This window comes from Chenggangzhangella methanolivorans (genome assembly GCF_042648545.1).
In the GTDB taxonomy this organism is placed as follows: Bacteria; Pseudomonadota; Alphaproteobacteria; order Rhizobiales; family Methylopilaceae; genus Methylopila; species Methylopila methanolivorans.
In genome coordinates this window covers 166,105-221,925 of record NZ_JBHRXS010000006.1, presented here as the reverse complement: position 1 = coordinate 221,925, position 55,821 = coordinate 166,105, and the positions used below count along the sequence as shown (strand labels likewise).

The 55,821-nt window shown below is 68.9% G+C and carries 50 protein-coding genes (2 of these 50 cut by a window edge); 22 read left to right on the top strand and 28 right to left on the bottom strand.

Going from position 1 to position 55,821, the window contains the following annotated elements; genetic code table 11:
- The 3 genes from clpA to ACFOWB_RS12220 form a co-directional block, all read right to left on the bottom strand.
- A protein-coding gene (gene clpA / locus ACFOWB_RS12230) for an ATP-dependent Clp protease ATP-binding subunit ClpA (RefSeq protein WP_261402503.1) crosses the window boundary here: on the bottom strand, positions 1 to 2,065 show its 5' portion. The gene continues 389 nt to the left of window position 1, outside the view; 2,065 of the gene's 2,454 nt are visible here — the first part of the coding sequence; the start codon lies at positions 2,063 to 2,065; the stop codon falls past the left edge of the window.
- A gap of 10 nt (positions 2,066 to 2,075) precedes the next feature.
- On the bottom strand, positions 2,076 to 2,477 hold the full coding sequence (clpS, locus tag ACFOWB_RS12225) for an ATP-dependent Clp protease adapter ClpS (protein WP_261402502.1): 402 nt from the start codon (positions 2,475 to 2,477) through the stop codon (positions 2,076 to 2,078).
- Positions 2,478 to 2,936: 459 nt separating this feature from the next.
- Positions 2,937 to 3,269 (bottom strand): phasin family protein, encoded by a 333-nt coding sequence (locus ACFOWB_RS12220; RefSeq protein ID WP_261402501.1) that lies wholly within the window; start codon positions 3,267 to 3,269, stop codon positions 2,937 to 2,939.
- Positions 3,270 to 3,588: 319 nt separating this feature from the next.
- Between ACFOWB_RS12220 and ACFOWB_RS12215 the strand changes: the two genes are divergently transcribed.
- The gene (locus tag ACFOWB_RS12215) at positions 3,589 to 5,202 is read left to right on the top strand and encodes an SPOR domain-containing protein (RefSeq protein WP_261402500.1); all 1,614 of its coding nucleotides are present in this window, start codon (positions 3,589 to 3,591) and stop codon (positions 5,200 to 5,202) included.
- 15 nt (positions 5,203 to 5,217) lie between these two features.
- On the opposite strand, the gene ACFOWB_RS12210 is transcribed toward ACFOWB_RS12215, so the two are convergent.
- A complete protein-coding gene (locus ACFOWB_RS12210) occupies positions 5,218 to 5,739 on the bottom strand; it encodes a DnaJ domain-containing protein (protein ID WP_378147544.1) in 522 nt (173 codons plus the stop codon).
- Positions 5,740 to 5,880: 141 nt separating this feature from the next.
- On the opposite strand from ACFOWB_RS12210, the gene panC reads away from it, so the two are divergent.
- Together panC and ACFOWB_RS12200 are read left to right on the top strand one after the other, a co-directional pair.
- Positions 5,881 to 6,735 (top strand): pantoate--beta-alanine ligase, encoded by an 855-nt coding sequence (panC, locus tag ACFOWB_RS12205; protein WP_378147541.1) that lies wholly within the window; start codon positions 5,881 to 5,883, stop codon positions 6,733 to 6,735.
- A gap of 81 nt (positions 6,736 to 6,816) precedes the next feature.
- Complete coding sequence (locus ACFOWB_RS12200) at positions 6,817 to 7,365, top strand: rhodanese-like domain-containing protein (RefSeq protein ID WP_378147539.1); 549 nt, start codon at positions 6,817 to 6,819, stop codon at positions 7,363 to 7,365.
- Between the two features lie 208 nt (positions 7,366 to 7,573).
- On the opposite strand, the gene ACFOWB_RS12195 is transcribed toward ACFOWB_RS12200, so the two are convergent.
- From ACFOWB_RS12195 to ACFOWB_RS12160, 8 genes are all read right to left on the bottom strand, one after another.
- Complete coding sequence (locus ACFOWB_RS12195; RefSeq protein ID WP_378147537.1) at positions 7,574 to 9,697, bottom strand: sodium-translocating pyrophosphatase; 2,124 nt, start codon at positions 9,695 to 9,697, stop codon at positions 7,574 to 7,576.
- A gap of 258 nt (positions 9,698 to 9,955) precedes the next feature.
- Positions 9,956 to 10,777 (bottom strand): lytic murein transglycosylase, encoded by an 822-nt coding sequence (locus ACFOWB_RS12190; protein ID WP_378147534.1) that lies wholly within the window; start codon positions 10,775 to 10,777, stop codon positions 9,956 to 9,958.
- Between the two features lie 179 nt (positions 10,778 to 10,956).
- Positions 10,957 to 11,943, bottom strand: coding sequence for a thiamine-phosphate kinase (thiL, locus tag ACFOWB_RS12185; RefSeq protein WP_378147532.1), 987 nt, complete (start codon positions 11,941 to 11,943; stop codon positions 10,957 to 10,959).
- The gene (locus tag ACFOWB_RS12180) at positions 11,940 to 12,401 is read right to left on the bottom strand and encodes a type II toxin-antitoxin system RatA family toxin (RefSeq protein WP_378147530.1); all 462 of its coding nucleotides are present in this window, start codon (positions 12,399 to 12,401) and stop codon (positions 11,940 to 11,942) included. Before ACFOWB_RS12180 ends, thiL begins: the two co-directional genes overlap by 4 nt.
- 284 nt (positions 12,402 to 12,685) lie before the next feature.
- Entirely contained in the window at positions 12,686 to 13,663 is a 978-nt protein-coding gene (locus ACFOWB_RS12175; RefSeq protein WP_261402496.1) for a quinone oxidoreductase family protein, read from the bottom strand.
- 143 nt (positions 13,664 to 13,806) lie between these two features.
- Positions 13,807 to 14,760, bottom strand: coding sequence for a hypothetical protein (locus tag ACFOWB_RS12170; RefSeq protein ID WP_378147528.1), 954 nt, complete (start codon positions 14,758 to 14,760; stop codon positions 13,807 to 13,809).
- A gap of 27 nt (positions 14,761 to 14,787) precedes the next feature.
- Positions 14,788 to 15,546 carry an SDR family oxidoreductase gene (locus tag ACFOWB_RS12165; protein WP_261402493.1) on the bottom strand — a complete coding sequence of 253 codons (759 nt, stop codon included), beginning with the start codon at positions 15,544 to 15,546 and terminating at the stop codon, positions 14,788 to 14,790.
- Positions 15,547 to 15,559: 13 nt separating this feature from the next.
- Entirely contained in the window at positions 15,560 to 16,336 is a 777-nt protein-coding gene (locus tag ACFOWB_RS12160) for a TerC family protein (RefSeq protein ID WP_261402492.1), read from the bottom strand.
- Positions 16,337 to 16,574: 238 nt separating this feature from the next.
- Here ACFOWB_RS12160 and ACFOWB_RS12155 point away from each other — a divergent pair, with 238 nt between their 5' ends.
- Positions 16,575 to 18,728: an alkaline phosphatase family protein gene (locus ACFOWB_RS12155; RefSeq protein ID WP_378147525.1), complete on the top strand. Its 2,154-nt coding sequence runs from the start codon at positions 16,575 to 16,577 to the stop codon at positions 18,726 to 18,728.
- Between the two features lie 83 nt (positions 18,729 to 18,811).
- The gene (locus ACFOWB_RS12150) at positions 18,812 to 19,987 is read left to right on the top strand and encodes a UbiH/UbiF family hydroxylase (RefSeq protein WP_261402491.1); all 1,176 of its coding nucleotides are present in this window, start codon (positions 18,812 to 18,814) and stop codon (positions 19,985 to 19,987) included.
- Between the two features lie 12 nt (positions 19,988 to 19,999).
- Here the strand turns inward: ACFOWB_RS12150 and ACFOWB_RS12145 are convergent, their stop codons facing one another.
- Positions 20,000 to 20,359 (bottom strand): hypothetical protein, encoded by a 360-nt coding sequence (locus ACFOWB_RS12145; protein ID WP_261402490.1) that lies wholly within the window; start codon positions 20,357 to 20,359, stop codon positions 20,000 to 20,002.
- A gap of 157 nt (positions 20,360 to 20,516) precedes the next feature.
- Here ACFOWB_RS12145 and ACFOWB_RS12140 point away from each other — a divergent pair, with 157 nt between their 5' ends.
- Both ACFOWB_RS12140 and hspQ read left to right on the top strand, forming a co-directional pair.
- Positions 20,517 to 21,560 (top strand): HpcH/HpaI aldolase/citrate lyase family protein, encoded by a 1,044-nt coding sequence (locus ACFOWB_RS12140; RefSeq protein WP_261402489.1) that lies wholly within the window; start codon positions 20,517 to 20,519, stop codon positions 21,558 to 21,560.
- 119 nt (positions 21,561 to 21,679) lie between these two features.
- Positions 21,680 to 22,015, top strand: coding sequence for a heat shock protein HspQ (gene hspQ, locus ACFOWB_RS12135; protein ID WP_261402488.1), 336 nt, complete (start codon positions 21,680 to 21,682; stop codon positions 22,013 to 22,015).
- 256 nt (positions 22,016 to 22,271) lie between these two features.
- On the opposite strand, the gene ACFOWB_RS12130 is transcribed toward hspQ, so the two are convergent.
- Entirely contained in the window at positions 22,272 to 22,994 is a 723-nt protein-coding gene (locus ACFOWB_RS12130) for an invasion associated locus B family protein (protein WP_378147521.1), read from the bottom strand.
- Positions 22,995 to 23,253: 259 nt separating this feature from the next.
- On the opposite strand from ACFOWB_RS12130, the gene ACFOWB_RS12125 reads away from it, so the two are divergent.
- The 3 genes from ACFOWB_RS12125 to ACFOWB_RS12115 all read left to right on the top strand — a co-directional run bounded on the left by ACFOWB_RS12125 (position 23,254) and on the right by ACFOWB_RS12115 (position 27,372).
- Complete coding sequence (locus ACFOWB_RS12125; RefSeq protein WP_378147519.1) at positions 23,254 to 25,098, top strand: extracellular solute-binding protein; 1,845 nt, start codon at positions 23,254 to 23,256, stop codon at positions 25,096 to 25,098.
- A 30-nt stretch (positions 25,099 to 25,128) separates the two neighbouring features.
- Complete coding sequence (locus tag ACFOWB_RS12120) at positions 25,129 to 26,631, top strand: AMP-binding protein (protein WP_378147517.1); 1,503 nt, start codon at positions 25,129 to 25,131, stop codon at positions 26,629 to 26,631.
- A 78-nt stretch (positions 26,632 to 26,709) separates the two neighbouring features.
- Positions 26,710 to 27,372: a DsbA family oxidoreductase gene (locus ACFOWB_RS12115; RefSeq protein ID WP_261402485.1), complete on the top strand. Its 663-nt coding sequence runs from the start codon at positions 26,710 to 26,712 to the stop codon at positions 27,370 to 27,372.
- Between the two features lie 56 nt (positions 27,373 to 27,428).
- Here the strand turns inward: ACFOWB_RS12115 and ACFOWB_RS12110 are convergent, their stop codons facing one another.
- From ACFOWB_RS12110 to ACFOWB_RS12080, 7 genes are all read right to left on the bottom strand, one after another.
- The gene (locus tag ACFOWB_RS12110; protein ID WP_378147514.1) at positions 27,429 to 29,558 is read right to left on the bottom strand and encodes a hypothetical protein; all 2,130 of its coding nucleotides are present in this window, start codon (positions 29,556 to 29,558) and stop codon (positions 27,429 to 27,431) included.
- Positions 29,559 to 29,890: 332 nt separating this feature from the next.
- Positions 29,891 to 32,020 carry a hypothetical protein gene (locus ACFOWB_RS12105; protein ID WP_261402483.1) on the bottom strand — a complete coding sequence of 710 codons (2,130 nt, stop codon included), beginning with the start codon at positions 32,018 to 32,020 and terminating at the stop codon, positions 29,891 to 29,893.
- Positions 32,021 to 32,139: 119 nt separating this feature from the next.
- The gene (mfd, locus tag ACFOWB_RS12100; protein WP_261402482.1) at positions 32,140 to 35,652 is read right to left on the bottom strand and encodes a transcription-repair coupling factor; all 3,513 of its coding nucleotides are present in this window, start codon (positions 35,650 to 35,652) and stop codon (positions 32,140 to 32,142) included.
- 161 nt (positions 35,653 to 35,813) lie between these two features.
- Complete coding sequence (locus tag ACFOWB_RS12095) at positions 35,814 to 36,116, bottom strand: FAD assembly factor SdhE (RefSeq protein ID WP_261402481.1); 303 nt, start codon at positions 36,114 to 36,116, stop codon at positions 35,814 to 35,816.
- A gap of 61 nt (positions 36,117 to 36,177) precedes the next feature.
- On the bottom strand, positions 36,178 to 36,882 hold the full coding sequence (locus ACFOWB_RS12090) for a hypothetical protein (protein WP_378147511.1): 705 nt from the start codon (positions 36,880 to 36,882) through the stop codon (positions 36,178 to 36,180).
- Entirely contained in the window at positions 36,879 to 37,379 is a 501-nt protein-coding gene (locus ACFOWB_RS12085; protein WP_261405825.1) for a sigma-70 family RNA polymerase sigma factor, read from the bottom strand. Before ACFOWB_RS12085 ends, ACFOWB_RS12090 begins: the two co-directional genes overlap by 4 nt.
- Positions 37,380 to 37,521: 142 nt before the next feature.
- Positions 37,522 to 39,258: a S8 family serine peptidase gene (locus tag ACFOWB_RS12080; RefSeq protein WP_378147509.1), complete on the bottom strand. Its 1,737-nt coding sequence runs from the start codon at positions 39,256 to 39,258 to the stop codon at positions 37,522 to 37,524.
- A gap of 436 nt (positions 39,259 to 39,694) precedes the next feature.
- Between ACFOWB_RS12080 and ACFOWB_RS12075 the strand changes: the two genes are divergently transcribed.
- From ACFOWB_RS12075 to ACFOWB_RS12045, 7 genes are all read left to right on the top strand, one after another.
- Positions 39,695 to 41,056, top strand: coding sequence for a DUF6600 domain-containing protein (locus ACFOWB_RS12075; protein ID WP_261402477.1), 1,362 nt, complete (start codon positions 39,695 to 39,697; stop codon positions 41,054 to 41,056).
- 163 nt (positions 41,057 to 41,219) lie between these two features.
- Positions 41,220 to 41,372: a hypothetical protein gene (locus ACFOWB_RS12070; protein WP_378147507.1), complete on the top strand. Its 153-nt coding sequence runs from the start codon at positions 41,220 to 41,222 to the stop codon at positions 41,370 to 41,372.
- Between the two features lie 217 nt (positions 41,373 to 41,589).
- Complete coding sequence (locus tag ACFOWB_RS12065) at positions 41,590 to 42,396, top strand: transporter substrate-binding domain-containing protein (protein WP_261402476.1); 807 nt, start codon at positions 41,590 to 41,592, stop codon at positions 42,394 to 42,396.
- A 171-nt stretch (positions 42,397 to 42,567) separates the two neighbouring features.
- Complete coding sequence (locus tag ACFOWB_RS12060; protein ID WP_261402475.1) at positions 42,568 to 43,347, top strand: amino acid ABC transporter permease; 780 nt, start codon at positions 42,568 to 42,570, stop codon at positions 43,345 to 43,347.
- Positions 43,344 to 44,309, top strand: coding sequence for an amino acid ABC transporter permease (locus tag ACFOWB_RS12055; protein WP_378147504.1), 966 nt, complete (start codon positions 43,344 to 43,346; stop codon positions 44,307 to 44,309). Before ACFOWB_RS12060 ends, ACFOWB_RS12055 begins: the two co-directional genes overlap by 4 nt.
- A gap of 12 nt (positions 44,310 to 44,321) precedes the next feature.
- The gene (locus ACFOWB_RS12050) at positions 44,322 to 45,095 is read left to right on the top strand and encodes an amino acid ABC transporter ATP-binding protein (RefSeq protein WP_315855082.1); all 774 of its coding nucleotides are present in this window, start codon (positions 44,322 to 44,324) and stop codon (positions 45,093 to 45,095) included.
- A 218-nt stretch (positions 45,096 to 45,313) separates the two neighbouring features.
- A complete protein-coding gene (locus ACFOWB_RS12045) occupies positions 45,314 to 46,597 on the top strand; it encodes a hypothetical protein (protein WP_261402472.1) in 1,284 nt (427 codons plus the stop codon).
- A 149-nt stretch (positions 46,598 to 46,746) separates the two neighbouring features.
- Here the strand turns inward: ACFOWB_RS12045 and ACFOWB_RS12040 are convergent, their stop codons facing one another.
- From ACFOWB_RS12040 to ACFOWB_RS12010, 7 genes are all read right to left on the bottom strand, one after another.
- Positions 46,747 to 47,349: a hypothetical protein gene (locus ACFOWB_RS12040; RefSeq protein WP_261402471.1), complete on the bottom strand. Its 603-nt coding sequence runs from the start codon at positions 47,347 to 47,349 to the stop codon at positions 46,747 to 46,749.
- Positions 47,330 to 47,908 carry a hypothetical protein gene (locus tag ACFOWB_RS12035; protein ID WP_261402470.1) on the bottom strand — a complete coding sequence of 193 codons (579 nt, stop codon included), beginning with the start codon at positions 47,906 to 47,908 and terminating at the stop codon, positions 47,330 to 47,332. The genes ACFOWB_RS12040 and ACFOWB_RS12035 overlap by 20 nt, the downstream gene beginning before the upstream one ends.
- A complete protein-coding gene (locus tag ACFOWB_RS12030) occupies positions 47,905 to 48,495 on the bottom strand; it encodes a hypothetical protein (RefSeq protein WP_378147501.1) in 591 nt (196 codons plus the stop codon). Before ACFOWB_RS12030 ends, ACFOWB_RS12035 begins: the two co-directional genes overlap by 4 nt.
- A 26-nt stretch (positions 48,496 to 48,521) precedes the next feature.
- Entirely contained in the window at positions 48,522 to 49,154 is a 633-nt protein-coding gene (locus ACFOWB_RS12025) for a DsbA family protein (protein WP_261402468.1), read from the bottom strand.
- Between the two features lie 72 nt (positions 49,155 to 49,226).
- Positions 49,227 to 49,784: a hypothetical protein gene (locus ACFOWB_RS12020; RefSeq protein ID WP_378147499.1), complete on the bottom strand. Its 558-nt coding sequence runs from the start codon at positions 49,782 to 49,784 to the stop codon at positions 49,227 to 49,229.
- The gene (locus ACFOWB_RS12015) at positions 49,781 to 50,320 is read right to left on the bottom strand and encodes a TadE/TadG family type IV pilus assembly protein (protein WP_261402466.1); all 540 of its coding nucleotides are present in this window, start codon (positions 50,318 to 50,320) and stop codon (positions 49,781 to 49,783) included. Before ACFOWB_RS12015 ends, ACFOWB_RS12020 begins: the two co-directional genes overlap by 4 nt.
- 1 nt (position 50,321) lies before the next feature.
- Positions 50,322 to 51,647, bottom strand: coding sequence for a TadE/TadG family type IV pilus assembly protein (locus ACFOWB_RS12010; RefSeq protein ID WP_261402465.1), 1,326 nt, complete (start codon positions 51,645 to 51,647; stop codon positions 50,322 to 50,324).
- A 347-nt stretch (positions 51,648 to 51,994) separates the two neighbouring features.
- Between ACFOWB_RS12010 and minC the strand changes: the two genes are divergently transcribed.
- The 5 genes from minC to ACFOWB_RS11985 form a co-directional block, all read left to right on the top strand.
- Positions 51,995 to 52,723: a septum site-determining protein MinC gene (minC, locus tag ACFOWB_RS12005; protein ID WP_261402464.1), complete on the top strand. Its 729-nt coding sequence runs from the start codon at positions 51,995 to 51,997 to the stop codon at positions 52,721 to 52,723.
- A 35-nt stretch (positions 52,724 to 52,758) separates the two neighbouring features.
- Positions 52,759 to 53,577 carry a septum site-determining protein MinD gene (minD, locus tag ACFOWB_RS12000; protein WP_261402463.1) on the top strand — a complete coding sequence of 273 codons (819 nt, stop codon included), beginning with the start codon at positions 52,759 to 52,761 and terminating at the stop codon, positions 53,575 to 53,577.
- The gene (gene minE / locus ACFOWB_RS11995) at positions 53,574 to 53,846 is read left to right on the top strand and encodes a cell division topological specificity factor MinE (protein ID WP_261402462.1); all 273 of its coding nucleotides are present in this window, start codon (positions 53,574 to 53,576) and stop codon (positions 53,844 to 53,846) included. Before minD ends, minE begins: the two co-directional genes overlap by 4 nt.
- 148 nt (positions 53,847 to 53,994) lie before the next feature.
- Positions 53,995 to 55,128, top strand: a complete 1,134-nt coding sequence (locus ACFOWB_RS11990) for a sulfotransferase (protein WP_378147495.1) — start codon at positions 53,995 to 53,997, stop codon at positions 55,126 to 55,128.
- 157 nt (positions 55,129 to 55,285) lie between these two features.
- Positions 55,286 to 55,821, top strand: the 5' portion of a protein-coding gene (locus ACFOWB_RS11985) for a histidine kinase dimerization/phosphoacceptor domain -containing protein (RefSeq protein ID WP_378147493.1). Its footprint extends 1,606 nt past the window's final position; 536 of the gene's 2,142 nt are visible here — the first part of the coding sequence; its start codon is at positions 55,286 to 55,288; its stop codon lies off the right edge, out of view.

The window sequence follows — 55,821 nt, the reverse complement described above, 5'->3', positions numbered from 1 at the left end:
TGACGTTGCGGTCGGCGAGCTGCGCCTCGAGCTGAAGCACGAACTTCTCGACCACCTGGCGCACCACCTCGATGGGCAGGTTGCCGAAGGCGATGATCGAGTCGAGGCGGTTGCGGAACTCCGGCGCGAACAAGCGGTTGATCGCCTCGGTGTCCTCGCCCTGACGCTTGCCGCGCCCGAAGCCGATCGCCTCCTTGGCGAGATCGGCCGCGCCCGCATTCGTCGTCATGATCAGGATCACGTTGCGGAAGTCGACCTGCTTGCCGTTGTGGTCGGTCAGCTTCCCGTGGTCCATCACCTGCAGCAGGATGTTGAACAGGTCCGGGTGAGCCTTCTCGATCTCGTCGAGCAGGAGCACGCAATGCGGGTTCTGGTCGACGCCGTCGGTCAGCAGGCCGCCCTGGTCGAAGCCCACATAGCCGGGAGGCGCGCCGATGAGGCGGCTCACGGTGTGGCGCTCCATGTATTCGGACATGTCGAAGCGCAGCAGCTTCACGCCGAGGATCGACGACAGCTGCTTGGCGACCTCGGTCTTGCCGACGCCCGTCGGCCCCGAGAACAGGTAGCAGCCGATCGGCTTCTCCGGGTCGCGAAGTCCGGCGCGCGCGAGCTTGATCGTGGAGGACAGCGCGTCGATCGCCGCTTCCTGGCCGTAGACCACCGTCTTGAGGTTCGCGGTGAGCGAGCGCAGCACCTCGGCGTCGTCCTTGGAGACCGACTTCGGCGGGATGCGCGCCATCGTGGCGATCGTGGTCTCGATCTCCTTCACGCCGATGGTCTTCCGGCGCTTGTTCTCCGGCAGGATCATCTGGCTCGCGCCGGTCTCGTCGATCACGTCGATGGCTTTGTCCGGCAGCTTCCGGTCGCCGATGTAGCGATGCGACAGCTCGACCGCGGCCTTGATCGCCTCGTTGGTGTAGCGGACCTGGTGGAAGCTCTCGTAATAGGGCTTGAGGCCCTTGAGGATCTCCACCGCATCCTCGACCGAAGGCTCCGCCACGTCGATCTTCTGGAAGCGCCGGACGAGCGCCCGGTCCTTCTCAAAGTGCTGGCGATATTCCTTGTAGGTGGTCGAGCCGATGCAGCGCAGCTGGCCGGAGGCGAGCGCGGGCTTCAGGAGGTTCGAGGCGTCCATGGCCCCGCCCGAGGTCGCGCCCGCGCCGATCACCGTGTGGATCTCGTCGATGAACAGTATGGCTCCGGGCGTCGCCTCGAGCTCCTTCACGACCTGCTTCAGCCGCTCCTCGAAGTCGCCGCGATAACGGGTGCCGGCGAGCAGCGATCCCATGTCGAGCGAGAACACGGTCGCGTCGAGCAGCACCTCGGGCACCTCGTCGCGCACGATGCGCAGCGCGAGCCCTTCGGCGATCGCGGTCTTGCCGACGCCCGGGTCGCCGACGAACAGCGGATTGTTCTTGGTGCGGCGGCACAGGATCTGGATCGTGCGCGTGATCTCGGCGTCGCGGCCGATCAGCGGATCGATCTTGCCGTCCCTCGCCTTCTTGTTGAGGTTGACGCAATAAGCCTCGAGCGCGTCGGCCTTCTTTTTCGCGCCGGCCGGCTCGTCGGCGGTCGACCCCGCCTCGTCCTCGACGCCGCGCGAGGGCCGGCTCTCCGAGAGGCCGGGGCGCTTGGCGATGCCGTGGCTGATGTAGTTGACCGCGTCGTAGCGCGTCATGTCCTGCTCCTGCAGGAAGAACGCGGCGTGGCTTTCGCGCTCGGCGAAGATCGCCACGAGCACGTTGGCGCCCGTCACCTCCTCGCGGCCCGAGGACGTCACGTGGATCACCGCGCGCTGGATGACGCGCTGGAAGCCGGCGGTGGGTTTGGAGTCTTCCTGCGTGTCCCCGACGAGGTTGTCGAGTTCGCTGTCGACATACTCGATGAGGTTTCGGCGCAGGATCTCGAGATCGACGTTGCAGGCCCGCATGACGGCGGCGGCGTCCTGGTCGTCGACGAGCGACAGGAGCAGATGCTCGAGCGTCGCGTATTCGTGGCGGCGCTCATTGGCGAAAGCCAGAGCGCGATGCAGGGACTGCTCGAGACTGCGCGAAAATGACGGCAACTGGATTACCTCACTTCTTCTCCATGACGCATTGCAGCGGGTGCTGGTGCTTTCGGGCGAAATCCATCACCTGCGTCACTTTGGTTTCGGCGACTTCGTAAGTGTAGACGCCGCACTCTCCTGCGCCGTGATTGTGGACGTGGAGCATGATCCGCGTCGCAGCTTCACGGTCTTTGGAAAAGAACTGTTCGAGCACGTGGACGACGAACTCCATCGGCGTGTAGTCGTCGTTCAGGATCAGGACGCGATAGAGGCTCGGCCGCTTGACCTTGGGCCGCGTCTTGGTGACGACCGCCGCTCCCGGCCCGTCGTCGTCGCGACGGGGACCGGCAGCCCTCGGACCCGCCGCCGAAGCCGCGCCCGCTCTGCGGATCCGCTGGCCGTCGTCGGGATGTGTCGGTCGTTCATGCATCGATCGGTCGCGCCGTCCATTCGTGCTGGCGGCCCGCGTCTCGCCTCCCGCCGCGGCGCCGCATCGCATCGGTTCATGCGATCCTAGCACGCCGAAGCGCAGGCGCCAGAGCGGCGGGCCGTTCTCCTCAGCACACAGGTATGGGCTCGCCCGTCCGATAAAAAGGCCGCCCGGCGCGCGTCGAACCGGCGGCGGCGCACGCCCCGATTTGCGCGGCGCGGCCGGCGGACGACATCTGCGTGACGATCCCGCCGCGCCGACCGCTGGCGCCCGTATCGGCTTCGCCGGCTTCGGGGAGATCCGAACGATGACAATGTCGTCACGAACGGCCGCACGGTCGTCGGGGCGCGCCGACTGGACCGACGCGCAGCCGCAGCCGGGGGCGCAAAAAGAAAGCCCGGCCTGACGACCGGGCTTCAAATCTCTTGGTTCAGCCGCGGAGCGAACCGCGGCGAAACGTCACTTCGCCTTCGAGAGCGCCGTCTCGACCGGTTTGTAGCTCTCTTTCGCGATGTCCGCGTAGAGCTCGCCGAGCTTGGTCATGCGGGCGAGATAGGTCTCGTAGCTCGTCTTGACGAAGGCGGACTGAACTTCGATCGCCTTGTCGAGGGTCTTCGCGCCGGCCAGCTTCTCGACCAGGGCGGAATTGTCTTCGAAGCTCTTCTTCGAATAGTCCGCGACTTCGACGGCGATGGCCTGGAAACCCTTGCTCACCGAGCCGAAGCTCTTCAGCGCGAGATCCATGTTCTCGCGGCCGTACTTCTGGAAATCTTCAAAAGTCGTCGTCGTCATAGTTGTCTCCTCCTTCGACGAATGTCTGATCCGTCGCGCTCCATTCGTGGCCGCTGCGACAAACCCACCACTTTCGATCCAAACGGGATCCGCTTTGCGTCCCGTCAGGCGAGATATATGCAGTGCAACATTCGTGTCAAGGAAGTTTTTTGCAACGCACAACGCCGCGCTTAACCGGAGCGTAACCGCAAATTCCTACCGTCGTTGACAGCGCCATCGGGTTCGGCCCGCGCGGCGCTGCTGATCGGCGCCGCGGGGGCGGCGCCTCTCGGAAAAAGCATCGCGCCGGGGGACGGCGACGACGGAAATGGCGGAAGAAATGTCTCGTAGCGTAACCAAGTTCGGCGCCCGACTCGCGACCGGCCTCGCCATCACCGGCCTCGCGGGAGCGGCGCTCCTCACAACCTTCGACCATGCCGAGGCGCGCTCGAAGAAGCGTGCGCCGCGCATCGTCCACGCCGCGGCCGGCGCGACCTTCACGGGCGCGTCGAACTACGCGGCGCTCGTGGTCGACGCCAAGACCGGCCGCACGCTCTACGAGAAGAACGCCGACGCGATCCGCTTCCCGGCTTCCGTCACCAAGGTGATGACGCTCTATCTCGTGTTCGAGGATCTCGAGCGCGGCCGCGTCCGCCTCGACACCCGCATGACGATGTCGTCGGAATGCGCCTCCCGCGCGCCCTCCAAGCTCGGCCTGCGCCCCGGCCAGACGATCGACGTCGAGGACGGCATCAAGGCGCTCGTCACCAAATCCGCCAACGACGTCGCCTGCGCGTTCGGCGACAACCTGGAAGGTTCCGAGAGCGCCTTCGCCGAGCGGATGACCCGCAAGGCCCGCGCCATCGGCATGTCGAGCTCGGTGTTCCGCAACGCCTCGGGCCTGCCGAACGGCAGCCATGTCACCACCGCCCGCGACCTCGTCACGCTCGGCCGCGCGATCCAGGATCGGTTCCCGCGCTATTACGGCTATTTCGGCACCCGCGTGTTCAACTTCGCGGGCCGCTCGATCGGCAACCACAACAAGCTGCTCGGCCGCGTCGAGGGCGTGGACGGCATCAAGACCGGCTACACCAACGCTTCCGGCTTCAACCTGCTGAGCTCGGTGAAGAGCAACGGCCGGTCGATCGTCGCGGTGGTGATGGGCGGCCGCTCGGGCCCCTCGCGCGACAACCACATGCGCGAGCTCATCGCCCTCAACCTGCCGAAGGCGCAGCCCGGCGCGCGCACCGCGCCGCTCGTCGCCGACGCCAGCGCCCGCGAGCCCGCCGCCGTGCGCGGCGCGCGTCCCGCCGTCATGGCGAGCGTGCCGACGCCGATCGCCTCTCCGCTGCCCGGCGCCCAGCGCGTCGCGTCGCTCGAGACCGTTCCGACCCCGCCGCCTGCTCCGGTTCCGGCGCCGATCGCCTCTGGCGCGACGCCGAAGCCCGAGGCGCGGATCGTCGAGGCCCGCGTTCGCACCGTCTCGGCCGAATCCGAGCCGGTCGAGGCCGCCTCGCTCGCTCCGGCCCCGCAGCCGATGCGCTGGGTCGTGGGCGCGACCCCGACCACGACGGGCAGCGTCGCGGCCGAAGCAGAGCCGCGCACCCAGCTCGCCTCCGCGGCCGGTCCGGTTTCGGCGCGCTCGCCCCGTTCCGGCGCTCGCGACGTCGTCGAGGCGTCGGCCCCCGTGGTCGAGCAGCAGCCGGTCCGCAAGGGTTGGATGATCCAGATCGGCGCGACCACCGAGCCCTCGCAGGCCCAGGCGCTGCTGTCGGACGCCAAGACGAAGGGCGGCCGCGCGCTGAACGCCGCCGAGCCCTTCACCGAAACCTTCACGAAGGGCGCGACGACCTATTACCGCGCGCGCTTCGCCGGGCTCAACGAGCAGTCGGCCGACGCCGCCTGCAAGGCCCTGAAGCGCAGCTCCGTCAGCTGCTTCGCGATCAAAAACTGAGCATAGGAGGCGCGATCAGCCATGGCGCCGCTTCGCGAGAACGTCCTTGGCGGCGTTGACCCGCGCCGCGAGCTCCGTCGACCCCCCTTGGTCGGGATGGAGTTTCTTCATCAGCGCCCGATGCGCACGAGCGATCTCTTCCGAGGTCGCTCCAGGCTGCAGGCCAAGGATCTGATACGCCTGCTGCTCGGTCACTACGCCCGATCGCATGTCGGGCCCGACCTCTCCGGCCCCCGGGTCCGCGTGAGCCTGGAAGTCCGGTCGCCGTCCGGCCGGCCCGCCGCGACGCTGACCTTCGGAGACGCGTGACCGGCTCCGGCGCTTGGGGACGAAAAACGCCCCGAGCGCCCCGAGGGCCATCAGCGGCAGCCCGAACAGCGCCTTTCCGAACAGGCAGAGCGCAAGGCCCGCGACCCAGGTGAGCACCGAGGCTGTGCGGATCTGCTTGCGGGCCCGCTCGGGATCGGCCTCGACCAGGATCTGGCTGACGGCGAGAAACGTCGCCACCGCCATCGCGCCGAACACGATCCAGATCATTCCAATCCTCTACGCCGCCGACGCGCCGGCCGCGTGCAAACTGGCACGGCGAGCCGGGGCTTGACCACGGCGAAGCGCGCATGGCTTGTCGCGCCGCAGACCGACGCAAGGCGGCGGGCAAGGACACGGCGGAAGGACACCATGAAGCCGGAAGTCGTCTCGACCGTCACGGAGTTGCGGGCGCGCGTCGCCGGATGGCGGGCCGCTGGAGAGCGCGTGGCGCTGGTCCCCACCATGGGCGCGCTGCATGCTGGTCATCTCGCGCTTGTGACCGCGGCGGCGGCCGAAGCCGCGCGCGTGGTGGTCACGATCTTCGTCAATCCGACTCAGTTCGCGCCGCACGAGGACCTCGCGACCTATCCGCGCGATCTCGACAAGGACCTCGCCGCGCTCGCCGGCGGCCCAGCCGACCTCGTCTTCGCGCCGGACGCAGCGCAGATGTATCCCGCAGGCGCCGCGACCACCGTCGCCGTCGGCGGCCCGTCCGAAGGCCTCGAGAGCGTCGCGCGGCCGCATTTCTTCGGCGGGGTCGCGACCGTCGTGACCAAGTTGCTGATCCAGGCCGGCGCCGACGTCGCCTGCTTCGGCGAGAAGGATTTCCAGCAGCTCGCCGTCGTGCGGCGTCTGGCGCGCGACCTCTGCATCGCGACCGAGATCCGCGGCGTGCCGACGGTGCGCGAGGCCGACGGCCTCGCGATGTCGTCGCGCAACGTCTATCTGGACGCCGACGCCCGCGCCAAGGCGCCGGCCATCCACCGGGCGATGCGCGCCGCCTCGGCCGCGATCGCGGACGGAGCGGCGGTCGAGACTGCGCTCGCCGACGCGCGCGCGGCGATCGAGGCCGAGGGCATGACGATCGATTATCTGGAGCTGCGCGACGAGGAGACGCTCGCCCCGTTGCCGGCGCCGGCGCCGGCGAGCCGGCGGGGCCGCCTTCTCGCCGCCGTGCGCCTCTCAGGCGTTCGTCTCATCGACAATATATCGGTGGGCCGATGACGCTTTTGTGCTGACGCTCAGCAACCGAAGACATAAGTTGTGCGTTGGCCGGTTGGCTCAATCTATCGAAAGATCGTGGGCATGACGTCCACCACCGCCTCCCCCCGATTCGCGCCGATGACCTCGGCGTCGCGCGCAAAGGCGGCGCCGCGCCCCCGGCGTTCGATCGCCGTCGGCGCCCGCGAAGCGCTGACGATGTGGCGGCGCAAGCAGGCGGTGTTCGTCGACCTGCGCGACTGGGAGATTCTCGACCAGACCGGGTGGATCGAAGGCTCGCTGCACTGCCCGCCCGGCGAGTTCGCCAACATCGTCTCGCCGACGAGCCCGTTGCACGCGCGGCTGTTCGAGCCGGGCAAGGTCTTCATCTTCTATGGCGGGCCCGACTTTCCTCCGCTCGCCTCCGCCAAGCGCGCGCGCGAGCTCGGTCTTGAGTCGGCGCTCGCGCTGCGCGGCGGGCTGACGTCCTGGCGGGCGGCCGGCGGGCGCGTCGCGGGCCATCCCAACAGCCCCTTCCCCGCGCTCAAGGCCTCGTTCGGGCTTGCGGCCAAATACGCCAGGCGCCGGGCCCGGTCGTGGTGGCGGCGCATGGAACGCCGCCGCGCCGCGCGCCACGGCGTCGAAAAAGCCTGACCGGCGAAGCGCGCGAGCCTCCTTCGTCGCCCCGGACTTGATCCGGGGGCTAAGAAACGTCGCGGCGCCCGAACACTGCCGCGCCTGCGGAGCCTCTTCCTGACATCGAAGCGCGTCTGGGTCCCGGATCAAATCCGGGACAAGAACCGCTCCTGAAACGAAACGGGCCGGCTCACTGGCCGGCCCGTTCCCGAACGTGGTCGGCCGGTCAGCCGGCCGAATGCGCCAGCACCGCGAGCAGCAGCAGCGCCACGATGTTGGTGATCTTGATCATCGGGTTCACGGCGGGTCCGGCCGTGTCCTTGTACGGATCGCCCACCGTGTCGCCCGTCACGGCGGCCTTGTGGGCGTCCGAGCCCTTGCCGCCGTGATGGCCGTCCTCGATGTACTTTTTGGCGTTGTCCCATGCGCCGCCGCCCGACGTCATCGACAGCGCGACGAAAAGGCCGGTGACGATCACGCCGAGCAGCATCGCGCCGACGGCCGAGAAGGCCTCGTTCTTGCCGGCGACCAGCAGCACGACGATGTAGGCCACCACCGGCGACAGCACCGGCAGGAGCGAGGGCACGATCATCTCCTTGATCGCGGCCCGGGTCAGGATGTCGACGGCGCGCCCGTAGTCCGGCCGGTCCTTGCCCTGCATGATGCCGGGCTTTTCGCGGAACTGGCGGCGGACCTCCTCGACGATCGCGCCGGCGCAACGGCCGACCGCCGTCATGCCCATCGCGCCGAACAGGAACGGCAGCATTCCGCCGAACAGCAGGCCGACGACGACGTAGGGGTTCGTCAGCGAGAAATCGAGCTTCACATTCGCGAAGTACGGATACTGCTGAGGGTTGGCGATGAAGTGGTTGAGGTCGGAGGTGTAGGCCGCAAACAGCACCAGCGCGCCGAGGCCGGCCGAGCCGATCGCGTAGCCCTTGGTAACGGCCTTGGTGGTGTTGCCGACCGCGTCGAGCGCGTCGGTCGAGGTGCGGACCTCCGGGGGAAGCTCGGACATCTCCGCGATGCCGCCGGCGTTGTCGGTGACCGGGCCGAAGGCGTCGAGCGCCACCACGAAGCCCGCGAGCGCCAGCATCGCGGTCACGGCGATCGCGATGCCGAAGAGGCCCGCGAGCGAGAAGGTCACGATGATGCCCGCGATGATGACGAGGGCGGGGAGCGCGGTGGCTTCGAGCGAGATGGCGAGGCCCTGGATCACGTTCGTGCCGTGGCCGGTGACGGAGGCCGCCGCGATCGACTTCACCGGTCGGAAGTTGGTGCCGGTGTAATATTCGGTGATGACGATGATCACGCCCGTGATCACGAGGCCGACGACCGCGCAGAGATAGAGATCCCAGCCGTCGAACGTGACCCCGGTCGTGGTGGTGTATTCGGTCCCGAAGCCGACGGTCGCGGCGGTCGCGAGCGCGATGCCGACGAGCGAGAGCGCGGCCGCGACGCCGAAGCCGCGATAGAGCGCGCCCATGATCGAGTTGTTGGCGGGCAGCTTCACGAAGAAGGTGCCGGCGATCGACGTCACGATGCAGATCGCGCAGATCGCGAGCGGATAGAGGATGAGGCTCGGCAGCGCCGCATGGCCGGCGAAGAAGATCGAGGCCAGCACCATGGTGGCGACGACGGTGACCGCGTAGGTCTCGAAGAGGTCGGCGGCCATGCCGGCGCAGTCGCCGACATTGTCGCCGACGTTGTCGGCGATCGTCGCGGGGTTGCGTGGGTCGTCCTCGGGAATGCCGGCCTCGACCTTGCCCACGAGGTCGCCGCCGACGTCGGCGCCCTTGGTGAAGATGCCGCCGCCAAGACGCGCGAAGATCGAGATGAGCGAGGCACCGAAGCCGAGCGCGACCAGGGCGTCGATCACGATGCGATCGCCCGGCTGGTGACCGATGATCCCGACGAGGACGCCGTAGTAGATCGCGACGCCGAGCAGCGCGAGGCCGGCGACGAGCATGCCGGTGACGGCGCCTGACTTGAACGCGATCTCGAGACCCGCGCCGAGCGACTTCGAGGCCGCCTGCGCCGTGCGCACGTTCGCGCGCACCGAGACGTTCATGCCGATGAAGCCGGCGGCCGCCGAGAGCACCGCGCCGATCAGGAAGCCGACCGCGACGGTGAAGGACAGGAAGAAGGCGACGGCGATGAAGATGACGACGCCGACAATCGCGATGGTGGTGTATTGGCGCTTGAGATAGGCCTGCGCGCCTTCGGCGATCGCCCCTGCGATCTCCTGCATGCGGGGCGACCCCGCGTCGGCCTCGAGCAGCGACTTCGTCGCCCATACGCCGTAGACGACGGACAATAGTCCTAAGATGATGATGAGCGTCAGCGCCATCGCGTTCGGTTCCTCGACACGTTTCCAACCGACGGCGCGGGCCGATCCTTCGGCGAAGACGCCGCGGATCTTGTTTTGTTTCGGGGAAGTCAGGCCCGCCCGTTCTGCGGCCGCGAGGCTGACAGAGAAGTTACGCCTTCGCAACGAGATAGGATGCGTCTCCGGCCAATTCGTACGAATGGCGGAGGCGGGAGGCGCAAACGAAAACGGGCCCCGCGAAAGCGAGGCCCGTTCAGACTTATTCTTCGAAGAGGCCGATCAGCGAGCCGCGCTCGACCCTTCGTCGATCTTGTTCGCCGCATAGGCGATCGCCTTCTGGTAGACGCTCGCCTTGTTCCACTCCGAGAGCGGCCCGTACTGGTCGAAGCCGGCGCCGCGGCGCCAGCCATGGGCGCGCAGATAGTTGGCGATCGAGGCGACCGTGTCGGCCGAGGAGCGGACCATGTCGCGGCGGCCGTCTCCGTCGCCGTCGACCGCGAATTTGAGATACGAGGTCGGCAGGAACTGCGCCTGCCCGATCTCGCCATGCTCGGCGCCGCGCATCTCCGCCATGGTGAGGTCGCCGCGGTCGACGAGCTGCATCGCGCCGAGCAGCTCGGCCTGGAACATCTCGGTGCGGCGGCAGTCATAAGCGAGCGTGGCGAGGCCGTTGAACACGTTCTTGCGGCCCTGGATCGCGCCGAACGCGGTCTCCATGCCCCAGATCGCGAGGATCACCGGAGCCTCGACGCCGTATTTCTGCTCCACGCGGTCGAACAAAGCGCGGTTGCTCGCCCAGCGCTTCTTCGCCTGGCTGATGAGGGAGGCCGGCGCGCGCTTGGCGATGAACTGCTCGAGCGTCAGCTTGAAGGGCCGCTGGGTGCGGTCATAGGCGATGAGCCCGCGGTCGTAGGACACGCCCGTGAGCGCGGCGGTGGCGACGCGCTGCGAGATCCCGCGCGAGATCGCCTCCTGCTGGAAGCTCTGCACCCACTCGTTGAAGCCTTCGCCGTTGCTGCCGCACTGGGCGGCGTTCGCGGCGGAGGACAGAGCCCCGGCCCCGATGACGGCGGCGGCGAGAACAGTCTTGATGCGTCGCATGGGGGCGGCCCTAGAATCTGGCGTTGTCCGGTCTTCCGGAATTGGCGTGCCTCACTTGGGCCGGTCAAATGTGGCCAAGATTCGGGCTGCGGCGCATCATGAGGCTGAGGGTGCGGGCTTTCAATCGCGGCTTGCGGCCGATGGCCGGCCCGTGTCGCCCTTGCGCAACAAATATCGCCTCAGAAATGGGCGTAGCCGGGCCTGTCGAGGGCGAGCGGCGGTCCCTTCGATTCGACCTCCACCCCCTCGCCTTCCACGAGCGCGCCGACGTCGGTGACCGCCACCCCACAGTCCGCCGCCTCCGCCTCGAAGGCGTCGACGTCGTCAGGATCGATCGCGATCAACAGTTCGTAGTCGTCGCCGCCGGTGAGCGCGGTCGAGAGCGTGGTCGGGTCGACGAGCGCGGCGCGGCCGGCCGCCGGCGACAGCGGGATGCGCGCCGCCTCGACGAGCGCTCCGCATTGCGAGGCCCCGGCGAGCTTGGCGAGGTCGCCGACGAGCCCGTCGGAGAGATCCATGGAGGCCGCCGCGTAAGCCGCCACCACGCTCGACAGGGCAAGCCGCGGCTCCGGGATCAGATAGCGGTCGAGCAGCCACTCGCGTTCGGCCCGGCGCAGGTCCCATTTGAGCGCGAGCCGCGGATCCTGCCGCAGCGCGAGGCCGAGCGCCGCGTCGCCGATCGTGCCGGTGACGTAGAGCCGTTGGCCCGGCGCGCCGCCGTGCCGGCGCGGCACCCGCCCCTCCTGAGCGTGGCCGAGCGCGGTGATCGAGACCATCAGGGGGCCGGTGGTGCGCACCGTGTCGCCGCCGAGCAGCGAGACCGAAAACTCCTCCTGGTCGGCGCTGAGCCCCTCGACGAAGCCTTCGAGCCAGTCGACCTCCCAGTCGTCGGGAAGCGCCAGCGTCACCAGATAGCCGGCCGGCCGCGCGCCCTTGGCGGCGAGGTCCGAGAGGTTCACGCGCAGCGCCTTGCGGGCGATCGCGTCCGGCGGGTCGTCGGGGAAGAAGTGGACGCCCGCCACCACGGCGTCGACGGTCACGACCATCTCGGCGCCGTCGGCCGGCGGGATCGTGGCGGCGTCGTCGGAGAGCATGGCGGCGCCGGGCGCCGTCGCGAGCGGCCGGAAGAAACGGGCGATCAGCTCCTGCTCGCCGGGCCGCCTCACGCGAGCGCAGGCCTGCCGTAGACGCGGTCGGCGCGCTGCTCGAAGGCCTCGGCGTAGCGGCGGAACACGCGCTCGAACACCGAGCCGACGAGCATCGCGAGCGAGCGGCTCTTCAGCTCCCATTCGATGAAGAACTCGACGTCGCAGCCGCCGGCCTCGCGCGGCTTGAAGGTCCAGCGGTTCTCGAGATGGCTGAACGGCCCGTCGAGATATTCGACCAGGATCTTCTTGGCCTCGCGGTCGAGCGTCACGCGGCTGGTGAAGGTCTCGCGGAAGATCTTGTAGGCGATGGTCATGTCGGCGACGAGCACGGGCCGCGCGTCGCGCTCCTCGCGCGCCTTCACCCTCAGCGCCTCGCAGAGCGGCAGGAACAGCGGGTATTTTTCGACGTCCGCCACGAGGTCGAACATTTCGTCCGGCGAATGCGGCACGCGGCGGGTGGTGCGGAAGGCGGGCATCTGGGCTCGCGGTCGTTGCGGGTCTTGGAAAGTATAGGAAACGACGCGGGAAGCGTCATCCCAGGCGGGGACTGGGTACGACGTTGTGGAACTCCCTCCCCTGGGACAGGGGAGGGTAAGGGAGGGGTGGACTTCCGGACGGAGCTCTACGATCCAAGTCCCCACCCGACCTCGGCTCCGCCTCGGCCCCCCTCCCCGCTGCCGCGGGGCAGGGAGGACCTGCGCTTGATCCTGAACACAATCCCGGATCGGCCTTTCGGCCGTCCGGGATGACGCGCGCCGGTTTACGGGATCAGCACCACCGAGCCGGTGGTGCCGCGGCCTTCGAGCGCCTTGTGCGCCTCGGCGACGTCGGCGAGCGCGAAGGTGCGGCTGACGTCCACCGTCACCACGCCCTTCGCGATGACGTCGAACAGGTCGGCGGTGGTCGCCTCGAGCTCGGGCCTCGTGGCGATGTGGTTGAACAGGCTGGCGCGTGTCGCGAACAGCGAGCCCATCTTGCCGAGCAGTGCGATCGGGAACTCAGGGACCGGACCGGACGACTGGCCAAAGCTCGCCCAGAGACCGCGCGGCTTGATGCAGTCGAGCGAGCCTGGAAACGCGTCCTTGCCGACCGAGTCGTAGACGACGTCGCACTTCTGGCCGCCCGTGATCTCCTTCACGCGCTCGACGAAGTCTTCCGTCTTGTAGTCGATGACGTGCGCGCAGCCCTTGGTCTTGGCGAGCGCGACCTTTTCCGGGCCGCCAGCGGTCCCGATCACCGTGGCGCCGAGATGGGCGGCCCACTGGCAGGCGATCTGGCCGACGCCGCCGGCCGCCGCATGGAACAGGATCACGTGCTCCGGCCCGACCTTGAAGGTGCGGCGGAGCAGATACTGCGCGGTCATGCCCTTGAGCATGGAGGCGGCGGCGATCTCGTCGCTGACGCCGGCGGGAATTTTCACCAGATGCTCCGCGGCGATGACGCGCTCGGTCGAATAAGCGCCGAGCGGCCCCTTTGCGTAGGCGACGCGGTCGCCCTCCTTCAGGTCGGAGACGCCCTCGCCCACCGCCGTCACGACGCCTGCCGCCTCAAGCCCGAGGCCGAAGGGCTTCTGCGGGGCCACGTAAGCGCCGGTGCGGTAGTAGACGTCGATGAAGTTCACGCCGACGGCGGTGTGCTTCACCGCGACTTCGCCCTTGGCCGGGGCCGGAACCTCGACCTCCTCGAAGCGCATCGCCTCCGGGCCGCCGGGGGCCTCGACGCGGATCGCCTTCGCCATGTGATGCTCCTTGAGTGTGATGTCTCGGCCGTCTTCTGGACGCAGCTCATTCCCGGCTTGTGTCCGGGCGTCCACGACCTGGAGGAGGCGAGGTCAAAGAAAAGGGCGGAACCGCGCCCGACATCACGGGCGCGGACGCAAACCTACTTCTTGTCGCCCGGGCCGAAGCTGCGGAAGGTCACGTCCGGCGCGCTCGTGTTGTGTTTGGAGAGCTCGATCCGGTCGAACGTCACCTCGGTCGCGTTCGCGGCCTTGAAGTCCATCACCGGCTCGTTGAACAGGCCGGCGTCGGTCTTCCAGTTGGTGCGCGCGGTGTCGGCGTTGGTCGGCGTCACGAACATCGAGCGGATCGCCGCGAAGGGCAGCTGGCCGTCGCCCTCGGGCAGCCCGTCGACCTTCAGCTCCAGCGAGATCTTGTCCCGGTCCGAGCGCACGATCTTGAGCTCGCCCACCCCGCCCTTGGCGAAGGTCATGCGGAAGGCGCGCGCCTTCGGGTCGATCTTGAGTTTTGCGATGTCGACGATCGGCCGGTGCTGGTGCTCGATCGGGCCGACGAGGAACGACGTGCCGTAGGCGGCTTCCGGGAAGGCTTCGGTCGGGATCGGCTTGGCGCGCCAATAGCCGTCGAACGGGTAGACGACCAGAAACTCCTGGAAATCGCCGTTCACCTTCTCGAACCACTGCACGAGATGGAGGTCGGCCTCGTCGATGTCGCCGACGATCACCTCGGCGCCGCGCGCCCGCCAGCTCTCGGCGTAGGTGTGCCCGACGATGCGGATCTGGTCGTCTTCGTAGAGGGTGAGCTTCTTCGGCTCGAACTTGTGCTTCGGATCGTCCTTCATCGCCTCGCAATTGGCGAAGTCGGGGCCGGTGGAATCGGTCTTCATGTCAGGCAGGTAGACCGGCGGGGTGACGTCGATGGCGAAGCGCCCGACCTTCGGGTTGGTGAAGGTGTAGTAGACGTTGTCGAACTCGGCGCAGAGCGTTGGTTCGCTTTTGTTTTCGACCCAGGCCTGGGCGGCTGGATCAGCCGCGAGCGCCGGCGCGCCCAGTGAAGCCAGAAGGGATGCTGCGGCGAGAAATCTGATCGGGATCACGTGTCGTCCGTTCGGGTCGGTTCATCGTCACCGGCCGCCGCTGACGCGGAGGTTCGCGCCCGTCACATAGCGCGCCTCGTCGGAAAGTAGCCACACGATCGCGTCGGCGACCTCTTCGGCCGTTCCCGCGCGGCCCAGGGGCACGCTCGGCAGCCGCTCGGCGAGGCGGCGGCGGTTTTCCTCGCCGTCATGGATCTCGGTGTCGATAAGGCCGGGCGAGACCGCGTTCACCCGAACGCCCTCGCGGCCGAGCTCGCGGGCGAGGCCCGTGGTCATGCTGTCGACCGCGCCTTTCGACGCCGCGTACCAGACATATTCGCCGGGCGATCCGAGGATTGCGGCGACCGAGGAAAGCGCGACGATCGAGCCGCCATGCCCGCCGCGCGAGACCGACATGCGCCGCGCGGCCTCGCGGGCGACCAGCAGCGCGCCGGTGACGTTGAGCGAGACCACGCGCGCGATCATGTCCGGGTCGGCGTCGGCGAGCGCGCTGCGCGGATCGCCGGTCACGCCGGCGTTGATGACCACGCCGCCCACGGGCCCGAGCAGGGCCTCGGCGGCCTCGAACATCGCCTCGATATCCTTCGGCGAGGAGGCGTCCGCCTTGATGGCGGCGGCCCTGCGGCCCTCCGCCTCAACGGCCGCCGCCACCTCGTCTGCGGCCGCGCGGGAGCGCGAATAATTCACCGCCACGTCCCATCCGGCGGCCGCCGCGCGCCTGGCGGTCGCGGCTCCGATGCCGCGCCCTGCGCCTGTGACGACCAGGACCTTCGCTGCCCCGGTCATTTGAACGCTCCGATCAATGCGTGGTCCGCTCGGCGGGCTTGGCGGGCACGCCCTCGACGCCGAGCGCGCCCTTCTTCTTCGCCTGCCGGCTCTTCGCCATCACGTTGAAGATCTCCACCATCAGCGAGAACGCCATCGCGGCGTAGATATAGGCCTTCGGGACATGGAAGCCGAACCCGTCGGCGACAAGCACCATGCCGATCAGCAGCAAGAACGAGAGCGCCAGCACCTTGGTGGTCGGATGCTTGGCCACGAAAGCCGAGATCGGGCCGGAGGAGACGTACATCACCGCGACCGCGATCACGACCGCGGCGATCATGACCTCGATGTCCTCGGCCATGCCGATCGCCGTGATGATCGAGTCGATCGAGAACACGAGGTCGATGACGATGATCTGCGCGATGATGACCATGAAGGCCTTCTGGACCGCGCCGCCTTCCTGGCCGTGCTCCTCGCCCTCGATCGAGTTGTGAAGCTCGAGCGTCGCCTTCACGAGCAGAAAGCCGCCGCCCGCGATCAGGATGATGTCGCGCCACGAGAGGCCCTTGCCGAAGATCTCGATGACCGGATCCTTCAGCGCGATCAGCCAGGAGAGCATGAACAGCAGGGCGATGCGGAACACGAGCGCGAGCGCGAGGCCGAGCTTTCGGGCCTTCTCCGCCTGCTCGGGCGGAAGCTTGGCGACCAGAACCGAGATGAACACGACGTTGTCGATGCCAAGGACGATCTCCATGGCGGTGAGCGTCAGCAGCGCGGCCCAGGCTTCGGGGCTCTGAAGGAGTTCGAGCATCGTCGTTGTCGCCTCATGGGGGCGGCGCGAGGGCCGGCCTTTCGCGGTTGCGAGATAGCCTGAGGTCTCCCGATTGCAACGATATGAAGGGGTTGAGCGAACACAAGCCTGTCAGCAGACAGCCAGTTGACAGTTTTTCGCCCCCAGGCGCGTCACAGGCGTTTCGCCCAAGGCTGGTAACTCCCTCGTCATCGAGGGCGAGGCCGCGACGCCCGCCCCGTGATGGGGGAGCCCGAACATGAATTGGTCACCGAAAAGCGTCACGCGTCTGTCGATCCTCGCCGCAGCCGGCGTGCTGGCCGGTCCGGCCTTCGCCGAACCGGCGGAGAAACCCGCCAAAGCCCCGAAGGTCGTGCTGATCTCGCTCGACGGCGCGCGTCCGGACTTCATCCAGAAATATCTGAAGTCGGGCGTCCTGCCGGCCGACGGCGGCATCGCCCGCCTCGTCGCCGCGGGCGCGGTGGCCGAGCGCAACGTCACCGCCAACCCCTCGCTCACCGCCGTGTCGCACATCGCGATCGCGACCGGCTCGACCGCCGTCCACAACGACGTCCCGGCCAACAGCTTCCATCCGGTCGCGGCTCCCATCGGGACGTCGATCAGTGGCTTCGGCGCGCCGATCGGCGGATACGAGATCAGCCCGACGGGGCCCGCCGGAGAGCCCACCGCCGAGCCGCTCTGGGTGAAACTGCGCAAGGCCGGAAAGTCCGTCGTGGCCGCGACATGGCCGGGCGCCGACGGCGCGACGGTGTCGATCAACGGACAGGTGGCGCAGGCCGCCGAGCCGACCCGCGTCGTCGACTACACGGTGCCGTTCGGAGCCTTCGCCGGGATCTCGACCGCCGGTTTCTCGCTCGGCGCCGCGGCGTTCTCGGCCGACAAGGAGGTCGCCGAGGCCGTGAAGGCGGCGGGCAAGACCTCCTACAGCAAGGTGCTGGCGACCGACGTCGTCGATACGTTCTCCTGCGCCTCCGAGCTGCCTGCGACCTGCACCACGTCGACCCCCGCGCTCGACGTCGGCTACCGGATCCGCGTCGCCGCGCTCGACTCGACGGACGACGGCGTGACGAACTACGACACGCTGGTGTTCTTCGACGCCAATGCGGGCGTGATCTCCGACGACGCCAAGGCCCCGAGCACCGGCTCGGCCTTCGCCAGGGCCGGCGGCGCTTCCGCGAAATTCTACCTCGAAGGCTCGGGCGCGAAGGCCGGCCTTTCCTTCTTCGCGGCCTCCGTCGCGCCCGATCTCGCGAACGTCCGCTTCATCCGCTACTCGGCCTATTACATCCCGCGCAACGCTCCGGCGCTCGCGGCGGTCGACGACATCAACCACAAGGTCGGCTTCTGGGCCCCGCAGCCGGACTTCCGCATCCCCGAACGCCTCAGCGCCGGCCTCGACGCCTTCTCCGACGCCGAACTCGAGGCCGCCTATCAGGATCAGGTCACCACCTTCGTGGCCTATCAGGGCGAGGTCGCGACCCGCGCCATCAAAAAGAACCCGGGCGCGGATCTGGCGATGATCTATTTCGAGGAGCCCGACGGCTCGAAGCACCAGTTCCTGCTCACCGACAGGCGTCAGGCGAGCGATCCCCGCGATCCGAACACGATCGGCAAGGGCCAGGACCAGGAAAAGGTGAAGCGCTACGCCGACTACGTCGCGGCCGCCTACCAGCGCGCCGACGAGGCGGTCGCCAAGATCCTCGATCTGACGGGTCCCGAAACCAACGTGCTGCTAGTCTCCGACCACGGCTTCGCGCCGTTCCACACCGCCGCCAACCTGACCAACATCCTCAGGAACGCGAAGGTCGACGTCTCGAAGCTCGCGATCCGCACCTCGGGCCCGGCGGCGAACGTCTACGTGAACCTCAAGGGCCGCGAGAACGGCGGGACGGTCTCGAAGAAGGAGTACCGCGCTCTGGTCGATCAGGTGGCCGACGTCCTGCGCAAGGCGCGCGACCCCAACGGCCGCTTCAACGGCGACCTGAAGAAGGGCCGGTTGTTCTCGAACGTCCGCGTTCGTCCGGACGATTGCGGCGAGCCCGGCTTCTGCGTCGACAAGCACATCGGCCAGGACTTCGGCGACGTCTTCGCCCAGCTCGACGTCGGCTACAACTTCGACGGACAGCAGACCCCGCCGGTCAAGCGCAAGGGCGACAAGGCGGCGGACGCGGCGACGGTCGAGCTTTCGACGCCGAACTTCTACGGCGCGCACGGCCATGACGCCGACCTCCCGGAGATGGCCGCGACCTTCATCGCCGCCGGCCCCGGCATCCGTTCGGGCTCGGTCGAGGCGGTGCGCAACATCGACGTCGCGCCGACCGTGATGCGCCTGCTCGGCGTGACGCCGGCCGCAACGGTGGACGGCAAGGCGCTGAACAAGGTCCTTAAATAAGCGGGCCGGCGGCGGCCGTTCCTTTGGCGCGGCCGCCGTCGCGACGCTATATGCTCGGTGCGATGACAGACGCGGAACCGAGCATGACGACGAAGGCCTGTGACGTCGCGGTGGTGGGCGGCGGACCGGCTGGCCTGCTCGCCGCGCTGCTCGCCGCGCGGAGCGGCGCGGTCACGGTTCTGGTCGCGCCCCCTCCCCCCGCCGACACGCGCACCACGGCGCTGATCGGAGGATCGGTCGAGATCCTCAAGGCGGCGCGCGTCTGGGACGCGCTCGCAAGCGAGGCCGCGCCGCTGAAATCGCTCCGGATCGCGGACGCCGGGCGACGGCTCTTCCGCGCGCCGGAAGCGCTGTTCCACGCCGAGGAGCTCGGCCTTGAGGCTTTCGGCTGGAACGTCGCCAACGCCCGCCTCACCGCGCTCCTGACGGAAGCGCTCCGGGCCGAGCCGAACGCCGAAATCGTCCCGCAGGCCGCGGCCGCGAGCCGTCCGGGCGAGGACGCGGTCGAGATCGAGGCCGCGGACGGGACGCCCATCACGGCGAGGCTCGCGATCGCCGCCGATGGCCGCCGCTCGCTCATGCGCGAGGCCGCAGGCGTGACGCTCAAGAGCCGCAGGGCCCCGCAGGAGGCGCTGGCGTTTTCGGTCTCCCACACGCGCGAGCACGACTTCGTCTCGACGGAGCTTCACTACGAGGAAGGCCCGTTCACGCTCGTGCCTCTTCCGGGCAAGCGATCGAGCCTCGTCTGGGCCTGCCAGCCCGAGCGCGCCGAGCGGCTCGCCGGCCTCTCGCCCGAGGAGCTCGGCCGTGCGGCGACCGAAGCCGCCGGACGGCTGCTCGGCCCGATGACCGTCGAGGGCCGCGTCGGGCGCTTCCCCATCGAGATCGGATCCGCGCTACGACTCGCGGCGAACCGCACGCTGCTCGTCGGCGAGGCCGCCCATGTTCTGCCGCCGATCGGCGCGCAGGGGCTGAACCTCGGCTTTCGCGACGCCGCCGCGGCCGGAAAGGTGGTCGCGCGCTCGATCGCGGAAGGGCGCGATCCGGGCGGCGACGCGAGCCTTCGCGCCTATGCGCGGGCGCGCTCGGCCGACGTCTGGAGCCGCACGGCCGCGACCGACCTTCTGAACCGCTCGCTGCTCACGGAGTTCGCCCCGCTCCACGCGGCCCGCGGGCTCGGGCTCGCGGCGATCTCGCGCGTCGGCCCGCTCCGCCGCTTCGTGATGCGCGAGGGGCTTCTGGGCGGCCCGCAGTTCTGACCGCCGGCTCCGTCACCGCGCGGCGGCGCGCGCCCTGGCGGCCCGGCGCTTGACCCGGGCGATCGCCGACAGCTGATCCTTCAGTTCGTCGATCGCGTCCTGGTCCTCCTCGCTGAGGCCCGAGAGATCGACCCGTTTCATGATCACCGCGAGCGCGTCGCCGATCTGGCCGAGCTGCCGGCCGTAGGAGCCGACCCGGTCGAGGATCTCGCGCTCCGTGTCCGGGTTCGAGGACTGGCCGACATAGACCGTGACCTGACCGAGCCCGAGGCCGGTGAACTGCGGGGCCCAGGTCCAGGGCAGGATGCTCTGCGACAGGCTGGAAGGCGCAAGGTTGGCCGGCATGTAGGCCGGCAGGCGCGCGTCTTTCATGGCTCGTCTCCGCGTGAGGAAGCCAAACCTTAGGCTGCGCGCAGAGAGACCGGCAATCGCCTCCGCCGCGTTGCGACCAAAGACGTCTTGCGCCGCAGCATCCTGGCCGCAGATGGTGCGGCCGAATTCGACGTCCCCCGGAAGAAGGCCAAGCGCGATGATCGTCCCGAGCGCCTATTACCGTCCCCTCGCGCTCGGCGCGCCGGCTCCGTTCCGCGAACCTCCGGTCCGCGTCGAGCGGATGATCCACTTCGTGCCGCCGCATGTGGAGAAGATCCGCGCCCGCGTCGGGGATCTGGCCAAGCAGGTCGACGTCGTGCTCGGCAATCTCGAGGACGCGGTCCCGGCCGACGCCAAGGAGGCGGCGCGCTCCGGCTTCATCGAGATGGCCAAGGCCAACGACTTCGGCGCCGCCGGCCTCTGGATCCGCATGAACGCGCTCGACAGCCCGTGGGCGCTCGACGACGTCATCGAGATCGTCTCGGCGGTCGGCCACAAGCTCGACGTCATCATGCTGCCGAAGGTCGAGGGTTCGTGGGACGTCCACTATCTCGACCGCCTGCTCGCGCAGCTCGAGGCCCGCAACAAGATCGAACGGCCGATCATGATCCACGCGATCCTCGAGACCGCGCAGGGCGTCATGAACGTCGAGGAGATCGCCGCCGCCTCGCCCCGCATGCACGGAATGAGCCTCGGTCCGGCGGATCTTGCGGCGTCGCGGCGCATGAAGACCACGCGCGTCGGCGGCGGCCATCCGGGCTACGGCGTGCTCGTCGACAAGGGCGCCGAGGGCGAGGCACGCGCGTTCTACCAGCAGGATCTCTGGCACTACACGATCGCCAAGATGGTCGACGCCTGCGCGGCGAACGGCATCAAGCCGTTCTACGGGCCCTTCGGCGACTTCTCCGATGGCCCGGCCTGCGAGGCGCAGTTCCGCAACGCCTTCCTGATGGGCTGCGTGGGCGCCTGGACGCTGCACCCCTCCCAAGTCGAGATCGCCAAGACCGTGTTCTCGCCGGACGTCGAGGAAGTCCGTTTCGCCAAGCGCATCGTCGAAGCGATGCCGGACGGCACCGGCGCGGTGATGCTCGACGGCAAGATGCAGGACGACGCCACCTGGAAGCAGGCCAAGGTCATCGTCGACCTCGCAAAGCAGATCGCCGAGCGCGAGCCTGAGCTCGCAGAACGCTACGGTTTCTGACGTCGAGAACCGCAGGGCGGGACCGACGGCGACGTGACAGACGGCTCGCAGCGGCGTTGACGCGCCGCCGCGGGTCAGATCATGTCCGCCGTTCCCGCAACCGGGGTTTTCAGACGTCCATGGCTCCCGAGCAGCGCCTCGCCAAATTCAGGATCGGCGAGGTCGTCCATCACCGCGTCTACCCGTTTCGGGGCGTGATCTACGACGTGGATCCGACGTTCTCGAACACGGAGGAATGGTGGGAGGCGATCCCCGAGGAGGTGCGCCCGGTCAAGGACCAGCCCTTCTACCACCTGTTCGCCGAGAACTCGGAAACCGAGTACGTGGCCTATGTGTCGGAGCAGAACCTCGTGGCCGACACCACCGGAGAACCGGTGCGGCACCCGCAGGTGGGCGAGATGTTCGAGCGGCTCGACGACGGCACCTACCGCTTCCGCGGCGATCTTGGGCACTGACGGCGGCTACCGCGATCGACTGATTGGCTCTTGCGCCTGACGCCGTCACATCGGGCCTGACCCGAGCTCAATAAACGTCGCCGGCCGCCGAGAAATCCTGAATTTCAAGGCGTTTCAATCCAGGCTCTAGGCAGAGATGACGGTCGGCGGCGCGTCGGGCGGCGACGTTCAGCCTCCTTCCACGTCTGCCTTCGCGCATACGAAAAACGCCCGGCCTTGCGGCCGGGCGTCTTCAAAAGCGATCGGGCGAGACGCCTTACTGCGTCTTCACGGTGCCCTGGCCGCCCGGCATCGCCGGCGCGTTGCCAGGCGCCTGGGCGCTGCCCGGAGCCTGGAGCTTGTCGCGGGCTTCCTGCGCCTTCTTGGCGAGGCCGTCGTTCAGCTCCTTGCGCTCCTCGGCGAAGGCCTTCTGGTCCATGGCCGGACCGTCATACGCCTTCTGGAAGCCGTCGAGGCTCACCGGGAAGTTGATCGTCTTGGCCTGCTGGTTCATGGCCTGGACGACGAGGTTCTTACCCTTCTGCATGTTCTTGAAGAAGGCGTCGTTGATCTCGACTTCGGCGTAGCAGGCGTTCGGGAAGCAGATCGAGTACTTGCCGTTGGCGGGCGAGTTCTGGTCGACCGCGACGCGCACGCCCGGCTGGATCAGCAGCCCGGGGGGAACCGCGGCCAGGAAGAACTTCTTCGGCTCGCCCGAGATCTGGCGGACCGCGATCGAGGCGACGTTCTGGCCGGTGTCGGTGCGCACGTCCCGGGAGGTGAGGCACACCTCCTTCTTGGCCTTCTCGTCGGTGTTGCAGATCTTAACCCAGCTCGGCTGCGGCGGCTCCGGCGGGGTCATCGACATCGGGCCGGGACCGGCCGCCGGGGCGCCGCCCGCCGGAGCAGCGGGCTTAGCGTCCTGCGCGAAGCCATGGCTGGCCGGCACGCAGAAGGCGGCGGAGATCATGGCGATGCGCGCAAACTTCCCCAATGTCATTCGACGTTCCTTCCTATCGTCGGGACGACTTACGGGCCGCGGCCGTCGCGCGCCGGCTCTTGGGGCCTACCGCGCGTCCGAGGAGCCGGGCGCTCCGAAAGAGAGACCGGCTGTCTGTCGTCGAATTGCGGCAACACAGTGACGTTAGAGCCCATGAGCGCCTTGGGAAGCCGTCGCCGCCCGGCTGGCGCCTCATATGGCTGTGATAGCTCGGCCTCCGGCGTTGCGAATCGCGTCCGTCGCCGGGTCACGTGGATCGATGACCATGCTCCGACCCCATGGCCCGAATCTCTCCCGCCGCGCTGTCCTGAGGGCCGCGCCGACGCTTGCGGCCGCGCTCGCGGTGCCCCGTCTTGGCCGCGCCGCCGAGACGCCGCCGGCCGACCGCCACGGCGTCGCGATGCACGGCGAGCCCGCGCTGCCGCCGGGCTTCGAGCATCTGCCCTATGTGCGCCCCGACGCGCCGAAGGGCGGGCGGCTGACCTATGGCTGGCTCGGCGGCTTCGAGACGCTCAACCCCTACGCCTACAAGGGATCGCAGGCGCAAGGGCTGCGCGGCTACGTCTATGAGAGCCTGCTCGCCCGCAACTACGACGAGCCGTTCTCGCTCTACGGGCTGATCGCCCAGACCATCGAGACGCCCGACGACCGCAGCTACGTGGTCTTCACGATCGACCCGCGCGCGCGTTTCTCAGACGGCGAGGACATCACCGCCGAAGACGTGCTCTTCACCTTCGAGCTGCTGCGCGAGCGCGGTCATCCGACGTTCCGCTCGAACTACCGACGCGTGAAGTCCGCGAGCGCCGAAAACCCGCGCCGCGTCCGCTTCGAGCTGTCGGGCGACGACCGCGAGCTGCCGCTGATTCTCGGCCTCATGCCGGTGCTGCCGGCGCACGCCACCGACGCCAAGGCGTTCGAGGAGACGACCTTCCGGCCGCTCACCGGCAGCGGCCCCTATGTGGTCAGCAACGTCGACCCCGGCCGCTCGGTCAGCTTCCGCCGCGACACGAACTACTGGGGCGCGGACCTGCCCGTGAACCGCGGCCTGAACAATTTCGACGAGATCCGCTACGACTACTATCGCGACGCGAACTCGATGTTCGAAGCCTTCAAGAAAGGTTTGATCGACGTCCGCGAGGAGCGCGACCCGCTGCGCTGGGCCACCGGATACGACTTCCCGGCCGTGCGCCGCGGCGACGTGCTGAAGGAAGACTTCGACTCCGGCGTGCCGGCCGGCATGAACGCCTTCGTGTTCAATTGCCGCAAGGCCGCCTTCGCAGACAAGCGTGTGCGCGAGGCGCTCGGGCTGCTGTTCGACTACGCCTGGATCGACCGCAACATGTTCGGCGGCGCGACCGCGCGCACCCGAAGCTATTTCGAGGGCTCCGAACTCGCCTCGACGGGCCTGCCGGCCGACGATCGCGAGCGCGAGCTCCTGAAGCCGTTCCCCGGGGTCGTCCGCGCCGACATCCTAGAGGGCGAGTGGGCCCCCTCCGACGGCGACGGCTCGGGCCGCGACCGCGACCAGCTCCGGGACGCGCTCGCAAGGCTCGAGGAGGCCGGCTGGAAGGTGCAGCGCGGCGAGCTGCGCGAGACCTCTTCGGGCGAGCAGATGCGCTTCGAGATCCTCGTCTCCAACAAGGAACAGGAGCGGCTCTCGCTCGCCTTCGCGCGCGGGCTCGACCGCGTGGGCGTGCGCGCCACGGTCCGCCTCGTCGACAGCATCCAGGCGTTCCGCCGGATGCAGACCTACGACTTCGATATGGTGATCTACAACTGGTACGCCTCGCTCTCGCCCGGCATGGAGCAGCGCAAGTTCTGGGGATCGTCGGCCGCCGACACGCCCGGCGAGCGCAACTACATGGGCGCCAAGGAGCCGGCGATCGACGCCATGATCGACGCGCTGATCGCGGCGCGCGACCGGGAGGAGTTCGTCTCCTGCGTGCGCGCGCTCGACCGCGTTTTGCTGTCGGGTTTTTACGTCGTGCCGCTGTTCCATCTCGAGAAGACGTGGATCGCGCGGTGGAAAACGCTCGATCGGCCCGAGCGCGCCTCACTTTTCGGGCCCATGCTTGAGACTTGGTGGCGCGCGCCCGCCGGCTGACGGTCGCGCCCGCGTTTCGAGACAAGACCCATGCGCCTCGCCCCCTTCGCCGCAAGCCTGCCGAACCCGGCCGCGGGCGACCGCACGCTCGACGAGATCCTGGCCGCGAACGCCGCCCGCGCGCCGGGCGGCTTCGCGCTGCTGGCGCGCGGCCTGCCGTTCTCGGGCGACTGGACCGGGGTCGACAGCGCCGTATCCGGCCTCGCCGCGACCTTCGCCGAGTGGGCGCTCGGCGAAGACGCCGTGGTCGGCGTGCAGCTCGGCTCGACGCCCGAGGCGGCGCTCGCATGCCTCGCGCTCTGGCGCGCCGGCCTCACGCCCGCGATGCTGCCGCTCGCCTGGCGGCGCCGCGAGATCACGGCCGCGCTCGCCTCGATCGGCGCGACCGCGCTGATCGCGCCGGTCGAAGGCGGCGGCGCGCCGCTCGCCCAGTTCGCGTGCGAGATCGCTGCGGGCCTCGAGACGATCCGCTTCGTCGGCTGCTTCGGCGGCCCCGCGCCCGACGGCGCCACGCCGCTCGACCACGCCTTCGACCGGGACGGGGCGCGCCATGTCCGGCCCGACCGGCCGGAGGACGCCGCCGACCACATCGCGGTCGTCACCTTCGAGGCCGGCGGCGCGCCGGTCGCGCGCAGCCACAACGATCTCGCGGCGGCAGCGCTCGGCCCCATCCTCGCGATGCGCCTGACGGCCGGCTCGAGCCTGGTCTCCACGCTCGACCTCGCGGGTCTCGCGGGCGTCGCGACCGGGCTCGTGCCCTGGCTGCTCTCAGGCGCCGGCGCGGCGTTCCATCCCGTCTCGACCGCGGCGGCGCTCAAGGACGTCGTGCGGGCCGCCGACGCGACCCACATCGCCTTGCCTGGCCGCGTCGCCGGCGAGGCCTTCGCCGACAGCGGCCTCGACGAGGCGGGGCTCGTCGCCGTCGCGGTCTGGCGCGCGCCGGACGGGCGCGGCGCCGCCGCCGACATTCCCGGCGCGTCAGTGATCGTCGACGCGGTCGCGTTCGGCGAACTCGGCATGTTCGCCACGGTGCGGCCCACGCGCACGCGCCATGCGCCCGTGCCGCTCGGCCCCGCGCGGCCGGCCGAGCGCGTCGCGCCGCTGATCGAGTTCAAGATCGGCGACGACGGGCGCCTCGCGCTGCGCGGCCCCGCCTGCCCGCAGGCGCCCTGCCCTTCGCAACCCGCCGCGCCCGACCTCGCCTTCGACCCGCAGGGCTTCGTCGAGACCGGGCTTGCGGCCGTCGCCGATCCCGCCGCCGGGCACGTCGCGTTCGGCGGGCGTCGACGCGGCGTCGCGCAGATCGGGGGCGTGGCGCTCGCCATGCCCGACGTCGAGTCCGCCTATCGGCGCGCCGGCGTGAAGGGCCTGCCGACGCTTGTCGACGACCCGCTGTTCGGCGCGCGCCTCACCCTCGCCGGGACTGCGACGGACAACGCCGCGGCGGCCGCCGAAACGCTCGACGCGGCCGGCTTCGGGCCCGCCGTCGCGCCGGTCGAACGGGCGGCCGAACCGGCGCGAAAGACCGCCTGACGACGTCAGGGGTTTCGCGAAGGCGCGCCAGAGGCCATATCGGCGGCTGTTCTTACAGTCTGAGCCGAGCCTTTCGCGATGTCCGCACCCCTTACGATCGACGTTTTCGCAGATCCCGTCTGCCCCTGGTGCTGGATCGGCAAGCGGCGGCTCGAGGCGGCGCTCGCCGCCCGGCCGGACGTCGAGGCGGTGGTGCGCTGGCTGCCGTTCCAGCTCGACCCGACGATCCCGGCCGAGGGCCTCGACCGGGCCGAGTATCTCGAGAACAAGTTTGGCGACGACGAGAAGGTGCGCGCCATGCACGAGCAGCTCGCCGCGGTCGGCCGCGACGAGGGGCTGGCGCTCCTCTTCGCCGACATCGAGCGCGCGCCCAACACCCTCGACGCCCACCGGGCGATCCGCTTCGCGGCAGAGGAAGGGCTCGTCGCCCAGGGCGCGCTGATCGAGCAGCTGTTCGAGGCCTATTTCACCGAAGGCGACGACATCTCGGACCACGCCGTCATCGAGCGCGCGGCCGAGGAGGCCGGCCTCGACGCCGACACGCTGCGCGAACGGCTCGAGAGCGACGAGGACGTCGAGCTCGTCCGCGAGGAGATCCAGCGGGCGCGCGCGATCGGCGTCGAGGGCGTGCCCTGCTTCATCTTCGAGAACAAGCTGGTGGTCATGGGCGCGCATCCGCCCGAGGTGCTCGTCGAGGCGATGGACCGCGCCCTCGGCGACGAGGACGAAACCGAGGAATAAGAAAGGGCGCGCCTCCGCCAGGAGGCGCGCCCTCTCGTCAGGCTCGGCGGCGCCGCTTACTTGGCGAGCTTGCCGAACTTCCAGACCGGCGAAGAGGCCTGGACGAACAGCGAGACCTCGCCGCCATCCGGCAGCTTCGCGAAGTCCTTGGCCGGCACCGAGATCGTCATCGTCTTGCCGTCGACCGAGATGTCGCCGCCCTCGACGGTCTCGCCGCCGACCGTGAGGGTCGGAAGCGCGCCCGTGAAGGGGAAGGGCCGCTTCGTGCTCAGCACGATCTCGACCGCGCCGTCGCCCGAGCCGCCCGACGAACGGGCCGAGGACGGGCCGGACGCGCGGACGATGCGGATGCGGTTTGAGTCCGCGCCCGCGGTGGTGCGGGGCGCAGCCGAGGCGGTGAGGATCGCTTCAGGCGTTTCGGCTTCGGCCATGGCCGGCTCCTGGTCCACGTCGCCGGTCGCGGCCGGCAGCGTGGACTTCGAGATCGTGCCGATGTTCACGACGCCCGAGCGCTTCTTCTCGAAGGTGAAGCGGACGCCCGCCACCGCGCCGAGATCCACGCCCTCGAAGTCCTCGAGCGGGAGCTCGACCGTATAGAGCGTCTCGTGGAGATACTGCGTCCCGTAGGCCGGGCCGACCGGACGGCTGAGACGCGTGCGGCCCACCATCGCGAGCTCGTTGGAGAGCGTGCCGTCGGCCGCCACCAGCGCGACGGTGAAGTCCATCTCGCCCTTCTTGGACTGCTTCTTGTTGCAGATGTTGGCGAAGCAGCCGAGCGAGGCGCGGAACGCCAGCGTCTTGTAGCTCGTCAGGTTCTGGCCTTTTCCGGCGAAGTTGAGCTGGAAGAAGCGCTCGGACGGCGAGCTTTCGTCCCAGGTCACGCGGGCGACGCGGGTGCCGAGCTGGTGCTCGTAGCTCGCCTGCTGGTTCGTCACGGTGACGCCCGTCACAGTGGTCGGAACGCCGGAGTCGCTGAGGCCGCTCTCCTGCGAGAAGCGCTCCAGCATTTCGGTCTTTTCGTTGTTGGGGCCCGGCAGATAGCCGCGATTGTACTTGGTGATGTCGGAAAGCGTCGCAGGCAGCGTGGTCGCCGGGTCGAAGATCGCGGCGAGAGCGGGGTCGGCGTTCTTGCCGACCGTGGCGCGGAAGAACGGCACCATCGTGTGGAACGCGGTGGCCTTCTGGTCCTTCGAGAAGCCGGCGGCCGGGAACAGGTTCTTGACGCCGAGGCAGCCGGGAGAATCGGAGGTCTGCCATTCGGTGTTGTAGGCGTTGTGGTTGGCGCCCTTCACCTCGAACGTCCCGTGGAACGCCTGCGTCGTGTCGAACGGCGCGGCGCGGTCGAAGGTGCGGTCGAAGACCTTCATGCCCTGGAGATTGTAGACGTCGCCGTCGCAGCTCGGCAGCAGGATCATGCTGTTGACGCCGTTGGCGTCGAGCACCCGGCTGGTCTGGCCGTCGACGGGGCCGATCTCGAAGATCGACTTGATGTTCATCGGGCCGATGAGGCCGGGGAACGGGCTCGTGGCGTCGCGGAACTGCTGGAGCGCGGCGCGCGCGCCCTCGCCGCCGCGGCTGTGGCCCATGATGCCGACTTCGGAGAAGTCCATCGTGCCGAGCGGCTTGAAGCCGAGGGTCTTGGGCGGCGCGATGTCGCCGCGGCCGGAGTTCCAGTCCGACAGAAGCGCGAGATGGCGCAGGATCAGCCGGCCGCGCATCAGGTTGAGGCCGCGGTCCTCGGTGAGGCCCGTGCCCGCGGTGACGCCGCGATTGGCGTTGATCGAGACGACCACATAGCCCCAGGAGGCGAGCTCTTCGGCGAGATAGGCGTAGCCGAGATGGTTCGGCGTGATGACGTAGTTCTCGGGGCAGACGCCCGTGCGGGTGTAGTCCGACCGGTTGTCGACGCGCACGCGGCGAACGGGATCATAGGTGCCGCAGGTGCCGTGGTTGCCGTGGAGAAACACGAGGATCGGGAACGGCTTTCCCTTGAGGGTCTTGGGCCTGTAGACCTCCGCCCAGAGGTCGACCTTGCGGTCGGTCGCCACCAGCGGCTCGTCTCGGCCGGGCAGCATGTAGGATCCGGTTCGGACCTCATAGGGTCCCTCGACGGCCTGCGCGTCATTGACGACAGTCCCCAACGCCGCCACGGCCGCAAGCGCCGCGCAGCGCAGTAAACGCCCCACATTCATTGGTTTTCTGCTCCGATAGGTCGCGATCGTCTGATCACGAGCCCGCGAAGCTAGGTTTCGACTTTCGTCGCGGCCAAGCTCAAATAATCAGCCGACAATCAGCCGGCGCGCTCGAAAGCGGGCGCCGGCTCGCCTGATGTCAAACCTGCCACATGGCCCATCGCCACAATGCGCTCGAATATGTGGCGGTCGGCCACAATCGTGCATGGCGCGCCCATCCCTTGATCACGACGCCTTTTTGGGCGCCGCGGGAAGTTGCTCACGTTCAAGCTCGAAATGGCGAATTCGCACGTTCGGTCTGATCACTCGGCCGGCGGCGCGTCGGGTCACCTCGCGAGACGCCCGAATCTCCAGGTCGGCGAGCTCGCCTGAATGTCGAGCGAAACGTCCGCGCCGTCCGGGAGCGCGGCGAATTCGCCGTCCGTCAGGCCGAACACGATGGTCCCGCCGTCGGCGGAGATCTCGCCGCCGCTCAGCGTGCGGTCGCCGACCTTGAGCCGCGGGAGCGCGCCCGTCACCGGGAAGAAGCGCTTCGAGCTCAACACGATGTCGACGCCGCCTGAGCGCGCCTGCGAGCCGTCCGCGGGCGCGCCAGCGGGGCGGCGCACGATCTTCATCGCATTGCCGTCCCCGCCGGGCGTGGCGGCCGGGATCCGGATCTCGTCGGAAGCCGCGACGATCAGCTCGGGCGCGTCGGCGGCGTCCGACGAGCGCGCCGCGCCGGCGGGCGCCGCCTTGAATTTCGAGACGGTCAGGGCCGAGAGGTACAGCTTCCCCCTCTGGCCGGGCTCGAAGATGAAGCGCACGCCGGTGACCTTGGCGGTCTTTGAGAGACCGAACGCCTTGAGCGGAATCTCCGCCGTGTAGAGCGTGGAGTGCAGCTCCTCGAAGCCCTTCGGGCCGACCGGACGACGGAGCTTGACCCGATCCGCGACGCTGAGCGCCTTGGACAGCGTCCCGCCCTCGGTCACGAGCGCCACCGCGAAGTCCAGCTGGCTCCCCGCCGAGTCGCGCGCGCAGATGCCGTCGAAGCAGGTCAGCGAGACGCGGAACGCGAAGGTCTTGAACGCCGACAGGTCGAGCCCGTCGGCCGACAGGTTGGTCTGGAAATAGCGATCGCCCGAAACGCCCTGGGTGAGGTCGACGAAGGCCGCGCGCACCGACGGATCATGCTCGAAGCTCGCCGGCCCGTGGACCGCGGAAACGCCCACGGTCTCGGTCGGAAGGCGGGAGTCGCTCACGCCGGTCCGCCTGTTGAAGCTCTCGAGAACCCGGGTCTGGCTGTCGATCGGGCCGGGCAGATAGCCGCGGTCATAGGCCGTGATCGACTTTAGGCTTTTGGGCAGCGTCACGTTCGGATCGAACAGCGCCGCGCGGTCGGCGTCCGCGTCGGGGCCGACCGTCGCGCGAAAGAACGGGACCAGCGTGCCGAGCGCGGTCGCCTCCTGCCGCGCCGAACGGCCGACGGCTTCAAACAGCCGCTTGGAGCCATGGCAGCCGCGCGAATCCGTGGTCAGCCATTCGGTGTTGTAGGCGTTGTGGTTGGCGCCCCAGACCGCGATCGTGCCGTGGATGGCGTTCTTCCGGTCGTCGTCCGCCTTGCGGGTGACGGCGCGGTCGAACACCTTCATGCCCTGAAGGTTGTAGACGTCGCCGTCGCAGGCCGGCAGCAGGATCATGCTGTTGACGCCCTTGGCGTCGAGCACGCGGTCGGTCTGCCCGTCCACCGGGCCGATCTCGAAGATCGACCGGATCTTCAGGTCGCCGATGAGCGCGGGGAACGGGCTGCCCTCGTCGCCGAACTGGACGAGCGCCGCGCGCACGCCTTCGCCGCCGCGGCTGTGGCCCATCAGGCCGACCTGCCGGAAGTCGAGCGCGCCGCGCGGGTCGAAGCCGAGCGACTTCGGAGGCGAGAGGTCGCCGGTTCCGCGGCTCCAGGCCGACAGCAGCGCGAGATGGCGCAGGACCAGCCTGCCTCGCATGAGGTTGAGGCCGAAGTCGCCCGGCGCCGGGTCGCCTGCCGTCACGCCGCGATTGGCGTTGATCGAGACCACGACATAGCCCCAGGAGGCGAGCTCCTCGGCGAGATAGCCGTAGCCGAGATGGTTCGGGGTGACGACGTAGCCCTTCGGGCATTCGCCGGTGTCGGTGTAGTCGCTCCGGTCGTCGACGCGCACGCCGAGGTCCTTGTCGAACCGTCCGCAGGTCGAGTGGTTGCCGTGGAGGAAGACCACGAGCGGCGCCGGCTTCGCGCCGAGCCGCGCCGGCCGGTAGACCTCGGCCCAGAGATCGACCTTGCGGTCGTTCGTCACCAGCGGCTCGTCGCGGGCGAGGAACTTGTAGCTGCCGGTCGCGACCTCGTTGGGTCCCGTGGCCGCCTGCGCGCAGGTGGCGGCCACAAGCGAGATCGCCGCCGCGAGAAGCGTCGACGGGTGGAAGCTCAATCCAAACGCCATGTCTCGAAATCCCCGCGGATTTCCGAGCCGACCTCCCCCTGCGAGAGCCGGCGCGCGAAACCCGGCGCGCAGGCTACGATGAAACCACTGCCTCGTCCTTAACGACCAGCAGACGCGCCTTAAGCAGCCTTTCGCGGCGCTTCGGCGATCTTCACGAGGTCGCGGAGCAGCTTGGCCGAGCCCTTCAGGCGCGCGTTCACGCTCGCCCATTCGCGCTTGAACACGACCTTCATGTCCGGCCGCACCTTCGCGTTCGGCCCCTCCTCGCGCGCGATGTGCATCACGAGGCCGTCCGGATTGGCGAAGGAGTTCTCGCGGAAGCTCAGCACCACGCCCTTCGGGCCGGCGTCGATCTTCTCGACGTTGGCGCGGCGGCACAGCGCCTTGATGGCCGCGATCTCGAGCAGCTGCTTGACCTCCGAAGGCGCGGGGCCGAAGCGATCGGTGAGCTCGGCCGCGAAGGCCTCCAGCGTCTCGTCGTCGTCGATGTCGGCGAGGCGGCGGTAAAGCGAGAGGCGCACCGCGAGGTCGCCGACATACTCCTCCGGGATCATCACCGGCGAGCCGAGCGTGATCTGCGGCGACCAGCGGTCGTCGAACACCTGTTCGCCGCCCTCCTTCAGCGCCTCGACGGCGTCGGCGAGCATCTGCTGGTAGAGCTCGTAGCCCACTTCCCGGATGTGGCCCGACTGCTCCTCGCCCAGCAGGTTGCCCGCGCCGCGGATGTCGAGGTCGTGGCTCGCCAGCTGGAAGCCGGCCCCGAGCCCTTCGAGCGACTGCAGCACCTTGAGGCGGCGCTCGGCGTTGACCGTCATGGTCTTGTTGGCCGGGACCGTGAAGAGCGCATAGGCGCGCGTCTTGGCGCGACCGACGCGGCCGCGCAGCTGGTAGAGCGCGGCCAGGCCGAACATGTCCGCGCGCCAGACCACCAGCGTGTTGGCGTTGGGGATGTCGAGGCCGGACTCCACGATCGCGGTCGAGAGCAGCACGTCGAACTGGCCCTCGTAGAAGTCGGTCATGACCTTCTCGAGCTCGGTCGCGGGCATCTGGCCATGCGCGACCCCGACCTTCACCTCCGGGACCTCGGAGGCGAGGAAGGTTCGGGCGTCCGCGATGTCCTCGATGCGCGGGCAGACGAAGAACGACTGGCCGGAGCGGTAGCGCTCACGCAGCAGCGCCTCGCGCACGATCAGCGGATCGAACGGCGCGACGAAGCTGCGGACCGCGAGGCGGTCGACCGGGGGCGTCGCGATCATCGACAGCTCGCGCACGCCCGTCATGGCGAGCTGCAGCGTGCGCGGGATCGGGGTCGCGCTGAGCGTCAGCACATGGACCTCGGAGCGCAGGGTCTTCATCCGCTCCTTGTGCGCCACGCCGAAATGCTGCTCCTCGTCGACGATGACGAGGCCGAGATCCTTGAACTCGATGGTCTTGCCCAAAAGCGCGTGCGTGCCGACCACGATGTCGATGTCGCCGGAGGCGAGCCCCTTCTTGGTCTCGTTCAGCTCCTTCTGCGTGACGAAGCGCGAGGCGTGCGCGACCTTCAGCGGCAAGCCGCGGAAGCGCTCGGCGAAGGTGCGGAAATGCTGGCGCGACAGCAGCGTCGTCGGCACCACCACGGCGACCTGCCGGCCGGTCATCGCCACCACGAAGGCCGCGCGCAGCGCCACCTCGGTCTTGCCGAAGCCGACGTCGCCGCAGACGAGGCGATCCATCGGGCGCCCGGCCGCCAGATCGTCGAACACGGCGTCGATCGCGGCCTGCTGGTCCTCGGTCTCGTCATAGGGGAAGCGCGCCGCGAACTCGTCGTAAAGGCCTTCCGGCGGCGTGGCACGCGGCGCCTCCTTGGTCATGCGCGCGGCCGCGATCTTGATGAGCTCGCCCGCCATCTCGCGGATGCGGTTCTTGAGCTTGGCCTTGCGGCCCTGCCAGCCGACGCCGCCGAGCTTGTCGAGCTGGGCCTCGGTGTCCTCCGAGCCGTAGCGCGACAAGAGCTCGATGTTCTCCACGGGGAGAAACAGCTTGTCGGAATTGGCGTAATGCAGCTCGACGCAGTCATGCGGCGCGCCTGCGGCTTCGATGGTCTTCAGGCCCACGAAGCGCCCGATGCCGTGGTCGACATGGACCACGAGGTCGCCCGGCGCGAGGCCCGCGGCCTCGGTCAGATAGTCCTGCGCGCGCTTCTTCTTTTTCGGCCCGCGCGCGAGGCGGTCGCCGAGAACGTCCTGCTCGGCCACCACCGCGACGTCGTCGGTCTCGAACCCCTGCTCGATCCCGAGAACGCCGAGGGCGACCGCGTCCGGCGGCAGCGCCATCGCGTCGCGCCAGCTGCCGACGGGCCGGGTGGCGGCGAGGCCGTGATCGCCGAGCACCGTGCCGAGGCGCTCGCGCGCGCCGTCGGTCCAGGCGGCGACGACGACGCGCTTCCTGTCGTCTTTCAGCGCCTTGATATGCGCCACCACCGCGTCGAACACGTTGGCGCTCTCGTCGGCGCGCTCCGCCGCGAAGCTGCGGCCCCCACGGGCGCCGGCGTCGAACACGCGCCCGAAGCGGTCCTCGGGCAGCGAGAACGGCGTCAGCCGGATCGGCGCGGTTTCGTCGAGCCGCTCCTTCCATTCCTTCGGCGCAAGATAAAGAGCGTCCGCGGGAAGCGGCTTGTAGGTCGCGCCGGACTTGTCGTGCTTCAACGCCTCGGCGCGGGCCTCGTGATAATCGGCGATCTGGGCGAGGCGTTCGCCGGCCGCGTCGTCGAGCAGCGGATCGAGAACCACGCGCGCCTGCGGCAGGTGATCGAAGATGGTCGCGAGCCGCTCGTGGAACAGCGGCATCCAATGCTCCATGCCCGGATAGCGCCTGCCCTCGCTCACCGCCGCATAAAGCTGATCGTCGCGCCCCGCCACGCCGAAGGTCGCCGTATAGGCCTGCCGGAACCGGCGGATGGTCTCCGAGGTCAGTTGCACCTCGGACATCGGCACGAGATCGAGCGCGCGCAGCTGCCCGGTGGAGCGCTGGGTCTCCGGATCGAAGGGGCGGATGGATTCGAGCGTGTCGCCGAAGAAGTCGAGCCGGATCGGCTCGGCGTGGCCGGCCGGAAAAAGGTCCACGATGCCGCCCCGGATGGCGTATTCGCCGTAGTCGCGGACTGTGGAGGCGCGCATGAAACCGTTGGTCTCGAGCCAGTCGGCGAGCGTCTTCAGGTCGACGACGTTGCCGGGCGCGGCCGAGAAGCTCTGCCGCGCGACCGCGTCGGGCGCCGCGACGCGCTGCACGGCTGCGCCGACCGTCGTCAGCACCACGCGCGGCTTCTCGCCGCCGCGCGAGCCGGCGAGGCGCGCGAGCGTCGTGGTGCGGGCGGCGACGATCGCGGCGTTGGGCGAGACGCGATCGTAGGGCTGGCAGTCCCAGTTCGGAAAGGTCAGCCGCTCGACGTCCGGGGCCATGAAGGCGAGCGCCCGCTCGAGCGCCGCCATCCGCGAGGCGTCGCGCGAGACATGCAGCACGCCCTGCGCGTCGTGGGCCTTGGCCGAGAGCGCGCGGGCGAGGTCCGCCACCACGAGGGCGTCGAAGCCGTCGGGAACGTTTCCGACGGTGGCGGGCCGAAGTTCGAGAAGGGCTGGGAGCTTCAGGGTCATCTGGTCGTCAATGTCATGCGCCGAAAGCGCGTACGCCTTGTCCCAGCCTTGAGCCGGGACCCATAAACGTTGCCGCGTCCGAAGAAAACGGCGCGATCGGACTTGGCTTCAGCCGCATCGGTTCTGGGTCCCGGCTCACGGCCGGGACAAGAGCGGCGGCGCTACCCGATGTGTTCCGTCGTCGGGAACGCCTCGTGAAAGGCCTTGAGACGCCGGAACACTTCCGTGTCGTAACTCTCCGGAAGTGCTTCCTTATTTGCGATCCAGGCGAACAGGTCGCGGTCCTGGACCTCGATCAGAGCCTCGAACTGCGAAAACTCTTCCGGAGTGAAGCGATCGATCTCGGCGTCGGCGAACCGGCCCATCAGAAGGTCCATTTCGCGCGTGCCGCGCCGCCAAGAACGGTAGAGGGCGCGGCGACGGTCGGCGTCGAGGCCTTCGCCGGTACGTGTGGTGCCTGTCATCTTGAGCGCCGATATGGGGATCGGACCCGCCTCCTAGCAACCGGAGGCGGGCCTGTCAGCCCTACTGTCCGCCGGGAGCCGCAAACTTCACCACGTCGGCATGGCCGCGCAGGCGCTTGAGCGAGGGCTCGAGCTCGTCCGGCGTCGTGGCGCCGGCGACGCGGATCACGAACACGCCGCCGGGCTTCGGTCCGCCGACGATCTCCGCGCCGGCCTCCCGCAGCGCCGCCTCGACGGCGGCCGCGGTCGCGGACGGCTGGAACGAGACCAGCGCCGTCGGGCCCGCGGCGGCTTGCGAGGCCGAGCCGTCGGAGGCGGTCTGATAGGTCGAGCCGCTCTCCTCCACCCCTCCGAGAAACGATCCGCCGATGATGCCGGCCTGCGCGAAGATCACGAGCGCCGCCGCGGCCGCGCCCCAGGCGAGCGTCTGCGGCGAGAGCGCGGCGATCCGCGCCGAAAACCAGCGCATCGCGCCGGCGGCCTTCGGGGCGCGCGACGCCTGATGGGCGTCGATCGACGCGAACAGTTTTTCGCGCGCGGCGTTGGAGGGGACAGGCAGCGCCTCGTTGAGCGCGATGGTCTCGTCGCGCTCCTCCAGCGCGAACTCCAGCCGCCGCCCGAGCTCAGGCTCGTCGGCGATCAGGCGTTCGAGCGCCGCCATGTCGGCCGCGTCGAGACGGTCGATCGCGGCCCAGGGAGCGAGCAGGTCGACCTCATGGGCGGGTCCGCGGCCGGTCTTGTCGGCGCCGGTTCTCTCCGCGCTCATGGCCAGCCCCTTTCGAGGCCGGCGGCGGCCATCAGTTCGGCGAGGCGCTTGCGGGCGTAGAACATGCGGGTCTTCACGGTCGCGGCGGGCACGCCGAGGATCTGGCTCGCCTCCTCGACGCTTCGCTCGTGATAATAGACGAGGTCGACCACTTCGCGATGCTCGGCCGAAAGCTGGCCGAGGCAGCGCCGCAGCGCTTCGGCCTTGCTGGCCTTCTGCGCCACGACCTCGGGCGTGTCGGCCTCGTCCTCGACCGCCTCGGCGATCTCGGATTCGAGCTCGCGCTCGCCCGGCCTCCTCATGGACGACAGCGCCTTGAACCGCGCGATCGAGAGGATCCAGGTCGAGACGCTCGACCTCCCCTCGAAGCGCGAGGCCTGCCGCCAGACGTCGAAAAACGCGTCGCTCATCAGATCCTCCGCCCGTGACTGGTCGCGGACGAGCCGGATGAGGAAGCGCAGCACGCGCGTGGAATGGCGCCCGTACAGCGTCCGCATCGCGGCCCTGTCGCCGCCCGCGATGCGCTGGATGAGGACGTCGTCCGAGACCTCCGTCACGGCGCGCGCCGCGGTTCGGAAGTGTGTCGCGCGGAGAGCGCGAAAGGTTCGACGCGACGCGGATTTTCCATGCGCGTCGAGGTCACGGACGCTCCGCAAGCTCGGCTGCGGCCGCCGTCTGGCCGGAGGCCGCCGGCGCTTCGGCGACGGCGTCCGCGCCAGGCTCGCCAAGCGCGTCGAGCGCGCCCCGCGCGTCCGCAAGGCCTGCGCCGAACTCGGCGTCAGGCCCCGGCGCGCCGAGATCGCGCGCCGACCCCACGAGCGCGGCCCGGGCCTGCCAGGCGGCAAGGCCGGGCTTGGCCTCGACCATGAGGGCGACGAGGCCGGCGACTTCCGCGGACGCCATCGAGGTTCCGCTGAGATAGCCGTAGCCGCCGCCGGGCGCCGCGACCAGCACGTCGACGCCCGGCGCCGCCACGCTGAGATGCGGTCCGCGGTTGGCGACCGGAAGCAGGTCGTTGCGGGCGTCGACCGCCGTGACCGCGATCACGTTCGGATCGGCCGCGGGATAAAGCGGCGGCGACGACGGGCCGGCGTTGCCGGCGGCCGCGACATAGATCGCCCCCTTGGCAGCGCCGGCCGCGATGAATTCGGAGATCTTGGCGTCCCTTGGTCCCGCGAAGCTCATGTTCACCACCTTGACGCCCCGGCCGGCGGCCCAGTCGAGCCCGCGCAGGATGTGCATGGTCGTGCCCTGGGCGCCGGACTTCGCCGCCTGCTCGGGCGCGAAGGCGCGGACCGCATAGATGCCGGCGCGCGGCGCCGGGCTCATGAGCGCGCCCCGGCCCGCCGCGAGCGCCGCGACCGCCGTGCCGTGGGAATGGGGCCGCGCCTGGCCGCCGATCGGATCGAAGGTCTCGACCACCGCGCCTCTCAGCGCCGGATGGTTCGGATCGATCGCGGAGTCGATCACCGCGATGCCGACGCCTTCGCCGGTCGCCTCGCGATGGGCGTCCTCGAGCCGCATCATGGCGACCGAGTATTGGGTGGAGATCAGAGCCGAATTCGCCTGCTGGCTGAGCTGGTAGATGTGGTTGGGCTGCGCGCTCGCGACGGCCGGCTCGCGCTCGAGACCTGAGATCGCCGCGTCGACCGGGCGGCCATTGCGGATGCGATATCTGACGACGGTGGTTCCCGTCAGCGCGAACCGCTCGATCGACAGCCGCTCCAGCCCCTGGCGCCGGCCGATCGCGACGATCTCCGGATCGGGCGTGCCGACGCGGATCTCGCACAGCACCTCGTCCGGCGCCCTCGTCGCGCCGTTGGCCGCAAGCGCCGCGGCGGACCCGGCCGGAACGAGCGGAGCCGCGCCCGAGGGAGGAGCCGGCGGGCGGTTGCGGTCGGCGGACCTCGGGGCGCGGTCCTTCGGCGGCGTCTGGCGCGCGACCTTGGGCTCGGGCTTTTTGGGCTCCACCTTCCGCTTCGGCGACGGCCCGAGATCCTCGGGCGTCGCGCGCACGACCTTCGGCCGTTCGGGCCTTGGCTTCTCCGTCTTCGGGCGCTCAGGCCGCCTGCGGGGACGCTCTACCTCTTCCTCGACGATCTCCTCGCGCTCGGCCGCTTTGGCGCGCGCATGTTCGATGAGGAGCCCGGCCCCGATGCCGATGATCGCGCCCGCGATCCCTGCGCCGACCCCGCCTCCTCCGCCGCCGCGATGCTTTCCGGGCCGCGCCACGCGGTCGTAGCCCTTGTCGCCGCGCGACTGGGCGAGCGCGGGAAGCGGCGCCACGGCGAGCGCGATCGCGAGCGCGGAAACCAAGGACGCCGCGGCTGCGCGGCTGGAGCGCGACGGACGGCGGGCGCTGCCGGACGATGTCATGAGCCTATCCCCACGGCGGCGCTTACCACCGCTGATCATCAGATCAATTTCAACAAGCGACCCTGCGGCGATCTTGGCCACAGCGCCCGCGGGGCGTCAACGCAAGCTTTGGCCGTCGTTCGACTTGGCGGTTGCTCGCGCTGGCGTCCCAACCTCCTTGGTCGCATCGCGACGCCGAAAGGTTCGAGCCGCCCAAGCGCTTAGACGAATGGACGGATACGCAGTCACGGCCTCGAAAAATTCTTGCGACGCGGCGTGAACCTCCGGCCCGGCCCCTCCGACCAAACCGTCGCAAGGGCCGCGATGGCGCGGCCCCCTGAACAGCCGAAGGGGACGAACGACGATCGGAGCCGCGGGAGAGACGAGACGCCGAAGCCCCAAAAGGCCGGCCTCGCCCGCACCCCTTCACCGTCCGGCGCCCGCCATGGAGGACATCATGAAGCCGATCATCCGTTCGTCGTTCGCAGGCGCCGCCCTCGCGCTCGGCCTTTCCGCCGCGCCTTTCGCCCTGACGGGCGCGGTCCTCATCGCCCCCGCGGTCGCCGAGGCCAGGAGCGCCCCGACCATCACGGAGATGAAGCAGACGCTCGCCGACTACGGCCAGTTCATCGCCCACGACAAGCACGGCGAGGTCTGGAAGCCGACCGTCACGCCGAAGGGCTGGCATCCCTATCCAGCCTGCGACTGGGTCTACACCAAGCAGTTCGGCTGGTACTTCTCCGACAAGACCGTGTGGGGCGCGATCGTCCACCACTACGGCCGCTGGTTCCACGACGAAACGGAAGGCTGGCTGTGGCAGCCGGGCGCCGAGTTCAGCCCCGGCTGGGTGGTGTGGCGCACGAGCGACGAGTGGGTCGGCTGGGCCCCCACCCCGCCGGACGCCGAGCTGACGCCCGCCAAAATGGAGGCGTTCGACGACGACAAGCTCTGGACTTTCATGGACGCCAAGAAGTTCGGCTCGACCTGCGAACCCGGCGCGACCGTCGTGAACTACGGCGACGTCTGGAAGTCCACGACCTACGTCACCGACATCCGCTTCGTCGACGGCGTCTCGGTATTCGTGCTGCCGAGCTGGATCGTCGGCCCGTCTGTCAACATCGACATCGACGTGTTCGCGCCGTGGTCGCCGACCTTCATCGGCTCCTGGGTGTGGAACTGGACGAGCGTCTTCAACGACGTCGACATCGACGTGACCATCAACCAGTGCAAGCCGAAGGATCCCAAGAACCCTAACGACCCGAAAAACCCGAACGGCGACCAGCCGAAGGACGTCGACCAGCCCGGCCCGGACAATCCGAAGCCGTTCCGACCGAGCCTCAAGGACAACGGTCCGCCCCCGGCGCCTGGCCTCAGCCGCCGTCCGCGCATGCAGGACATCGACGTCCCGCAGCGTGGGCCGCGCCGGCCCGACCGTCAGGTCCGAACCTTCGAGCCTCAGCCCGACGACGTCGTGATCCGCGGCCGCCGTCCCGGCCGACAGGGCACGGACGGACCCGGCCTGAACGACCGCGACGTCGAGCAGGCCGAGCCCGGCCGCGGCCGCAAGCCGAACCGCGAGGTCGGCGAGCGTCGCCCGCCCGCCAAGGTCTTCCCGGACAGCCGCTTCCCGCAGCGCGATTTCGGCGGACGCCAGCCCGAGCGGCTGGTCGGGCGGGACCGGACGCCGAACCTCGAGCGGATGGTCATGCCCCGTCGTTCGGGCGGAGACGGCCAGGGGCTTCGCGGACGGGCTTTCGGCCAGTCAGATATGGGCCAGCAGCAGGGCGGCGGGCGCTCCTTCCGCGGAGAGCGGTTCTAAGCCGACCGGACTCCAGTCGAGTTTTCAACAGACTGACGGCGGGCCGCATTAAGCGGCTCGCCTGATTTTTTTGCACGCCTACGCGGTTCCACCTATGGCGAGACCGTCATAATTCGTTAACCTTGGCGGCGTGGGGTGGGGTTCTGCGGATATGAGCGGACACATGTCGACGTGGTCGTCATTGAGCGCAGTCGCGGCGGCGACGGATCGCACGCGAAGCGTGCTGGCCTACGGCGCGCTCGCCCTTGGGGTCGCAGGGACCGCCTCGATCGTGCCGCTCGTGATCTGGGCGCTCGCGCTTCGCGGGTTCCATTGACGGTCGGGCCGCACGCCCTCTTTTTCCAGTCCGCCGCGCCCTGCGGCGCTTTTTTCACCACCCCTCGACGTGCCTTTAGGCGCCGCACAGAAAATCGGCGGCCTCGCTTGACGTCGCGGTCCGTTTGGTGCGGCATTGCGTCCAAGACGACGGGACGCTGCGGCAGTCCGCGGCGGGGGGCCCTCGTCCCGACCGATCGCAAAGGACTGAGAAGCATATGAAAAAAATCCTCGCCGCATCCGTTGCTGTGTTCGCCCTCGGCTCCGTCGCCCCCGCTTCCGCGGATGTCCTTGCGGACATCAAATCGCGCGGCACGCTGATCGTCGGCGTCAAGGCCGACTACAAGCCGTTCGGCTTCCGCGATCCTTCGGGCCAGATCGTCGGCATCGAGCCCGACCTCGCCGCCGACCTCGCCAAGCGCCTCGGCGTGAAGCTCGAGCTCGTGCCGGTCGTGGCGTCGAACCGCATCGAGTTCGTCAACCAGGGCAAGATCGACCTCGTCATGGCGACGATGTCGGACAAGCCGGAGCGCCGGAAGTCGGTGCTCGCCATCGACCCGCAGTACTATTCCGACGCGGTCAACGTGCTGATGACCCAGAAGGCCAAGTACACCAAGTGGGAAGACCTGAAGGGCAAGACGCTCTGCGCGACCTCGGGCTCGTTCTACAACAAGGAAGTCGAGTCGAAGTACGGCGTCACCATCAAGGCGTTCGACGGCTCGGAGAAGCCGCTGTTCGCGCTGAAGCAGGGCGAGTGCATCGGCTACCTCTACGACCAGACCTTCGTGCAGGGCAAACTGCTCGATGACGAGTGGAAGTCCGGCTACTACAAGCCGCTCCCCGGCATCCTCGAGACGCCCTGGATCATGGGCGCCAAGACCGGCGAAGAGGCGTTCGGCAAGTTCCTCTCCGACACGACCAAGGACTGGTTCAAGCAGGGCACGGTCATCGAGCTCGAGAAGAAGTGGGGCATCGAGTCGACCGACTACTCCAAGCGCATGCACGAGCAGGCCAAGGGCAGCTGAGTTCGGCGAGCGGGCCGGCCGGAGCGATCCGGCCGGCCCCGCCTCTTTCGGCGCCGCCGCAGGCGCCGTTCCTATCCACAAGATTGGGCGCAATCGAACGGGGGCCGGGCAGGCAGATGAGTTCGTATCAATCGTCAGGACAGGCGGCCCGCGGCCGCGGGGGGCGCGCGCATGGCGTGTGACGTCGCTTCCGTCGACGCCATCCAGTCGGTCGGCTGCTGGATCCTCGACAACACTGGCGTCAACCTCACCATCCTGCACGACGAGTTCGACCGGAACCGGTTCATCTCCGGCATCGGCATGACGATCTATCTCAGCGTCGTCAGCCTGTTCTTCAGCCTCATCATCGGCGTCGTGGGCGCCTGGGCGCAGGGCTCGGACTTCCGGGTGGTCCGCTGGCTGATCAACGGCTTCATCGTGTTGTTCCGCAACACGCCGCCGCTGGTGCAGATCTTCTTCTTCTACTTCGGCATCTCGAACCTGCTGCCCTACATCGAGGACGCCGACGGCATGCGCGCGCCGCTGCTGACGAACGTGCAGTGGGCGATCTTCTCGCTGTCGCTGTTCGCCGGCGCGTTCAACATCGAGATCTTCCGATCCGGCATCGAGGCCGTGCCGAACTCCACCAAGGAGGCGGCCGCCGCGCTCGGCTACACGCGGCTCGGCACCTACATCCACATCGTGCTGCCGCTTGCGATCCGGGTCTGTCTGCCGGCGCTCAACAACAACCTCGTGAACCTGCTCAAGACCACCTCGCTCGCCTATGCGATCGCGGTGCCGGAGCTGCTCTACGCCTCGAAGAACATCTGGACCGACGCGCAGAACGTGCCGACCATGATGGTGGTGCTGCTGCTCACCTATGTGGCGCTCGTCGGCGTGCTGGTGTGGGCGATGAACGCCTGGGAGCGCTCGATGGCGGTTCCCGGCTACGGCCAGGGAGGCGGCCGATGAGCAGCCCGATGTTCGCTCGCGACGTCCCCTTCTCGGCCGCGCCCGCCTATGACCGGCCGGCGTCCGAAAAGCCCATGGCGGTCCTGCTCGAGCCGAAGCCCCGCGCTCCGCTCGAGTTCCCGAAGCTTCCGGCGCTGCCGAGGCTTCCGAAGCTCTCGACGACGCACTGCCTGATGATCGCCTTCGCGATCCTGATGGTGGCGCAGGTCGCGAACGGCCAGGCGCCGGCCGGCGACGCGCCCGCCGCGCCCGTCTCGGAGGCCACCACCACGGCCCCCGCGACGCCGCTGACGGTCGTGCTCAAATGGGCCCCGCTGCTGCTCAAGGGCTTCATCTTCAACATCGTCATCTCGGTCGCTTCGATGGCGCTCGGGACTATCACCGGCCTCCTGCTCGGCCTCGGCCAGATCAGCCAGAGAAAGTGGGTCGCGAAGCTCAGCTGGTTCTTCACGCAGTTCTTCCGCAACTCGCCCTGGCTGGTGCTGCTGTTCTTCGCGATGTTCATGATCCCGTTCCAGATCACGATCGGAAGCGTCACCATCCCGCTGCCCGACTGGTTCAAGGCGATCATCGGCTTCTCGCTGCCGGTCATGGCGAATGTCTCCGAGCTCCTGCGCGGCGCCATCCGTTCGCTGCCGAGCGGCCAGTGGGAGGCGGCGGAGAGCCTCGCCTTCACCCGCACCCAGACGATCTGGAAGATCATCCTGCCGCAGTGCGTGAAGCGCATGCTGCCGCCGTGGATGAACCTCTACTCGCTCATCACCATGGCGACGGTGCTGGCCTCGATCGTCGGCGTCGGCGAGATGCTGACGCTCACCGCCCAGGTCCACGCGGCCGAAGGCGGCCGGCCGGAGCTGTTCGCGCCCCTCTACGGCTTCGCGGGCCTCTGCTTCTTCGCCTATTGCTGGCCGATCTCGAAACTCACGCAGCGGCTTGAGCGCCGCTTCAACGTCAAGACGTAAGGAGTCCCGCTCATGGCCGCGCCGCAAGCCACCTCCGCCCCCGCCTGGACCCCCGACCAGCCCATCATCCGGGTCAAGGACGTGCACAAATCCTTCGGCTCCTTCCAGGTGCTGAAGGGCATGTCCATGGACGTGAAGAAGGGCGAGGCGATCTGCATCATCGGGCCCTCGGGCTCGGGCAAATCGACCCTCATCCGCTGCATGAACGCGCTCGTCGACATCACGGAGGGCTCGATCACCGTCGAGAACCAGGAGGTCAACGACCCCAACCTCGACAAGCTGAAGCTGCGCCGCAAGGTCGGCATGGTGTTCCAGCAATACAACCTGTTCCCGCACAAGACCGCGCTGCAGAACGTCATGATGGCCCCCATCAACGTGCTGAAGCAGGACAAGAAGGAAGTCGAGGAGCGCGCCCACGCTCTGCTCAAGAAGGTCCGCCTGACGGGCAAGGAGAACAACTATCCGGGCGAGCTCTCCGGCGGCCAGCAGCAGCGCGTCGCCATCGCCCGCTCGCTCGCGATGCGGCCCGACATCATGCTGTTCGACGAGGTGACCGCCGCGCTCGACCCGGAGACGGTGAAGGAGGTGCTCGTCACCATCCGCGAGCTCGCGGAAGAGGGCATGACCTGCCTTCTGGTGACCCACGAGATGAAGTTCGCGCGCGACGTCGCCGACCACATCTACTTCACCGACAAGGGGGTGATCGTCGAGCACGCCCCGCCGGAGGAGTTCTTCGACAACCCGAAGGACGAGCGCACACGGACGTTCCTCGGGCAGATTCTGTAATCGAAACGCGCGCGCCTTCTGAAACTAAGGCGCGACGCCTGCCGATCTCCTCTCCCCTTGTGGGAGAGGCTTGAGGGCGAGGGGTGAACCTCCGCGGCGTCGCATCGCGCGCCGCCGCCCCCTTCATCCGACCAGCGTTTCGTGCTGGCCGCCGTCTCCCGCAAGGGGAGAGGGGAGAACTCGACGCCGCAGCCGCCACAGCGTTAAGTGGTCGCGCGATGACCGACCTCGCCGCCGCCTCCCCCTCCGCCGGAACGCCCGCTCCGATCGCGCTCGTCGCGCTGACCGGCCGGCTCGTCTGGTCTTACGGGCCGCAGCTCGCCGTCGTCGCGACGCTTGGGCTCATCGCCCGCGAACTGCTGATCGAGGCGTCGGTCGCGCTCGGTTTCCTCAACCGGCTCGCGGGGCTGACCGCCCTCACCCTTGTGGTGCTGGCGCATCTCGTGATGGTGGTGGCGCTCTACGAGACGGCGCGCCCCGGCCTGCCCTCGCTCGAAGCCGCCCGGACGAGCGGCGCGGAGCCCCTCCCCGATGCGCAGCCGCGACGGCGGCGCGGCGAGACCGCCCGGCGCTACGCCTCCGCGGTGACGCTCACCCTTGCGCCGTTCTTCGCCATCTACGCCGCCTGGGGGTTCCTGGCCGACGCCGTCCGCGACTACTCCAAGCACGCGCTGGCGCTGACGCCCTTCGGCGAGAGCGGAAACATTCTGGACGTCTCCGGCGGCGCGTGGCTTGCGGCCTCGGTCGCGCTCGCCTGGGCCATAAGGCGTTTCGCCAAGCACATGCGGGCGAAGACAGGCACGGCCGCCTGGGACTGGCTGATCGTCACCTGCGAGGCGCTCTGGGCCTTCATCGGCCTGTTCGTCATCTCGAACTGGAAGAACGAGATCCTCGCCGCGCTCGCGATCGTCCCCGAGACGATCGGAGCCCTCATCGGCGTGGCGAAGGCCGCCGGCGTCCCGCCGCCGATCGAGCAGACGCCGCCTGCGCTCGGCGACGCGCTCGCCGGCGTGTTCTTCTATGCGCTCTATCCGCTCGTCCAGCTCACCATCGCGGCGCTGATCTATGGCTACGACGTCCATGGCGTGGACGAGCCGGCGGCAGGCCGCGGCGCGCAGGCGCTGGCGCGCTGGCGGTCGTCGCCCAAGGCCGCACGCGATTTCGTGGGTCATTTCGTCGACGGGCTGCTGAAGCGCTACCGCGCCATCGCGAACGGCGTGCGGCTCACGCTCACGAGCGGCGTCGCGCTGATCGCGACCGCCGTCGTGCTGTTCCGCCTCATCGACTGGCTCTCCGCCTGGGCATGGAGCGGCGCGGCGCTCGTCATCGGCCCGCACGAGCTTCGTGAATGGCAAGCGCTGTCGAACGGGATTTCGCTGCTGTTCGGGACGCCCTCGGCGCCTGGCGACGGGGTTCTGGTCACCCCGCTAAAGATCTGCCTGCTGGCCGCGACGATCGAGATCGCCTTCTCGCGCGGCGCGAGGTTTCGGAAGCGGGGGTGAGCGCGCCGCCCGTCTTCCTTCCCTCCTTGCAGGAGAAGGCGGCCTCGGCCAAGCCGAGGACGGATGGGGGGTGCGGGCGGCGCCCTTCACGGACAAGGCGGCGGTTCAGCCCTCACCCTACCCTCTCCGCACGGGGAGAGGGACGCCCCTCATCGCCGCTCCGCCGCGCCTTCGAAGCGCAACGCCTCGGGCCGCGCGGAGCCGACAGAGAAGGACGGCTTGAGGCTCGCAAGCGCATCGCGCGGGACCAGAAACGCCTCTTGCACCAAGAGCCTCGTTCCCGCGGGCTTCGGCGCGAGCGCGGCGCCGGAACAGCCCTTGGTCTCCTGCGCGTCCGGAACGATCGCCTTCTCGACGTCGCGCGTCAGCGTCAGGAACAGCGGCTTCCAGCGCCGCCCCCTGTCGTCCAACACCGTCAGCGCGCAGGCGAGCCATTCGAGCTCGCCGACGTCGCGCTCGGCGACCGCCTCCAGCCGCACCAACGCGAGGGCGCGGTCCGGCGGCATCTTGAGCCGGGGGTCGCCGCGCTCGCCGGTCACGATCTTGAACGCGTCCAGCCGGAAGCGCGCGCCGGCGTAGGGCGCGGCGGCGCCCGCCGGCACGGCGACGGGCGAGAGCTCCCCGGCCCACAGGAGATCCTTCACGTCGCGCCAGCTCGCGATCGCGAAGGCGGCCGGCAGCAGCACGGCGAGCGCCAGAAGGCTCCAGAGCCGCGGGCGCCCCCGCGGAGCCTCAACCGTGGAGGTCGCCATCGTCGAGATCCAGTTCGTCCTCGATCCGCATGGCCCCCTCGCCCGTCGCCGCGAACGAGAGCTGCGTGTCGAGCCGAGGGTCCGAAGTCAGCGACAGCTTCAGCCGCGCGCCGGCCGCCTCGTCGGCCGGGATCTCGAACACGATCAGCCCGCGCCGCGAGAGCCCCGGCTGCAGCGGCTTGCCGATGACGAGAGCTTTCGCCTTGTCCACCCGCACATCCGCCGAATAGCTGCGCCCGCTCGGGCCGGCCCAGATCGCGCCCATCACCGTCGCGGTCTCGGTCGTGGCCCAGAGTTCCGCCGGAACCACCACCCAGACGCCCTCGGTGTCCCGCACCACGGATTTCGCGATCATCTTCGCCCGCACGCGTCTGGCGAAGCGCGGCGCGCCTATCCTGGCGCCGAACGCCCTGCCCTCGGCGCGCTCGCCGATCATCGCCGACTGCTCGATCGGTCCGGTGAGCGTCGCATAGCCCGGCGTCGTGAAGCGCATCGCCGCGAGCGCGGCGGCGGCGACCGCCACGACGGCGAGGCTCTTGAGCGCCCCCCGCAGCGTCATGGCCGTCCCCCGGCCCCGAGCGGCAGCGTCGCGGTCGCGACCTCGCGCGCGTTGCTCCAGATCGGCGCGCCGTAGAGGTTGTCGCGCGGCTTGAAGGTGAGGCCCGTCAGCGTCACCGCGAGGTTTTCCGGCGTCGTGGCGCCTGCAGGCCAGACCCACACCGCCGAGACGCGCTCGACGAGCCGCGGCTGGAGAGCCCGCAGCGTCTCCCGGTCGCGCGCGAGATAGAAGGTGGGACGCGGCTCGAGTCCCGCGGGCGCGTTGTTCAGGCGGATCACGTCCGAATAGAGGTTCGAGCTCTCGGCCGTGCGGTTCTCGAGCGACATGTCGACCACGAGCGCCTGCCCGCCGCCGCGAACCGGACGGCCGTCCGGCGTCTCGGACGACAGCCGCGCGCCGATGAGCCGCACGGTCCACCGCCCGGCCTCGACCGGCTGGCCGAGCTCGATCGTCGGAACGTCGGGCTGCTGGCGCTTGTCCCAGATGGCGAGCCCGAGCGAGAGGCCGGCCGCGGCGAGCCCGCCGACGCCCGCCAGCAGCTTCGCCCGAACCCTCTGGGCGCGGCTCGGCTCCGGAGGGGGCGTCACGCCCTCCCCGCCCGGCGCGGACGAGGTCACAGCGTGCGCTTGGCCGCGCGTTCGCGTGCCTGCGCCACGGCTTCCTTGAACTCGGCGTAGTCCAGCGAGGCCGCCACTTTCAGCGGGCCGATGAGGTAGACCGGCGTGCCCTGGAACAGCATGCCGCGCGCCTGCGCGTCGTTGCGCTTCAGCAGCGCGACGATCTCCTTGTCCTTCGCCGCCGCGTCGGTCTTGAGCCGCGCCATGTCGACGCCTGCGGCCGCCACCGCCGCCTCCATCCGGTCGGTGGAGACCGAGCCGCCCTTCAGCGTCATCAGCGCCTTGTGGGCGGCCTCATAGCGGCCCTGATACTTGGCGGCGAGCGCGAGCTTAGCCCCGAAGACCGAGCTTTCGGCGAGGATCGGCCAGTCCTTGTAGACCAGCCGGATCTTGCCGTCGTCCTTCACCAGCTTCTCAAGCGCCGACGCGGACTTTTTGCAGAAACCGCAATTGTAATCGACATAGGCCACGATCGTGACGTCGCCGTCCGCCGATCCGCCGACCGGCGCCGCGGGATCGGCCGTGATCATCTCGCGGGAGACGTCGGAGGGGCCCGCGATCGCCTGCGGCCCCGCAAGCGCGAAGGTCAGCGCCAGCGCCGCCGCGCGTCCGAATCGCCAAGGTCCCATCGCGCGGTTCTCCTTCCGGCTTGCGCGCCCATGATAGCGGGCTCGCCCGGCCGGCGCGACAGCCGCCCGCGCTTACTCGACCTTGAGAACCTGCGAGACGTTGCGCGGCCGCGCGAAGGAGACGTTCTCATGCGTGGCCTGGGCGAGGCCCGCGAGGCCGAACAGCGGCCTGTAGGGCGTCGAGGTCTCGACCATCAGGATCGACTCGCCAATCCCCGCAAGCGGCGTCGAGACCAGCGCGCTGTCGATCAGCGTGCGCTTGGCGTAGGGCGCGGTGGCGTAGGACCAGTTGACCACGAACAGCGGCCCGATCTTGGTTGCGCTCGTCACCCGGAACCCGATGGTGCGCGCGTTCGAGGTCGCGATGCGTTCGGCGAGCGTCTTGACCAGCGCGAGATAGCTGTCGCTGACGCTGTTTTGCCGCGCGATGATGTCGGCCGCCACATAGGTCGCGCGCTTGCTGCGGTAGTCCTCGCGGCCCATGACGAAATAGGTCGCGGCGCCGAGCACCACGACGATCAGGATCGGCACCACGACGCTGAACTCGATCGCGGCCACGCCGTTCTCGTCGGCTGCGAACCGCCGGCCGATCGCGCGCCGCATGCGCCCTATGAGGCTCGCCCGGCTCATGGCTCGTTCATGAATCCGCTGGTCGCGACCACGTCAAAGCCGCCGGAGGCGTTGCGCGGCAGGCCGAGGCCGGTTCCGAGAAACGGCATCAGCGGATCGACGTTGAGGCACGCGCGCGCCAGCACCATCTCGGAGCGCGCGCCGCTGTTGTAGGTGACCGTCGGCTTCGGCGCGGTCCGCGACACGCAGGTCACCCCCGTGCTCGGGAAGCTCGACGCCGCCTTGATCACCGTCATCTCGACGGTGAGCCGGGCCGCGCAGCCGGTCGAAAACAGCAGCATCCCGCCGCAGACCGCGTCCTTGAACTGGTCCTGCACGACAGCCGACACGCCGCCCTGCACGCGCACGGTCCTCACCGCCTTGTCGACCGAGCGGTCGAGCAGCATCGACTGCAGCATCAGCCCGCCGACGTCGAAGGTGCCGAGCACCAGCGCCAGGAACAGCGGCCCGACCATGCCGAATTCGATCGCGGCGACGCCGTCGCGTCCGCGGGCGAAGCGGCGCGCCGTCGGGAGAAGAGCGAAGCGGGCCGCCATGTCAGTTGGTCAGCCGCAGCGGCGAGATGCTGCGGGCGACGTCCTGGAAGATGCGGCTGATGTCGCTCGTCTTGGCCTCGTAGAACTTGTCGGGGCTCGACGCGCAGGCCTTGAGCTTGGAGAGGAAGTTCGGGTCTGACCCGTTCACCTCGAAGCCGATGGTGTAGACCACCACGCCATGGGCCTTGGCGGCGGCGCAGGCCGCGCTCATGTTCGACAGGTTCGTCGAGGCCGAGAGGATCTGCTTGTTGGAGTCCGGGCTCTTCGTGACCGGCTGCTCGTTGACGTATTCGCCGGACTTCGGCCGGAACTGACCGACGACCTCGCCGTCGGTCATGAGCACGATCACCTTCAGCGTCTTGTCCGAATAGGCGGCCGGCCGGTTCGCGAATTGCGCAGGGGCCAGCGAGACGCCCGCGAGCTTGGCCTTGAGCAGGATGGAGCGGAAGCCGGGGTCCAGCAGATGGAGCCCCCACTTCATCGCGATGTGCGTCGCCGTGCCGTCGAACATATGGTACTCGTCGATCTTCGCCTGAAGCGCGGCGGCGTCGTTCGACACGTATGAGATCGAGGTCTCTTCGGTCGGGCAGTTCCACGGGTCGAAGCCCGTGTTGGTGCCCACCACCCAGGTGCTGAACTGCGGAACCTGATCCTGGGTCGGGAAGTCCGGAATGGATTCCGTGTAGGTCGGCTCGAGCACCGAGAAGCACGACGACTTGTCATGCTTGCGCGCGGACGCGCCCGCAAAGGCGTTGTAAGCCGCATGGCCGACGTTCACCTGACCGGCGAACGGGATCAGGTTGATGGACGTGTAGTCCTTGGTCTTGGGCGTCAGAAGCTGGGCGATGAAGTTCTTGGCCGCCGGGCGCATGGCGTTGATGCGGGCGCCGCGCATCGATCCCGAGAGATCGAGCACGAACGAAATCTCGATGTCCTTGAACGCCTCTTCGGCCGCGCCCGCGGCCTTCACCGACATGGTGGGGATGCGCGCGACACCGAGAAAGCTGGTCTTGATGTCGAGCGCGACCGAGCCGGTCACGGCGCGGGAGGAGACCGTCTTGGTCTCGCTGACGGTCAGCCGGTAGTCCTTGAAGCCGGCCGCGTCGAGATAGGAGCGGACCGTCGGCTCGGCGGCGTTTGGCTGCAGCAGCGCGGAGGCCGCGATCAAACCGGAGTCGAGGGCGTCCTGAAGCCTAACCCGCTGACGCTCGTGCATCATGAGGTCGACCCCGCCGCCAGCGATGAGAATCAACGGCAGACTTAGCAACGCCGTCATGACGGACACATTGCCGGATTCGGTCGCGCGGAAGCGGCGGAAACGGAACATTGCGGTGGGCCGAGAAGCGAGGAGACGCCGCAATCAGATATGTCAGACAGTGACTAATATTCACTTACCTCCTTACGGTTGCGCGCGCGCACGCATCCGCTGAAGCCCCGGAAGGCTTTCAACCGAAGATCTGGGAGCCGCTCCAGCCGACGCCGGAACCGCCGATCGTCCGCTCGTCGCCCCTGCGAGGACGACCGCGGCGGGCGTCGCGCAAACGTCGCAATCCGCCTGCGCGGACGCCGGAGCCCGGCAAAATCTGCCGCCCTTTAACGCCTCGTTAACCACGCCGGCGCGACTGTCGGGTCAACGCTTCCTTAACCACCCGAGTCGCCCCGGAAACGCCGCCTGTGTCGCCAGCCGCCCTCCAGATCGTCCCGAAAGTCGCCGAGGCCGAAGCCGAGGCGCCCGCCAAGCGCAAGCCCGTCCGGTTCCGCGGGCGCTCCTTCATGGCGCTCGTGCTCTCGCCCGAGCAGCCGGTCGTCGAATGGCTGGCCGAACTCGACGAACTGACCGCGCGCTCGCCGGGCTTTTTCGGCGGCCGTCCCGTCATTCTGGACGTCTCGGCCCTCAAGCTGTCGCCCCGCACGCTCGCGGCGTTTCTCGGCGACCTCGAACAGCGCGGCGTGAAGCTGATCGGCGTCGAAGGCTGCGACCCGAAGTTCCTCGACGGCCCCAACGCCAAGCTCGCGATGCCGATCGGCGGCCGCGCGGCCGGCGAGATCGCCGCTCCCGAGGCGCAGGCCGCGAACGCGACCTCGCTCGTGATCGACCATACGGTGCGGTCCGGCCAGGCGGTGTCGTTCCAGGGCGACGTGACGATCTGCGGGTCGGTGGCGTCCGGAGCCGAAATCGTGGCCGGCGGCTCGATCCACGTCTATGGCGCGCTGCGCGGCCGGGCGATCGCCGGCTCGGCCGGCAACCCGAAGGCGCGCATCTTCTGCAGCCGCCTCGACGCCGAGCTGCTCGCGATCGACGGCGTCTACATGACGACCGACGAGCTGGATCCCGCGCTGCGCGGCAAGCCCGCCCGCGCCTTCATCGAACATGAGACGCTGAAGGTTTCGGCGCTCGACTGACTTCGTGACGATGCTTCTTTCAAGGAGACACTTAAATGGCTGAGGTTCTGGTCGTCACGTCGGGCAAGGGGGGCGTGGGCAAGACCACGTCGACGGCCGCCCTCGGAGCGGCGCTTGCGCAGACCGGGCAGAGCGTGTGCGTGGTCGACTTCGACGTCGGCCTGCGCAACCTCGACCTGGTCATGGGCGCCGAGCGTCGGGTGGTCTACGACCTCATCAACGTCGTCCAGGGCGACGCCAACCTCAACCAGGCGCTGATCCGCGACAAGCGCATCGACACGCTCTCGCTGCTGCCGGCGAGCCAGACGCGCGACAAGGACGCGCTGACCGCCGAAGGCGTCGAGCGCGTGATCAACGAGCTCAAGGGCCGCTTCGACTGGATCATCTGCGACAGCCCCGCCGGCATCGAGCGCGGCGCCTATTTCGCGATGCGCCACGCCGATCTCGCGGTGATCGTGACGAACCCGGAAGTCTCCTCGGTGCGCGACAGCGACCGCATCATCGGCCTGCTGGACAGCAAGACCGAAAAGGCCGAGCGCGGCGAGACGATGGAGAAGCTCCTGCTTCTCACCCGCTACGATCCCGTGCGCGCCGAGCGCGGCGACATGCTGAAGGTCGACGACGTCCTCGAGATCCTCTCGATCGGCCTGCTCGGCATCATCCCGGAGAGCCCGGAAGTGCTGAAGGCCTCGAACCTTGGGTCGCCGGTCACGCTCGCGAACCCGATCTCGGCGCCGGCCCGCGCCTACGCCGACGCCGCGCGGCGTCTTCGCGGCGAGACCATCCAGATGACCGTGCCGAGCGACCGCAAGGGTTTCTTCGGCAACCTCTTCGGCCGGAGGGCCGCGGCATGAGCGTTCTGAGGTTCTTCACGCGTCGCTCCTCCGCGCCTGCGGCTCGGGAGCGCCTCCAGCTGCTCCTGGCCCATGAGCGCGCAGTGTTCGGCCGCACGGACCTCGTCGCCCTGCTGCAGGACGAGATCCTCGCCGTCATCGCCAAGCATGTCGCGATCGATCCGGAGAAGGTCCGGGTGAAGCTTGACAGGCAGGACACGCTGGCCACGCTCGAGGTCGACATCGAGATCCGCACCCCCGCCGCCGGAGCGCTCAAGCTCGCGGGATGACGCCCGCGTTCTGACAGCTTCCAGACAGATATCGGCCGCGCCTTTTCTAGGGCGCGGCCGTATTTTTTTGGCGCGCCAAAGCATGCGCTTCCTTGTCGAAGACGAACCGCATATGGTCGCGCCGCAACAAGGAGACCGCCTGCGCCCGATGACCCGAGCCTCGAAGACCGCCAAATCCGCATCCGGATCCATCGACGCCGTTCCCGCAAAGCCGAAGCAGCCGAGAGCCAAGACGCCCGTCGCAGCGGCTGTCGCCGAGACCGCCATCGAGGCGACGGCGAAGGCGGCCGCGAAATCGGCGGCCAAGACCGCTTCGAAGAAAACAGAGAAGGTCTCCGCGAAAAAGGACGACGTCGCCAAAGCCGCCAAGAAGGACAAGGCCGGCAAAGCGCCGAAGGTCGCCAAGTCCTCCAAGCGCAGCGAGCTCGGCCCCGACTTCATCTGCGTTGGCCTGCAGAAGGGCGGCACGCAGTGGCTCTACGACCAGTTGCAGAACCACGACGACTTCTGGATGCCTCCCTACAAGGAGATCCACTATTTCGATCGCCGGTTCCCGGACAACAACATCGGCCGCGCGGCTCGGAACTACGCCGAGTCGCCCGAACGCGTGACGGCCAAGCGCGACAAGCGCGGCGACGCGCCGATCGACGAGCGCGGGGCCGCCTTCTACGCCAAGGTGCTTGAGCACGACGCGCGCCAGGGCGACATCGGCGCCTATGGCCGCCTGTTCGCCATGAAGGGCGAGAAGGTCACGGGCGACGTGACGCCGGCCTATTGCTCGCTCGACGAGAAGACGATCCGCAAGCTCGCGGCGGAATTTCCGCACATGCGCATCTGCCTGATGCTGCGCGAGCCGGTCTCGCGCCTCTGGTCGCAGTGGCGCATGCACAACGCCAGCAAGCGCCGGCCGCATCGCGCCGAGAAGCGGCTCAAGACCTTCAAGAAGTTCATCGTCGAGCCTGAGGTTCTGGCCCGCTCGTTCCCGAGCGAGATCGCGAAGCGCTGGCAGGCCGCCTTCGGCGACCGGTTCCGCTACTTCTTCCTCGACGACGTCGCGTCGCGGCCCGACGAGGTGCGCGCCGAGATCATCTCGTTCCTCGGCGGCGACCCGGAGAAGTCCTCGAACTTCAATCCGGATTTCAATCGCAAGGCGAAGTCGCGGCCGTCGAAGCGCTCGAAGAAGGTCCAGAAGCTGATGCAGGAGCTGTTCGAGACCGAGCGCGCGAAATGCGCCAAGGCGTTCGGCGGCGCGGCCGAGAAATGGCCCGACCTGCCCTACTGATCGGCCAGTGCGCGCCCCGGTCGAAATCCGTTGGATCTCGACCGGGCGGAAACAGCCGGACTTCGGCGCCAGGACACGTCAAAACAGTTTTTCATCACGCGCTGACCATGCCATAGCTGCCTAGGGCTTCGGATCGTTTCCCTAGGATTATCTGCGCGTGGACACTCTTGACCTGACCGCGTGCGATCGCGAGCCGATCCATGCGCCGGGAGCCATTCAGCCCCATGGCCTGCTGCTCGTCGCCGATCCTTCGAGCCTCAAGCTTCTCGGCGTCGCCGGCGACGTCGAGAGCAAGCTCGGCCTGTCCGACTGGTCCGGCCAGCCTCTTCAGGACGTGATCGGGTCCGATTTCGCGCTCCGCGCCAAGTCCGCGCCGGCGAACCGGCCGGCGATCTATCTCGGCAAGTTCCGCACGAGCGACGGCGAGGCCTTCGACGCCAGCGCCCATCGCGCCGAATGCGGCGTGATCGTCGAGCTCGAACCCGCAGAGCACGGCTCGCGGCCGGGCGGCGTGCTGCTCGGAGAGATCGAGGCGACGGCCGCCGCGCTCGAACGCGCCGCGAGCATCGACGAGCTCTGCGCGATCGCCGCCAAGGAGTTCCGGCGCATCACCGGCTACGACCGGATCATGATCTATCGCTTCCTCGACGACGATTCCGGCCAGGTGCTGGGCGAGGATCGCGATCCGTCGAT

Bases quoted from the DNA above. Each gene is read 5' to 3' on its own strand.
- ACFOWB_RS11990 (WP_378147495.1), top strand. From the start codon at position 53,995: ATGACCCGAGCCTCGAAGACCGCCAAATCCGCATCCGGATCCATCGAC.
- minD (WP_261402463.1), top strand. From the start codon at position 52,759: ATGGCTGAGGTTCTGGTCGTCACGTCGGGCAAGGGGGGCGTGGGCAAG.
- ACFOWB_RS12065 (WP_261402476.1), top strand. From the start codon at position 41,590: ATGAAAAAAATCCTCGCCGCATCCGTTGCTGTGTTCGCCCTCGGCTCC.
- hspQ (WP_261402488.1), top strand. From the start codon at position 21,680: ATGGCTCCCGAGCAGCGCCTCGCCAAATTCAGGATCGGCGAGGTCGTC.
- ACFOWB_RS12160 (WP_261402492.1), bottom strand. From the start codon at position 16,336: ATGCTCGAACTCCTTCAGAGCCCCGAAGCCTGGGCCGCGCTGCTGACG.
- ACFOWB_RS12015 (WP_261402466.1), bottom strand. From the start codon at position 50,320: ATGGCGGCCCGCTTCGCTCTTCTCCCGACGGCGCGCCGCTTCGCCCGC.
- minE (WP_261402462.1), top strand. From the start codon at position 53,574: ATGAGCGTTCTGAGGTTCTTCACGCGTCGCTCCTCCGCGCCTGCGGCT.
- ACFOWB_RS12180 (WP_378147530.1), bottom strand. From the start codon at position 12,401: ATGCCCGCCTTCCGCACCACCCGCCGCGTGCCGCATTCGCCGGACGAA.
- ACFOWB_RS12195 (WP_378147537.1), bottom strand. From the start codon at position 9,697: ATGGCGCTGACGCTCATCATCATCTTAGGACTATTGTCCGTCGTCTAC.
- ACFOWB_RS12125 (WP_378147519.1), top strand. From the start codon at position 23,254: ATGACCATGCTCCGACCCCATGGCCCGAATCTCTCCCGCCGCGCTGTC.
- ACFOWB_RS12155 (WP_378147525.1), top strand. From the start codon at position 16,575: ATGAATTGGTCACCGAAAAGCGTCACGCGTCTGTCGATCCTCGCCGCA.
- ACFOWB_RS12080 (WP_378147509.1), bottom strand. From the start codon at position 39,258: ATGACATCGTCCGGCAGCGCCCGCCGTCCGTCGCGCTCCAGCCGCGCA.
- mfd (WP_261402482.1), bottom strand. From the start codon at position 35,652: ATGACCCTGAAGCTCCCAGCCCTTCTCGAACTTCGGCCCGCCACCGTC.
- ACFOWB_RS12060 (WP_261402475.1), top strand. From the start codon at position 42,568: ATGGCGTGTGACGTCGCTTCCGTCGACGCCATCCAGTCGGTCGGCTGC.
- ACFOWB_RS12145 (WP_261402490.1), bottom strand. From the start codon at position 20,359: ATGAAAGACGCGCGCCTGCCGGCCTACATGCCGGCCAACCTTGCGCCT.
- ACFOWB_RS12165 (WP_261402493.1), bottom strand. From the start codon at position 15,546: ATGACCGGGGCAGCGAAGGTCCTGGTCGTCACAGGCGCAGGGCGCGGC.
- ACFOWB_RS12210 (WP_378147544.1), bottom strand. From the start codon at position 5,739: ATGATCTGGATCGTGTTCGGCGCGATGGCGGTGGCGACGTTTCTCGCC.
- ACFOWB_RS12085 (WP_261405825.1), bottom strand. From the start codon at position 37,379: ATGCGGACGCTGTACGGGCGCCATTCCACGCGCGTGCTGCGCTTCCTC.
- ACFOWB_RS12010 (WP_261402465.1), bottom strand. From the start codon at position 51,647: ATGTTCCGTTTCCGCCGCTTCCGCGCGACCGAATCCGGCAATGTGTCC.
- clpS (WP_261402502.1), bottom strand. From the start codon at position 2,477: ATGCATGAACGACCGACACATCCCGACGACGGCCAGCGGATCCGCAGA.
- ACFOWB_RS12090 (WP_378147511.1), bottom strand. From the start codon at position 36,882: ATGAGCGCGGAGAGAACCGGCGCCGACAAGACCGGCCGCGGACCCGCC.
- ACFOWB_RS12075 (WP_261402477.1), top strand. From the start codon at position 39,695: ATGAAGCCGATCATCCGTTCGTCGTTCGCAGGCGCCGCCCTCGCGCTC.
- ACFOWB_RS12175 (WP_261402496.1), bottom strand. From the start codon at position 13,663: ATGGCGAAGGCGATCCGCGTCGAGGCCCCCGGCGGCCCGGAGGCGATG.
- panC (WP_378147541.1), top strand. From the start codon at position 5,881: ATGAAGCCGGAAGTCGTCTCGACCGTCACGGAGTTGCGGGCGCGCGTC.
- ACFOWB_RS12140 (WP_261402489.1), top strand. From the start codon at position 20,517: ATGATCGTCCCGAGCGCCTATTACCGTCCCCTCGCGCTCGGCGCGCCG.
- ACFOWB_RS12215 (WP_261402500.1), top strand. From the start codon at position 3,589: ATGTCTCGTAGCGTAACCAAGTTCGGCGCCCGACTCGCGACCGGCCTC.
- ACFOWB_RS12150 (WP_261402491.1), top strand. From the start codon at position 18,812: ATGACGACGAAGGCCTGTGACGTCGCGGTGGTGGGCGGCGGACCGGCT.
- ACFOWB_RS12220 (WP_261402501.1), bottom strand. From the start codon at position 3,269: ATGACGACGACGACTTTTGAAGATTTCCAGAAGTACGGCCGCGAGAAC.
- ACFOWB_RS12120 (WP_378147517.1), top strand. From the start codon at position 25,129: ATGCGCCTCGCCCCCTTCGCCGCAAGCCTGCCGAACCCGGCCGCGGGC.
- ACFOWB_RS12025 (WP_261402468.1), bottom strand. From the start codon at position 49,154: ATGGGACCTTGGCGATTCGGACGCGCGGCGGCGCTGGCGCTGACCTTC.
- ACFOWB_RS12200 (WP_378147539.1), top strand. From the start codon at position 6,817: ATGACGTCCACCACCGCCTCCCCCCGATTCGCGCCGATGACCTCGGCG.
- ACFOWB_RS12070 (WP_378147507.1), top strand. From the start codon at position 41,220: ATGTCGACGTGGTCGTCATTGAGCGCAGTCGCGGCGGCGACGGATCGC.
- ACFOWB_RS12055 (WP_378147504.1), top strand. From the start codon at position 43,344: ATGAGCAGCCCGATGTTCGCTCGCGACGTCCCCTTCTCGGCCGCGCCC.
- ACFOWB_RS12105 (WP_261402483.1), bottom strand. From the start codon at position 32,020: ATGGCGTTTGGATTGAGCTTCCACCCGTCGACGCTTCTCGCGGCGGCG.
- ACFOWB_RS12130 (WP_378147521.1), bottom strand. From the start codon at position 22,994: ATGACATTGGGGAAGTTTGCGCGCATCGCCATGATCTCCGCCGCCTTC.
- ACFOWB_RS12020 (WP_378147499.1), bottom strand. From the start codon at position 49,784: ATGAGCCGGGCGAGCCTCATAGGGCGCATGCGGCGCGCGATCGGCCGG.
- ACFOWB_RS12050 (WP_315855082.1), top strand. From the start codon at position 44,322: ATGGCCGCGCCGCAAGCCACCTCCGCCCCCGCCTGGACCCCCGACCAG.
- ACFOWB_RS12190 (WP_378147534.1), bottom strand. From the start codon at position 10,777: ATGCGACGCATCAAGACTGTTCTCGCCGCCGCCGTCATCGGGGCCGGG.
- ACFOWB_RS12035 (WP_261402470.1), bottom strand. From the start codon at position 47,908: ATGACGCTGCGGGGGGCGCTCAAGAGCCTCGCCGTCGTGGCGGTCGCC.
- ACFOWB_RS12045 (WP_261402472.1), top strand. From the start codon at position 45,314: ATGACCGACCTCGCCGCCGCCTCCCCCTCCGCCGGAACGCCCGCTCCG.
- ACFOWB_RS12040 (WP_261402471.1), bottom strand. From the start codon at position 47,349: ATGGCGACCTCCACGGTTGAGGCTCCGCGGGGGCGCCCGCGGCTCTGG.
- ACFOWB_RS12115 (WP_261402485.1), top strand. From the start codon at position 26,710: ATGTCCGCACCCCTTACGATCGACGTTTTCGCAGATCCCGTCTGCCCC.
- ACFOWB_RS12095 (WP_261402481.1), bottom strand. From the start codon at position 36,116: ATGACAGGCACCACACGTACCGGCGAAGGCCTCGACGCCGACCGTCGC.